Source organism: Aeromicrobium halocynthiae (genome assembly GCF_039531385.1).
In the GTDB taxonomy this organism is placed as follows: Bacteria; Actinomycetota; Actinomycetes; order Propionibacteriales; family Nocardioidaceae; genus Aeromicrobium; species Aeromicrobium halocynthiae.
This window is the reverse complement of record NZ_BAAAPY010000005.1, coordinates 1-57216: the sequence shown is the minus strand read 5'-3', so window position 1 is coordinate 57216 and position 57216 is coordinate 1. Positions and strand designations below refer to the sequence as shown.

Here is a 57216-nt window from a genome sequence, read left to right as displayed (position 1 = left end):
GTTCGAGAAGATCGGCGACGACCACCCGCGGGTCGTCGAGGCCCGCCAGGCCGTCGAGGAGCGCGTCGAGAAGCTGCTCGCGGTCGACGGGGAGCGCACGGTCGACTCCTTCCACAAGGAGCTCGGCCACATCATGTGGGACTACTGCGGCATGGAGCGCACCGAGGAGGGCCTGGTCAAGGCCATCTCCCTCATCCGCGACCTGCGCGCGGAGTTCTGGCGCAACGTCAAGGTCACGGGCGAGTCCACCAACCTGAACCAGGCGCTGGAGCGCGCCGGTCGCGTCGCCGACTTCCTGGAGCTCGGCGAGCTCATGTGCATCGACGCACTGCAGCGGCGCGAGTCCTGCGGCGGTCACTTCCGCGCGGAGAGCCAGACCGAGGACGGCGAGGCGCTGCGCCACGACGACGAGTTCGCCTACGTCTCGGCGTGGGAGTTCGGCGAGCAGCAGCCCGTCCTGCACAAGGAACAGCTGGAGTACGAGTACGTCGAGATGAAGGCGCGGTCGTACAAGTGATGAGGAGCCAGAAGTGAAGATCACCGTCAACGTGTGGCGTCAGAAGGACGCCGACACCAAGGGCTCGATGGTCTCGTACGCCCTCGACGACGTCAGCGAGCACATGTCGTTCCTGGAGATGCTCGACGTGCTGAACGAGCAGCTCACGCTCGCCGGCGAGGAGCCGGTCGCGTTCGACTCCGACTGCCGCGAGGGCATCTGCGGCTCGTGCGGCGTGGTCATCAACGGCATCGCCCACGGGCCCGAGGTCACGACCACGTGCCAGCTGCACATGCGCTCGTTCTCCGACGGCGACGTCATCGACATCGAGCCGTGGCGCGCGGGGGCGTTCCCCGTCGTCAAGGACCTCGTGGTCGACCGCGGCGCGTTCGACCGGATCATCGCGGCGGGCGGGTACATCAGCATCAACACCGGGTCCGCTCCGGAGGCGAACAACACGCCCGTGCCCAAGGAGGACGCCGACCACGCGTTCGCGTCGGCCACGTGCATCGGGTGCGGCGCCTGCGTCGCGGCCTGTCCGAACGGTTCGGCGATGCTGTTCACCGCGGCCAAGATCAACCACCTCGGTCTGCTGCCGCAGGGCCAGCCCGAGCGCGAGTCGCGCGTCGTCAGCATGATCGAGCAGCACGACGCCGAGGGCTTCGGTGGCTGCACCAACATCGGTGAGTGCACGGCGGCCTGCCCCAAGGGCATCCCGCTGGACGTCATCAGTCAGCTCAACCGCGACCTCCTGGGAGCGCTGGCGGCCGGCAAGGCCTGATCCGACCCCACTCGAGTCCCGCTCCCCGCATCGTCGGGGGGCGGGACTCGTGCGTGACGCGGCACACAAATGGTTGCGCATTTGAATTAACATAGGTAATGAACTATGCTAATGACATGCCGACCGACTCTCAGCGCCTCGCCCTCGCCGTCGCCCGCCTCAACCGACGACTGCGCCAGGAGCGGCACTCCGACCTGACCCCGACGCAGCTGTCGGTCCTCGGGACGCTGGCGACGCTCGGCCCCACCTCTCCGTCGGCGGTCGCCTCCCGGGAGCGCGTCAGCGCCCCCTCGGTCACGCGCACCATCAACTGCCTCGCCGAGGAGGGGTACGTCATCCGGGAGCCGCACCCCGATGACGGCCGGCAGGTCGTGGTCACGGTCTCCGACCGCGGTCGCAACGTGCTCGGCGAGGAGCGGCAGCGACGTGACGCGTGGCTGCACCAGCGACTCAAGCAGCTCGGAGCCCGCGAGCGCGGCCTGCTCCGGGAGGCCGCCTCGCTGATGGAGGACCTCGCCGAGTCGTGAGCCCCACCTTCCGTGCCCTCTCCGTCCGCAACTACCGCGTCTACGCCACCGGGTCGCTGATCTCCAACACCGGCACCTGGATGCAGAACACCGCGCAGGCCTGGCTGATCCTCGTGCTGACCGGCAGCGGCACGGCGCTCGGGGTCACCGTGGCGCTGCAGCTGCTGCCCACGTTGCTGCTCTCGGCCTACGGGGGAGTGCTGGCCGACCGCTTCGACAAGCGGACGGTCCTGCGCATCATGCAGGTGGCCATGGCGGTGCCGGCGGCCGTGCTCGGCCTGCTCGCCGTCACCGGGCTGGTCCAGGCGTGGCACGTCTACGTCCTCGCGCTCGTCTTCGGCGTGGGACGGGCCCTCGAGGCGCCGTCGCGCCAGGCGTTCGTGCCCGAGATGGTCGGGCCCGACGTCCTGGGCAACGCCGTCGCCCTCAACTCCGCCTCCTTCAACGCCGGCCGACTGGTGGGCCCTGGACTCGCCGGGCTGATGATCGCCGCACTCGGTGGTGGCGTCGTCGGGACGGGGTGGGTCATCGTGATCAACGCCGCCACCTACGCCGCCTCGTTCTGGGCCCTGCAGGCGCTGGACGCCGGGCGGCTCACCCCCACGCCGGTGATCGGCCGCGGTCGCGGGGCCGTCCGGGAGGGCGTGCGGTACGTGCGCTCGCGCCCCGACCTGGTCCTCGTGCTCACGTGCGTGTTCTTCCTCGGCGGCTTCGGGATGAACTTCCAGATCACGAGCGCCCTCATGGCCACCGAGGAGTTCGGTCGCGGCGCCAGCGAGTACGGCCTGCTCGGCTCGCTGCTGGCGATCGGCTCGCTCACCGGAGCCCTGCTGGCGGCCCGCCGCGCCGTGCCGCGGATCCGTCTCGTCGTCCTCTCGGGGCTGGTGTTCAGCGTGGTGCAGGTCGCCTCGGGCCTCATGCCCACCTACGTCACGTACGCCGTCGTGCTTCCCCTCATCGGCGTGACGGTCCTGACGATGGCCACGACGGCGAACGCCTACATCCAGAGCACGGTCACGCCGGCCATGCGCGGACGCGTCGCCGCGCTGTACATCATGGTCTTCATCGGCAGCGTGCCCTTCGTGGCGCCCGGCGTCGGCTGGGTCGGCGAGGCCTTCGGGGCCCGCGCGGCCGTCGTCGGCACCGGCGTCGCCGCCGGCGCGGGAGTCCTCCTGACCACCCTGTGGTACCTCGCCAGGCACCGCGAGAGCCGCAGTGCCGTGCGCGAGCTCGCGCCGACCCTAGGCTGGAGGCATGCAGCTGGAACGCACGTTCGTGCTCGACGCCCCGCTGGACACGGTCTTCGACTACGTCGCGGACTTCGAGAACACGAACGAGTGGGACCCCGGCACGATCGAGACGCGGCGCACCGGCGGTGACGGTGGCGTCGGCACCACGTACGCCAACCGTTCGACCTTCCTCGGCCGGGAGGTCGAGCTCGCCTACGAGACGATCGTGCACGAGCGACCGCACCGCGTCGTCCTCCGGGGACGCAACGGCCGGACCACCGCCACCGACGACCTCGGCTTCGTCGCCGAGGGCGACGGCCGTACCCGCATGACCTACCGGATCACCTTCGACTTCCCCCTGCTCATCGGCCTCGTCGCACCCGTCGTGGCCCGTCGACCCCTGCGAGCACTGGCGCGCGAGGTCGTGGAGAACCTGCAGGGCGTCTTCGCCACCCCACGCTGAGCAGCCGGGGCGCTACCCTGGCCGGATGCTCGTCCAGACCGTCACCCGCGCGATCGAGGTCGTCACCCCCGACCTGATCGAGCTGCGGCGTGACCTGCACGCGAGCCCGGAGCTGTCGTGGCACGAGGAACGCACGAGCGACGTCGTGGCCGCATGGATGGACAAGCTGGGCCTGTGGCACGAGCGACTCGAGGGGACGGGCGTCGTGGCCGAGGTCGGTCCTCACGGCGGCCCGATGGTCGCCCTGCGCGCCGACCTCGACGCGCTCGCCGTCCACGACACCACCTCCGACCCGTGGCGCTCCACCGTGCCCGGCGTGGCCCACGCCTGCGGCCACGACGCGCACGTCGCCGCCCTCGTCGGCGCCGCCGTCGCGTTGCGCGAGCTCGACCAGCAGGGCCTGCTGCCGCGCCGCGTGCGACTCATCTTCCAGCCCGCCGAGGAGGTCATGCCGGGCGGCGCGCTGAAGCTGCTCGCCGGCGGCATCCTCAAGGGCGTCTCCCGGATCTTCGCGCTGCACTGCGACCCGTCGCTCGACGTCGGCCAGGTGGGTCTTCGCGAGGGCCCCATCACGGGCGCCTCGGACCGGATCAACGTCACCCTCAACGGGCGCGGCGGGCACACCTCCCGACCGCACCTGACGGAGGACCTCACGTACGCCCTCGCCAGCCTCGTCACGCAGCTGCCGGCGGTCCTGTCGCGCCGCTTCGACCCGCGCGCCGGCGCCAGCCTGGTGTGGGGACAGGTCTCCGCGGGCCACGCGCCCAACGTCATCCCGGCCACCGGCGAGCTCTCCGGGACCCTGCGCATGCTCGACTCCGGCGCCTGGCACCAGGCCGAGCACCTCGTGCGCGGACTCATCACCGACCTCATCGAGCCGTTCGGCGTCACCGCCGACGTCACGTACGTGCGTGGGGTGCCCCCGGTCGTCAACGACTTCGGGGCGACCGAGCTGCTGCGTCAGGCCGTCACCTCGGCGGTCGGTCCCGGTGCGGTGGCCTCGACGCTGCAGAGCCTCGGGGGCGAGGACTTCGCCTGGTACGTCGAGGCGGTGCCGGGCGCGATGGGGCGCCTCGGCACCCGCACCCCCGACGGACCGACCTACGACCTGCACCAGGGCAACCTGCGCATCGACGAGCGCGCCATCGCCATCGGCGCCGGCGTGCTCGCGACGGTCGCGACGCTCTAGGCGCTGCCGGAGGACGACGAGCTCGTCGAGGAGGAGTCCTTCGACGACGAGCCCTTCGACCCGGGCGAGGAGTCGCTGGTCGAGGAGGAGGACGTCGAGGAGCTCGTCGTCTTCGTCTCGCCCCCGCCCGAACCGTTCGACCGGCTGTCGGTGCGGTAGAAGCCCGAGCCCTTGAACACGACGCCGACGGCGTTGAAGACCTTGCGCAGACGTCCCTCGCAGGCGGGGCAGACGGTCAGCGCGTCATCGGTGAAGGACTGCTGCGCCTCGAGGGCGTGACCGCACTCGGTGCACTGGTACTGGTAGGTGGGCAACGCGAACTCCGGCTCGTGGGATCAGGGATCCCAAGGGTATCGTTGCGCCCACTGTGGACGACCCTCAACCTCGACACCCCTGCCCTCGACGATCCAGCAGGCGGCAAACGCTCCCATGACCGAGGTGCTGCTGCTCGGGGCCTCCCTGCTGCTCATGCTCGCGTGCGGCGTCTTCGTCGCCGCCGAGTTCTCGTTCGTGACCGTCGACCGCGCGACCATCGACCGCGCCGCCGCCGAGGGCGACCGCAGCGCCATCGGCACGCAGAAAGCGCTCACGACGCTCTCCACCCAGCTCAGCTCCGCCCAGCTGGGCATCACCATCACCAACCTCGCGATCGGCTACCTCGCCGAGCCGGCGGTGGGTCAGCTGGTCCGGGGGCCGCTCGCCGACGTCGGCGTCACCGGGACGGCGCAGAGCATCGCCTCCTACACGATCGCGATCGTCCTCAGCACGGTCGTGACGATGCTCGTGGGCGAGCTCATCCCGAAGAACCTGGCGCTCGCCGTGCCGCGACGCACCGCCGCCATCACCCAGCTGCCCCAGCGCGCCTTCACCCACGCGATGGCGTGGCCGATCCGCTGGCTCAACGGCGTCGCCAACCGCACGCTCCTTCGGCTCGGCGTCGAGCCGCAGGAGGAGCTGCGCTCGGCGCGCTCACCCCTGGAGCTGCGCTCGCTGGTGCTGCGCTCGGCGGAGGAGGGCTCGTTCGACGACCGCACGGCCGAGCTGGTGGCTCGCAGCATCGCCTTCGGCGACCGGACCGCCGCCGACGTCCGGACCCCCCGGGTGCGCGTGCGGTTCCTGGAGGCCGAGGACACCGCGCAGGACGTCATCGACGCCACCCGCCACAGCGGCCACTCCCGGTTCCCGGTGACGGGGGAGACCACCGACGAGATCGTCGGGATCGTGCACATCAAGCAGGCCGTGGCGATCGACCCCGACCGCCGCCACACGGTGCGGGTCGAGGAGATCTGCTCCCCGGCCGCGACCGTCCCCGACACGCTCGAGCTGGATCCCCTCCTGGTCTTCCTGCGCGAGCAGGCCATGCAGCTGGCCGTCGTCGTCGACGAGTACGGCGGGACCGACGGCATCGTCACCCTCGAGGACCTGGTCGAGGAGATCGTCGGCGACATCGCCGACGAGCACGACCGGTTCTCCTCGGTCAGCCGGCACCGCCGCGACGGCACCTGGTCGCTGTCGGGCCTGCTGCGCCCCGACGAGGTGCTCGAGCAGACGGCCATCGCCCTGCCCGAGAGCGAGGACTACGAGACGATCGCCGGGCTCGTGCAGTCCGAGCTCGGCCGCATCGGACAGCGTGGCGACGTCGTGCGGCTCACGATCCCGAGCGTCCAGGAGGACGACGACGGCCTGCCGCTGAGTCTCGACGTCGACCTGCGGATCGAGCGGATGGACGGCCGACGCATCGATCGTCTGGTCCTGACGGTCGTCGAGGGCTCGGCCCGCGCCACGAGCGAGGAGCCGGCATGAGCGACTGGTGGGGCATCGCGCTGACCTTCCTCCTGCTCGGTCTCAACGCGCTGTTCGTGGCCTCGGAGTTCGCGCTCATCTCCGCGCGCCGCACGCAGATCGAGCCGCTGGCCGCGGCGGGGAAGCGGTCGGCCAGGCTCGCCCTCAAGGCGATGGAGAACGTCACCCTCGCCATGGCCGCCGCCCAGCTGGGCATCACCATCTGCTCGCTCGGCCTCGGTGCGATCAGCGAGCCGGCGCTCGCACACCTCATGGAGCCGGTCTTCGAGCTGCTGAACGTCCCCGACTCGCTCGTCCACCCGATCGCGTTCGTCATCGCCATGAGCCTGATCGTCTTCCTGCACGTGGTGTTCGGGGAGATGGTGCCGAAGAACCTCGCCCTCGTCACGCCCGACCGCGCCTCCCTGCTGCTGGGGCCCTTCATGCTCGCCGTGATCACCGTCCTCAAGCCGGTCGTCGTGGTGCTCAACGGCATCGCCAACCTCTCGGTGCGGTTGCTCGGCGTGCAGCCCGTGGAGGAGGTCGCCTCCACGTACACCCACGACGAGGTCGCCGGTCTCGTCGAGGAGTCCCGCCGCGAGGGGCTCATCGACGAGGAGGAGTACGGACTGCTCTCGGGGGCACTCGACTTCCGCGAGGGAACGGTCGACCAGGTGCTGCTGCCCGCCGACGGCTTGGTCACCATCACCCCGGCGGCCACCCCGGTCGACGTCGAGCAGGCCTGCGCGCGCACCGGGTTCTCCCGGTTCCCCGTGGTCGGTCCCGACGCCGACCTCGCCGGCTACCTGCACATCAAGGACGTCCTCGACGCCCAGGGCGTGGGTCGTCACGAGCCGATCGCCGACAAGTGGGTCCGCCCGCTCGGCACGGTCGCGCTCGGCTCCGGCCTGTTCGAGGCGCTGCGCACGATGCAGGCACGCGGTGCGCACATGGCGCGGGTCGCCGACGACGCCGGCAGGGTCGTCGGGGTCGTCATGCTCGAGGACGTGCTCGAGGAGCTGGTCGGCGAGGTGCGCGACATCGAGGCGGCCCGCTGATGGAGCAGCGCCTGTCGTTCGTGACCCTCGCGGTGCCGGACCTCGCGGCCCAGCGGGCCTTCTACGTCGACGGCCTCGGGTGGACGGTCGAGCTCGAGGAACCGGGTGAGGTCGTCATGATCCGCGTCGGCGAGCGGCTCGTGCTCTCGCTGTGGGCACAGGAGCACTTCGAGGCCGAGGTCGGGCCGGTGCAGCAGGGTCCCGGGCTGGTGCCGATCACGCTCGCGCACAACGTCGCCACCGCGGGGGAGGTGGACACCGTCCTGGCCGACGCACGGGCGGCCGGCAGCCGGGACGTCTCCGCCGGGGCCCGGCGCGCGTGGGGCGGGTACACCGGTTACTTCGCCGATCCGGCGGGCTTCCGCTGGGAGGTCGCCCACAACCCCGGTCCGATCGGGCAGAGCGTCCTCTGACGCCCCCATGGGCGATGATGGCCCGGTGCGTCGACTTCTCACCGTCGTGGTGGCCCTCATCGTGGCTCTCGCCCTGGGCGCGGGGGTGTTCGTCTTCATCACCGTGCGGGCGCCGTTCCCGGACGTCACGGGTGAGCGGACCCTGAGCGGCCTCACCGACGACGTCACCATCTCCCGCGACGGACACGGCATCGCCCGCGTCGAGGCGTCGCACGAGAACGACCTGTTCTTCGGCCAGGGCTACGTCCACGCCCAGGACCGGTTCTTCGAGATGGACTTCCGACGCCACGTCACCTCCGGACGGCTGTCCGAGCTCGTCGGCGAGGGTGCGCTGGAGACCGACCAGTTCGTGCGCACCCTCGGCTGGCGACGCGTCGCCGAGCAGGAGCTCGACCTGCTCGACGGCCGCACGCAACGGCTGCTGCGGGCCTACGCGCGCGGCGTGAACGCGTACATCGAGGACCGCGGTGGCTCGAGGCTGTCGCTGGAGTACTCGCTGCTCACGCTCACCGGTCCGGAGTACCGGCCCGAGCCGTGGACCCCGGCCGACTCCCTGGCCTGGATCAAGGCGATGTCGTGGGACCTGCGCAGCAACATGAGCGACGAGATCGGCCGCGTCCTCGCCACCGAGAAGCTCACGATCGAGCAGGTCGAGCAGCTGTGGCCGGGCTACCCCGACGAGCACGCCACGATCGTCGACTCGGCCGACCTGACGGCGACGGGCGAGCGGACCGGTTCGGGAGGACCTGTGGAGGCGCAGACCGCCACGGCGGCCGTCCAGCAGCTCGGTCGTGCCCAGCGTGCCGCGGAGACGCTCCCGGCCCTGCTCGGCACCGGCGACGGCATCGGGTCGAACTCGTGGGTCGTGGACGGCTCTCGCACCACCACGGGCAAGCCGATCCTGGCCAACGACCCCCACCTGGCCCCGTCGATGCCCGGCATCTGGCACCAGGTGGGGCTGCGGTGCCGCACCGTGAGCGACGAGTGCCCCTACGACGTCGCGGGCTTCTCCTTCTCCGGGCTCCCGGGGGTCGTCGTCGGCCACAACCGACGCGTCGCCTGGGGCGTCACGACGATGTACGCCGACGTCGCCGACCTCTACCTCGAGCGGGTCACCGGGGACACCTACGAGTTCGAGGGCGAGCAGCTGCCGCTCGAGACGCGCGAGGAGACCTTCGAGATCGCCGGCGCGGACCCGGTCACCATCACCGTCCGCGAGACCCGTCACGGACCCCTGCTGTCCGACCTCGACGAGAACATCGCGGCCGTCGGCCAGGGCGAGACGCCCACGACGCAGACCGGCGACCACGCCGTGGCACTGCGGTGGACGGCCCTGACCCCGCGACCCACCATCAAGGCGGTCTTCGCCCTCGGGGAGGCGCAGGACTGGCAGGAGTTCCGGGCTGCGGCCGAGCTGTTCACGGTGCCCTCGCAGAACCTCGTCTACGCCGACGTCGACGGCAACATCGGCTACCAGTCGCCCGGTGCCATCCCGATCCGCAGCCGAGGCGACGGCCGGTGGCCCGTCCCCGGATGGACGGGGGAGTACGAGTGGACCGGGGAGATCCCGTTCGACGAGCTGCCGAGCGTGCTGAATCCCAAGGGCGGCGTCATCGTCACGGCGAACAACCGGGTCGTCGACGACGGCTACCCCTACCTGCTCGGCGCGGACACCGCTGCCGGCTACCGCTCCGAGCGGATCCTGCAGCTGCTCGACGGCCGAGACGACCTCGACGTCGAGGCGATGACGGCGATGCAGACCGACACCTACAACGGCAACGCCGAGCGGCTGGTCCCGTACCTCCTGGACGTCCCGCTCGACGCGTTCGCGACCCGGGGGCAGGACACGCTTCGCGACTGGGACCTGACCCAGCCGCCGGACTCCGCCGGCGCAGCGTTCTTCAACGCCACGTGGCGCCACCTGCTGGAGATCACCTTCGCCGACGACCTCCCCCCGGCGGCCCGCCCCGACGGCGGCGAGCGGTGGTTCAACGTCGTCGACCGCATCATCGACGACCCCGACAGCCCCTGGTGGGACGACCGCCGGACGGTCGGCGTCGTGGAGAACCGCGAGACGGTGCTGCGCGAGGCGATGCGCCGGGCCCGCGACGAGCTCACCAGCCGGCAGTCGCTCGATCCGGACCAGTGGTCGTGGGGACGGCTGCACCGGCTCGAGCTCGTCAACCAGACGCTCGGGACGTCGGGGATCGGCCTGGTGGAAGCCCTGTTCAACCGCGGTCCCTACGAGATGGGCGGCGGCTCGGGCATCGTCGACGCGACCGGCTGGGACGCGCGCGAGGGGTACGAGGTGACCGCGGTGCCGTCGATGCGGATGGTGGTCGACATGGACAACCTCGACCGGTCCCGCTGGATCCAGCTGACGGGCGCCTCGGGGCACGCGTTCCACGAGCACTACACCGACCAGACCGAGCTGTGGGCGCGCGGCGAGACCCTGGAGTGGCCGTTCACGAGCGCCGCCGTCGCCGCGGCAGCCGACCGGGTCCTGGTCCTGCGCGCCGCCGGCTGACCCCTGGATGGCTCCTGATCGGTGCCTCGGCAACCTTTTCGTCGGAGATGGCCCCTGATCGGTGTCTCGGCAACCGTTCGGCGGGCGTCCGGGTTGCTCAGGCACCGATTGGCCCGGTCCTACCCGGACTCCTGGGGGACCCGGAACACCCCCGTCTCGGTGACGACCATCTGCACGCGGACGTCGTGCGGCTCGGCCGGCACCTCGGGGAGCAGCTCGTCGGCGTGCAGGAGGGCGACGACCGGCACGCTCACGTCCTGCAGCGCGCGGTCGTAGTAGCCGGCGCCGCGGCCGAGCCGCCGGCCCGCGTGGTCGACGGCGAGCGCCGGGACCACCACGACGTCGGCCGACCGGACGGCGCCCGGGCCGAGCCGCGCGCCCGACGGCTCCGCGACGCCCAGGGCGCTGGTACGCGTCGGTGCGTCCGGGACGTGCACCGTCCAGTCGAGGTGCTCCCCGACGACGACCGGGACCACGACCTCCACCCCGCGCCCGACGAGAGCCTCCAGCAGTGCCGCCGTGCCCGGTTCGGTCGGCATCGAGCGGTACGCCGCGACCCGACGAGCCCGCGAGATCCGACCGTCGGCCAGCAGGTGCCAGGCGACGGCCTGCTCGAGGGACTCGCGCTCGGCCACCGGGCGAGCACGTCGGCGAGCCAGGAGCTCCTCGCGCAGCGCCTGCTTGGCGGCGCGGACGTCGCCACGCGGCGAGGAGGTGTGCGGCGTCGACATGTGGCTACATTAGGCCGGTGGACGCACTGGAGCAGGCACAGCAGACGATGCGCGAGGCGGGGGTGCACCCCGCGGCGATCGAGGTCTTCAGCGACTTCCACGCCCAGCTCGAGGGTGGGGCCACCGGTCTGGTGCGCGAGGCCGACGTCGAGCCGCTCACCGACGTCGACCGCGCCGGGGACCTCCACGTCAGCGAGGACGAGCAGCGTGCCGCGGCCGCCGTCACGGCCGTGATCAAGCTCAACGGCGGGCTGGGGACGTCCATGGGCATGGACCGCGCCAAGAGCCTGCTGCCCGTGCGCGGCGACCTCACCTTCCTCGACGTCATCGCCGGCCAGGTGGCCCACACCCGACGCGAGCTCGGCGTGGAGCTGCCCCTGCTATTCATGCACAGCTTCCGCACCCGCGACGAGTCGCTCGCCGCGCTCGAGCGCCACCAGCTCCAGGTGGGCGGGCTGCCGCTGGACTTCGTGCAGAACCGCGAGCCCAAGCTGCGTGCCGACGACCTCACGCCGGTCTCGTGGCCGAAGGACCCGAGCCTCGAGTGGTGCCCGCCCGGCCACGGCGACCTCTACACCGCCCTGCTGGCCTCCGGTGCGCTCGATGCCCTCATCGATGCCGGGATGCGCTACGCCACCGTCTCCAACTCCGACAACCTCGGCGCCGCCCCCGACCCCGCGATGATGGCGTGGTTCGCCGCGAGCGGTGCCCCGTACGCCGCCGAGGTGTGCCGACGAACGCCCGCCGACGTCAAGGGCGGGCACCTGGTGGTCCGTCGCAGCGACGGCCGGCTCGTCCTGCGGGAGTCCGCACAGACGGCCGCGGAGGACGTCGAGGCCGCGACCGACCTGCACCGCCACCCGTACTTCCACACCAACAACCTGTGGTTCGACCTGCGCCGCCTGCGCGAGGCCCTCTCCGAGCGCGACGGCGTGCTCGGGCTGCCCCTGATCCGCAACGAGAAGACCGTCGACCCTGCCGACCCCGACTCCACCCCCGTCATCCAGATCGAGTCCGCGATGGGTGCGGCGGTGGAGGTCTTCGACGGCGCCACCGCGATCGAGGTCGACCGCTCGCGCTTCCTGCCGGTCAAGACCACCGACGACCTCCTGGTGCTGCGCTCCGACGTCTTCGACCTCGGACCCGACCACCGCCTGAGGGCCCGGACCGAGCCGCCCCTCGTGCGACTCGACCCGCGCCACTACAAGCGGATCGATGCCTTCGAGGCGCGCCTGGCGAACGTGCCGTCCCTCGTCGGTGCGACGAGCCTGCGCGTCGAGGGCGACTGGCGCTTCGGGCCCGACGTCGTCGTCACCGGCGACGTGCGACTCGACGACGACGGCACGGTGCGGGAGGTTCCGGCGGGGGCCCGGCTAGGCTGAATCTCATGTCATCGGACGAAGACCGACCCACGGAGTCGGCCCCCACCGCCTCCGATGACGGGACACCCCCCTCGAACGGCGACGGGGCCGTCCCCTCGAGCAGGGGGCCGCGACCGCGACACCGCCCCGAGAGCATCCCCGAGGGGATCCTGACGGTCGAGGACCACCTGGAGTCGATCCTGCGGGGCGTCGGGCCGCTCGCGCCGTACGACCAACCGGTCGTCGAGGCGCTCGGCCTGCCGCTGCACGAGGACTTCGTGGCGCCGTCGGACCTGCCACGTTTCGACAACGCCGCCATGGACGGGTACGCCGTCAAGGCGCTCGACATCGACGGTGCCTCCGAGCGCGAGCCGGTCTCGCTGCCCGTCGTCGGCGAGGTGCATGCCGGCTCCGGCAAGCCGTTCGCCATCTCGGCGGGCACGGCGGTCAAGATCATGACCGGCGCCGCCCTGCCCCGTGGTGCCGACACCGTCGTCCCGTTCGAGCAGACCGACCGCGGCAACGCGCGGGTCGCCATCCGCGCGGCCCTTGCGCACGGCACCTACGTCCGACGCCGCGGTGAGGACGTCGCCGCCGGTGACTCGGTCATCCCCGCCGGCACGGTCATCGGCCCGCGCGAGGTCGCCCTGCTGGCCTCCCTCGGAGCAGGCCGGGTCACGGCCCGCCCTCGGCCGCGCGTGGTGGTGCTCTCCACGGGCGCGGAGCTGCGCACCCCGGGTGAGCACCTCGACCACGACTCCATCAACGACGGCAACAGCTACATGCTCGCGGCGGCCGTCCGCGCCGCCGGGGCGATCGCCTACCGGGTCGGCGCCGTCAGCGACGACCCACGGACCTTCCGCCGGGTGCTGGCCGACCAGCTCGTGCGCGCCGACCTCGTCGTGACGAGCGGCGGGATCAGCGAGGGGGAGAAGGACGTCGTCAAGGAGACGCTGTCGGCCCTGGGCACCGTCTCCTTCCCCAAGGTCGCGATGCAGCCCGGACGCCCCCAGGGCTTCGGGCGGGTCATGGACGAGCAGACGCCGATCATCACCCTGCCGGGCAACCCGGTCTCGGCGTACGTCTCGTTCGAGGTCTTCGTCCTGCCCGCCATCCGACGGATGATGGGGCTCGTGCCCTACCGCCGGCCCATGGTCCACGCGGTGCTGGCCGCCGACGTCTCGTCGCCGCTGGGCAAGCGCCAGTACGTCCGTGGCTACTTCGAGGTCACCCACAAGGGAGCGAAGGTCACGCCCGTCGGCGGGCCCGGGTCGCACCTGCTGGGCTCGCTCGTGGAGTCGAACGCGTTGATCATCGTCGGCGAGGACGAGACCGCCCTGAACCTCGGCGACACCGTCCGCGTCCTCGTGCTCGACCGGCCGTTCTGATGCCCGAGAGCCTGGACGGACGGCCGAGCGGCGAGCGGCTCACCCACGTCGACGACTCCGGCGCCGCGCGCATGGTCGACGTCGGCGAGAAGGCCGTGACGGCCCGCTCCGCCACGGCGCGGGGGCGGGTCGAGACCACTGCGGAGGTGGTCGACCTGCTGCGGGGCGACGGCGTGCCCAAGGGCGACGCGCTCGGGGTCGCGCGGGTGGCGGGCATCATGGCCGCCAAGCGCACCCCCGACCTCGTGCCCCTGTGCCACCCGCTCGCGATCAGCGGTGTCGAGGTCGACCTCACCCTCGAGGACGCCGCCGTGGTGGTCGAGGCCACGGTCCGCACCACCGACCGCACCGGCGTGGAGATGGAGGCGCTCACGAGCGTCACCGTCGCGGCCCTCACCGTCGTCGACATGATCAAGGCCGTCGACAAGGCCGCGCGCATCACCGACGTCGAGGTGGTCGCCAAGTCCGGCGGGCGCAGCGGCGACTGGAGCCGCTCGTGAGCCGGCGCGGTGCGGTCGTGGTCGCCTCCAACCGCGCCGCTCACGGGGTCTACGCCGACACCACCGGACCGTTGCTCGTCGACGCGCTGCGGGCGTGGGGCTTCGAGACGGCCGAGCCCGTCGTGGTGCCCGACGGCGAGCCGGTCGCCGAGGCGATCTCGCGGGCCGTCGCGTCGGGCGTCGACGTCGTGCTGACCACCGGCGGGACCGGCATCAACCCCACCGACCGCACGCCGGAGGTCACGCGCCCCCTCCTCGACCGCGAGCTCCCCGGGGTCGCCGAGACCCTCCGCGCGGCCGGCGTCGCCAAGGGCGTGCCGACGGCCGCCCTCTCGCGCGGACTCGCGGGCGTCGCCGGTTCGGCCCTCGTCGTCAACCTGCCCGGCTCGCGCGGTGGCGTGAAGGACGGCATCGCGGTGCTCGCGGACCTCGTCCCGCACGCCGTCGACCAGCTCCACGGCGGGGACCACCGGCCCGAGGGGGCGAGCTGACCCGCGGCTGGCCGGTCACCCTGCGCCACGGCGAGGTGACGGTGCGGCCGCTGCGACGCTCCGACGCCGCCACCTGGCAACGACTCCGCCGCGACGGCGCCGACTGGCTGGCGCCGTGGGAGGCCACCCTCCCGCCGGGGGCCGGTGTCCCGCCGGCGTCCTACGGGCAGATGGTGCGGATCCTGCGCCGCCGGGCACGGGCGGGCGCGGGCTACGCCTTCGCGATCGAGGTCGAGGGACAGATGGTGGGCCAGGTGACGGTCAACGCTGTGACCGGCGGGTCGGCGCAATCGGCGAGCCTCGGCTACTGGATCGGTCCGGGCCACGCCGGTCGAGGCATCACGCCCACGGCCGTGGCGCTCGTCGCCGACCACCTGCTCGACGTCATGGACCTGCACCGCCTCGAGGTGGCCGTGCGGCCCGAGAACGTCGCGAGCCTGCGGGTCGTGGCCAAGCTCGGGCTCGAGGAGGTCGGCCTGGCGCGGGAGTACCTGCACATCGCCGGCCGCTGGTGCGACCACCGGGTCTTCCAGGTGGTCGCCGACGATCGCCCCGGCCGACTCCTGGCGCGCGTCCTCGAGACCTCCTGAGTCACACCCGTCACACAAGTTCGGCGACACACGGCCGCGCCTCCCGAGCTCGGAGCGCCTGGAGCCCTACCGTCGTCCCATGGGTGGAGCGAACGGACTGATCGTGGCCGGTGTCGTCGCGATCTGGGCTGCCTACTTCGTGCCGCTGGTGCTGCGTCGCTACGACGACGCGACCGCCTCCACCTCCCTGGAGAACCTCAGCAGCCGCAGCCGCGTCATCGGTCGGCGCGCGCCGGAGTCCGGTGAACACGCCGATGATCCCGCCGGTGACTCCACCGATGACACGACCTCCTCCCGCTCCGTCACTCCCGAGCCCGAGCAGCCCCGAAGGACCGAGCGGGCGCAGGAGAAGGACCGCAGGCCCGTTCCGGCGGTCACGCGGCAGGCAGCGATCATCGCGGCCCGCCGACGCCGTCGAACGCTCCTGACCCTGCTCGCCGGGCTCGTCGTGGTCGGTGGCCTCGCCGCCTTCTCGGTGATCGGCCCCTGGTGGGTGGCGGCCCCGGTCGCGCTCGTCGCCGCGTGGCTCGTGGCGTGCCGCGTCCAGGTCCGCGCCGAGCGCGGCCTCGGGTCCGTCTCCCTCCCCTCGAGAGGCAGCCGTCCTGCCCGCGCCGCGAAGGCCCAGCGGGCGCGCGGTGCCGCCGTCGAGGAGGACACCGTCATCGTCGAGCTCGACGACGTCGAGCCGGACCGCCGTCACGTCATGGAGCAGGCGCCGCTCGCCGAGGACTCCCTCGACGACCAGATCGTCATCGCCGTGCCGTCGGTCTCCACCGCCGGCGAGGCGCTGTGGGACCCGCTGCCGGTCACGCTGCCCACCTACGTCACCAAGCCGCGTGTGGGACGCACCGTGCGCACCATCGACTTCGACGCCCCGGCCACCTGGACCTCCGGGCACGTCGAGGGCGAGGACGTCGAGCTCCCCGGCCGCTCCGCCGCGGACGACGAGCAGCGTCGCGCCTCCGGCGAGTGACCGCCCGAGGGTCGGCCGCATCGCGGTGGTAATCTGCACGTCAGAGGGGCATTGGCGCAGTTGGTAGCGCGCTTCGTTCGCATCGAAGAGGTCAGGAGTTCGAATCTCCTATGCTCCACCCGCACCGCCTCGTCCGGCCGTCACGGCTCGGACGGGGCGGTCTCGTCGCTCCGGGGCGTCGTCAGGGGACGGCGCCGGTCGGGTCGTGGCGAGCGCCGTAGGTCCAGGGCGGTCCGCTGGGGCACGGGTCAGCGCCGGCGAGGGGGGGCTCAGGCCCAGAGGGTCGTGCCGAACTGGAACCAGATGGCCGCGCCGACGGCGACGTACCAGAGCAGGACGACGAGCAGGCTCCAGTCGGACAGGAAGCGGTGGACGGCGCCGCCGGGGGCGACCTGCTGGGCGAACCAGCGGGTGATGACGACGAACAGCGGGATCATCACCGCCCACACGACCATGCAGTACGGGCACAGCCGGCCGATCTCGTAGAAGCTCTGGTACTGCAGCCACGTGACGAACCCGATGCCGAAGACGGCCCCGGCGAACAGGCCGCCGACGACGAAGCGGGGCAGCGCCACGCGCGCGGCGACGAGGACGCCGAGCGTGAGCACGACCGCGAACCCGGCGATCCCGATGAGCGGGTTGGGGAAGCCGAAGACCTCCGCCTGCGGGGTGTTGAAGACGCCCGAGCACGCGACGAACGCGTTGACGTCGCACGAGGCGGTGAACGACTCCCCGGCCGCCTGGGCCTTGAGCGACTCGACCTTGTCGTACGTCAGGATGCCGGCTGCCAGCAGGCCGACCGCGGCGAGGACGCCGACGAGGATGCCCTCGCCGGGGGTGGGCGCGACGGGACGCGCCGCGGTCTCCGGCGTAGGGTCGAGGTGGTCGAGCTGATCGGTCACGCCGCAACTGTAGCCCCCGGGACCGCGCGGCGGCCGGTCTGCGAGGCCGTCGCCGGACCACCGCCCGCCCCACGATCGAGGAGAGCCATGCGCCGTCGCCTCCCGATGCTCGCCCTCGCCGCCGGCCTGGGCCTGCTCGTGGGGGGCTGCAGCGACCCCGCGCCGAACGACTCGAGCTTCGGCTCGGCGACGCTCGACGGCATCGAGGCGGCGCCGACCGAGGACCTCCCGGAGCCGACCGTCTCGCGGACGATGGCCGCTGCTGCCACGTTGGCCACGTACGGTCCGCCGCTCGACGCGTGCGACGGACCCGTCGCGATCGACGTCGAGGTGCAGGGCCGTCCGCTGCTCGTCGCCGAGCACGACTACTGCGGCGGCGCGGACTGGATCCCGGACCTCGGTGCCGGCGACGTCGTCGCCCTCGACGGTGACGGGGTGGACGACGGGCTGTACCGCGTGGACGTCGTCGACGAGCACGCGCGGCGCCAGGCGAGGGTCACCGACCTGCGCCCTGAGGCCGACGTCGTGCTGCAGACCTGCATCTCCCAGACGCGGCTGATCCTCGTCGCGGCGACCCGGATCGACTGACCCGGCACCGGGACCCCGGCCCGTGGGAGGGCCCGTGAGATGGTCCCAGCGGGCCATGGCGGACTAGGAACAACGAGCGAGTCGGGCGGAGGTTACTGGTCCTTCGGTGTCATTTTGGGACTTTGTGCCCGGGACGGGGTGTGAGTTCAGTCTCACCGGGTCTACATTCTCATCTGGGAGCTCCGCCACAGGGCGGAACGAAAGATTGAGGGAGAACCATCATGGACAAGCTGACCTTCGCACTGGCGTACATGACCAGCGTCATCAACGCCCCGAAGAAGGACGAGAAGGGTGCGACGGCCGTCGAGTACGGCCTGCTCGTGGCGCTGATCGCCGCCGTCATCGTGGCTATCGTCGCGCTGCTCGGCACTCAGATCAGGGCCGGTTTCACCACCGTCCTTACGCAGCTCGGCGGCACGGCCCCGGCCTGACCGCTCCACCGGAGCTCGGGCTCCGAATGAAGCGCGCACGACACCCGGACCCGGCTCGAGGGAACTGAGGCTCTCGCTCCTGGTCCACACGACCCGCCCTCGAGGGAGGGGGCGGGCCGGACTTCCCCGGTGAGCCGGTGGGACCCGCTCGGGCGGGCCCGCCGGCCGCCTCCGGTCTCCCACGGGACCACTTCACGACGCACAGGGAGCACCATCGTGAACAAGCAACTCCTGGCGCTCATCGGTGCCCTGGTCCTCGCGGGCCTCGGCTTCGCCGCCGTCTACGCCTACGCCCAGGGCGCGGAGAACCGGGCGTTCGAGGGCACCGAGCTGGTGCCCGTCCTGCGGGTCACCGCCGAGGTGCCCACCAAGACCGCCGCCGCCACCCTCGCCGAGTCCGTCGAGACCGTCGAGCTGCCGCGCGCCGCCGTCGTGGAGGGCGCGATCACCGACCTCGCCGAGGTCGAGGGTCTCGTCACCGTCGGCGTGCTCGTCCCGGGCGACCAGCTGACGGTCGCGAAGTTCGCGCCCGCCGAGGACGTCAAGGCCGACGCCGCGCTGCCCGAGGGCATGCAGGAGCTCGTGGTCCCGCTGTCGGGCGCACGGCTCGTGGGCGGCGACCTGGTCGCCGGCGACCAGGTGGGCGTCTTCACCAGCTACGGCGACGGCCAAGTGACGTCCAACCCCATCAACGAGCTGCTCGTCCTGGAGATCAGCGCCGGCAACGAGGTCGCCGAGGAGGGCTCGGCCGGCGCGCTCGTGACCTTCGCCGTCCGCACCCGCGACGCCCAGCAGATCGTCCACGCGATGGAGTTCGGCACCGTCTGGCTGACCAAGCAGAACGACGCCACCGACACCTCCGGCGGCGGCACCGTGCGACTCGAGGACGTCGCGCCATGAGCACCGTCCTGATCCTCGGTGGCGACGACGGGCTCGCCGGCCGCGTCCAGGGCTACATCGGGCACCACGTCTTCGCGATGGGGGCCGAGGTCGTGCAAGGCGACCCGCGCACCTTCCTTCGCGGCCTCGACCCGGCCACCATCCCCGAGGCGATGGTGCTGACCGACCAGATCCCGCTGGAGAACGCCCTCGCCCTCGCGCGGGAGGTCGCCGCCCTGCGCCCCGACGTCGAGCTCGTGCTCGTCGCGCCGTCGGTGCAGGACGTCATGCTCACCGCGATGCGCTCGGGGTTCCGCGACGTCGGCCCGACGGTCGAGGACCCCGTCCTGCTGGCCGGGCTGCGCGACCGCCTCGACGCACGCGCCGCGGCCATCAGCTCCGGCGACAGCAGTCCCGGGCCGACGGTCGGACCGCCCGTGCCGAGAGACTTCACCTCGCGGGTCATGGCGGTGCTCTCGCCCAAGGGCGGTGTCGGCAAGACCAGCCTCTCGACGAACCTCGCCGTGGCGCTCGCGCAGCAGTCGCCGATGGAGGTGGTCCTCGTCGACCTCGACCTGCAGTTCGGCGACGTCTCGACCGTGCTGGACCTCACGCCCACGCACACCGTCGAGGACGCCTTCACGTCCGGCCTGCAGGACAACCTGCTGCTCAAGACCTACCTGACGGCCCACCCGGCCGGCTTCTTCGTGCTCTGCGGCGCGGACTCCCCGGCCGCCAACGACCGCGTCACGTCCGACGACGTCGCGGCCCTCATCCGCCAGCTGAGCGGACAGTTCCGGTACGTCCTCGTGGACACCGCCGCAGGGATCGACGAGGGCACTCTCGGGGCCCTCGAGGTCAGCGACGACGCCATCGTGGTCTCGACGATGGACATCGCCTGCCTGCGCGGTGTCCGCAAGGAGGTCGAGCTCCTGACCGAGCTCGGGCTCATGCCCGGCTCGCGCCACGTGGTGCTGAACTTCGCCGACAAGCAGAACGGCCTGCGCGTCAAGGACGTGGAGGCCGTGCTCGGCGTCCCGGTGGACTTCGTGCTGCCGCGCTCGAAGGACGTGCCGGCCGCGACCAACAAGGGGGTCCCGCTGATGCTCAGCGCCCGCTCCGGCGGGTTCGTCAAGAGCGTCAAGTCGCTCGCGCAGCGGATCGTCGAGCGGGCGCGGGCGGTCGAGGGCAAGGCCGGGCACAAGCGGCTGGAGGTGGCATGAGCCTGAGCGACCGCCTCGCCACCGTCCGCGAGGCCAACTCCTTCACCGAGCCGACCGGGGTCGAGGACCTCGTCGACGTCGAGGCCGGCACGGCCGTCGGCGACGCGTACGCCGCGATGAAGGCCCGCGCCAGCGAGGCGCTCTTCGACCGCATCGGCTCGCGCATCAACGACCCCAGCCTGACCGAGGACCAGTTGCACGCCTTCGTCCGCGAGGAGCTCGCCGCGCTCGTCGACGCGGACCAGCAGCTGCTGCTCTCCGCCGACGAGCGTCGCCGGCTGCTGCGCGACGTCGAGGCCGACGCCCTCGGGCTCGGCCCGCTCGAGCGCATGCTGGCCGAGGACGAGATCACCGAGATCATGGTCAACCGCTACGACCAGGTCTACGTCGAGCGCGCCGGCCGGCTCACGCTGTCCACCGCACGCTTCACCTCCGAGGAGCACCTGCGCCGCGTCATCGACCGCATCGTCAACCGCGTCGGTCGACGCGTCGACGAGTCGTCGCCCCTCGTCGACGCGCGCCTGCCCGACGGGTCGCGGGTGAACGCCGTCATCCCGCCGCTCGCCGTCGACGGCTCCTCGCTGACGATCCGCAAGTTCAGCAGGCGCCCGTTCACGGTCACCGACCTGATCGGCTTCGGCACGATGACCGAGCAGATGGCGCACCTGCTCGACGCGTGCGTCCAGGCCCGGCTCAACATCCTCGTCAGCGGCGGCACCGGTACCGGCAAGACGACGATGCTGAACGTGCTGAGCCGCTTCATCCCCTCCGACGAGCGGATCGTGACCATCGAGGACGCCGTCGAGCTCAACCTCCAGCAGCCCCACGTGATCCGGCTCGAGTCCCGGCCTCCGAACATCGAGGGGTCCGGCCAGGTGACCATTCGCGACCTCGTGCGCAACTCGCTGCGCATGCGGCCGGACCGCATCGTGGTGGGGGAGTGCCGCAGCGGTGAGGCGCTCGACATGCTGCAGGCGATGAACACCGGCCACGACGGGTCCATCAGCACGCTGCACGCGAACAGCCCACGCGACTGCATGTCCCGCCTGGAGACCCTCGTGCTCATGGCGGGCATGGACCTGCCGCTGCGCGCCATCCGCGAGCAGGCCGCCAGCGCCGTCGACCTGATCGTCCAGATCGCGCGACTGCGCGACGGGTCGCGGCGCATCGTGAACGTCACCGAGGTGATGGGGATGGAGGGCGACACGATCGTGCTGCAGGACATCTTCACCTTCGACTTCGGCGCCGGCGTCGACGAGCACGGCCGCTTCCGTGGGACGGCGGTGCCGACCGGCATCCGACCCCGCTTCAGCGAGCGCTTCGCCGACCAGGGCATCACCTTCGACCTCGACAACCTGGTGCGCCAGGGCCGGGGGTGGTGAGCGTGCTCGCCGTCGGGATCGTGCTCATCCTCGCCGCGGTGGCGTGCGGGTGGTTCGCGCTCGCCGGGGTGCCCGCGGGTCGCGTCGACCGTTCCCGCGTCGACGCCTACGCCGTCGTCGAGCGACGCCCGCTGGTGCGACGTGCGGTGGACGACACCGTCGCCCACGTGGACCAGGTGCTCAGCCGCCGCGGGTGGCGGCCGTTCCGCGCCGAGGAGCTCGAGCTGGCCGGCATCCGGTCGTCGGTGGCCTCGTTGTTCGTCGGCGTCACGGCGATCGCCGCGGCCACCTTCGCACTGCTCGCCCTGGTGACCGGCCGGTGGGTGGTCTCGTTCCTGCTCGCGGCCCTGGTCCCGGTCCTCGCCAAGGTCGTGGTGCGGATCAAGATCTCGCGCCGCCGCAAGCGGTTCGCCGGCCAGCTCGCGCCGCTGCTGGCGATGCTGGCGTCGTCGCTGCGCGCCGGGCACAGCCTGCCGAAGGCCATGGACGCCGCCGCGCGCGACGCCGACTCGCCCATGGCGGAGGAGCTCGCCAAGGTGGTGACGGAGTACCGCATCGGCCGTGACCTCGTGCCGGCGATGGAGCGGGTGGCCGAGCGCATGGACTCGCTGGACTTCCGCTGGATCGCCCAGGCGATCGACGCCCAGCGCGAGACCGGCGGCAACCTCAACGAGATCCTCGACCAGGTGGCCGAGACGATCCGCGAGCGCCAGCACGTCCGCATGCAGGTCATGGCGCTGTCGGCGGAGGGCCGGTTGTCCGCGGCCATCCTGATGGCGCTGCCCGTCGGGATCGGGGTCTACTACTCCTTCGTCGCCGCGGACCGGATGGGGATCTTCGTCGGCTCCGGCATCGGGAAGCTGATCATCCTCGTCAGCGCCCTGCTGTACGTCGCCGGTGGCTTCTGGATGCGCTCCATCGTGCGGATCGAGTTCTGAGATGCTGCTGCTCGCCGTCGTCCTCGTCCTCGCGGCACTCCTGCTGGGCCTCGTCGCCCTCGGCGTCGTCGGCCTGCCGAACGGCACCGTGCGCCGACGGGTCCAGGGCATGACGCACCGCCCCGAGCAGGCCGGCGCCGCTCCGACCGTCCGCGTCGACGCCTCGCGCGCCGACTTCTGGGAACGGTTCACCCCGAGTGCCGCGCTCGTGCGGCTCCAGCGCAACCTCGTGCTGGCCGGCCACCCCGAGGGGTGGACGCGCGAGCGGGTGGTTCTCGCCAAGCCGCTCGGCGCCGTCTTCGCGATCCTGTTCGCCAGCGTCGTCCTCAGCGGCAGCGACGGCATCGCGCTGACCCTCTTCGCCCTCGCGATCGTGCCGCTCGGCTACTTCGTGCCGGACCTGCTCGTCTACAACCGCGCGGTCAAGCGGCAGGCGGAGATCCAGAAGGCCCTGCCCGACCTGCTCGACCAGATCGTCATCTCCCTCGAGGCCGGCGTGGGCTTCGAGGCCGCCCTGGCGCGTGCGGCGGAACGGGGTACCGGGCCGTTGGCGGAGGAGTTCGTGCGGCTGATGCAGGACATGAGCCTCGGCCTGAGCCGCAAGGAGGCCTACACCGCGCTCGCCGAGCGCACCAGCGTCGATGAGCTGCGCGGCTTCTGCCGGGCGGTCCTGCAGGCCGAGGAGTTCGGCGTGTCGATCGCGTCGGTGGTGCGCAGCCAGGCCAAGGAGATGCGCCTCGGCCGGCGCATGCGGGCCGAGGCGAAGGCGCAGCAGGTGCCGGTGAAGATCTTGATCCCGCTGATGACCTGCATCCTGCCCGTGCTCTTCGCGATCGTGATGGGGCCTGCCGTCGTCTACGCGTACGCCATCAACTGACCTCCAACTGAAGACCTCGGCCCGACTCGGCGGGTCGACCGAACCCCGGGTCCGCGCTCCCTGTGGCCGTGGCCCGGGCCTCAGCGGGCCGTCCCCCTCCTCGGAGGGGGGCGGCTCGTCAGGCGCCCAGGGGCCTCGGGCATGACCTGGGTCACTTGACATCCTTCGAGGGGTTGTCAAGTCACTTGACACTACCTATTGTGTTGTCAAGTGACCCGCGCCACTGCCCGACCCCAGGAGGAGACATGACCGTCCAGGCGACCGTCGACGGCAGGACCGTCGAGTGGACCGACCACAAGCGCTACCTGTGGATCATGGGAGCGATCATCCCGTTGATCCCGGCCGTGATGTGGGGCGCCTACGCTGCCACCGGATGGAGCGTGTGGTGGTTCTTCGGACCCTTCTTCGTGTTCGCCGTCATCCCCGTCGCCGACATGATCGCCGGCCTCGACCGCAACAACCCGCCGGACGAGCTCATCGAGGCCCTCGAGGAGGACCGCTACTACCGCTGGGTCACCTACGCCTTCATCCCCGCGCAGCTCGCCGGGTTCATCTGGGGTGCCTACCTGCTCGGGGGCGGCACGATGCCCGGCATCGCCGACCCGCTCAGCGTCATCGAGAAGATCGGCCTGGCCACCGGCCTGGGCATGGTCGCCGGCATCGGCATCAACACCGCCCACGAGCTCGGTCACAAGAAGGAGGAGCACGAGCGCTGGTTCGCCCGCATCGCCCTCGCCCAGACCTTCTACGGCCACTTCTACATCGAGCACAACCGCGGCCACCACGTGCGCGTCGCCACCCCCGAGGATCCCGCGAGCGCCCGCCTCGGCGAGACCGTCTGGGAGTTCATGCCCCGCACCGTCTGGGGCAGCCTCAAGAGCGCCTGGTCGCTGGAGAAGAAGCGCTTCGCCCGCCTCGGCAAGAGCCCGTACAGCCTGAAGAACGACGTCATCAACGCGTGGGCCTTCAGCGTCGTGCTGTGGGGCGGCGTCATGATCGCCTTCGGCTGGCAGATCTTCCCCTACCTCGTCATCCAGGCCGTCCTCGGCATCTGGCTGCTCGAGAGCGTCAACTACCTCGAGCACTACGGCATGAAGCGCCAGAAGCTGGAGTCCGGCCGGTACGAGCGGGTCAACCCCTCGCACAGCTGGAACAGCAACAACATCGGCACCAACGTGCTGCTCTACCACCTGCAGCGCCACAGCGACCACCACGCCAACCCCACCCGTCGCTACCAGGCGCTGCGCGACTTCAAGGAGGCGCCGGTCCTGCCCACCGGGTACGCCGGGATGATCGTGCTGTCCTGGGTGCCGCAGATCTGGCGCTCGGTCATGGACGAGCGCGTCCTCGCCCACTACGACGGCGACGTCGAGCGCGCCAACCTCCATCCCCGGACGGCGAGGAAGTACCTCGCGTCGTACGGTGCCAGCACCGTCTCGAGCACCGGGACGAGCAAGGAGGTCGCCTGATGGCCGAGTACATCTGCCCCAACTGCGAGTACGTCTACGCCGAGGACAAGGGCGACCCCCGCGAGGGCTGGCCGCCCGGCACGCCCTTCGCCGACATCGACCCGGACTGGACGTGCCCGGACTGCGGCGTGCGCGAGCAGGTCGACTTCGTGCCGGCCGAGGAGTTCACCGGCAACGACCAGGACGGCAACATCATCAGCGCGGAGACCCGCATGGCGGCCTCGGGCCAGGCGGATCTCCGGCCGGGGTCCCCGGCCCTGGGCGGGAAGGAAGCACAGTGAAGACGTGGGAGTGCCAGCAGTGCGGTTTCGTGTACGACGAGGCGCAGGGCTGGGAGGAGGAGGGCTTCCCGCCCGGCACGAAGTGGGAGGACATCCCCGACGACTGGACCTGCCCCGACTGCGGAGCGGCCAAGGCCGACTTCACGATGGTCGAGGTCTGAGCCGGTGATCGAACGGCTCGTCGTCGTGGGGGCCGGCATCGCCGGCGTCAGCGTCGCCGCGGGTGCCCGCGCCGCCGGCTACGAGGGCGAGATCGTCCTGCTCGGGGCCGAGGACGAGCTGCCCTACCGCAGGCCCCCGGTCTCCAAGGAGGTCGTCCGCGGGGACAAGACCGCCGACGACATCCGCATCAAGAAGCCGCAGTGGTACGACGACCAGAGTGTCGACCTGCACGTCGGCACCCGCGTCGAGCGCGTCGACCCGCAGGCCCGACAGGTCCACGCCGTCGGCGGAGACCAGTGGGAGTACTCCGACCTGGTGCTCGCCACCGGCGGTCGTCCTCGCACCATCGCCTCCGAGTCCACTCGGGTGCACACCCTGCGCGAGGTCGGCGACGCCGCCGCGCTGCGCGGCGTGCTGGCGCCCGACGCCCACGTGGTGGTCGTCGGTGCCGGACTCATCGGCTCGGAGATCGCCGCGAACGCCCGCGCCGCCGGTGCCGCCGCCACGGTCCTGGAGACCGACTCCCTGCCCATGCCGCGTGTGCTGCCGCCGGAGCTGGGGCGCTGGTGCAGCAGCCTGCACGAACGGGCCGGCACCGACCTGCACACCGGTGTGCGCGTCGTCGCGATCGCCGATGACGCCGACGATGTCCTGGTGACCGCCGACGACGGCAGGACCTTCCGCGGCACCTGCGTCGTGCTCGCCGTCGGCATGGAGCCGAACGTCGAGCTCGCCCGGGACGCCGGCGCCACCGTCGCACCCGCGTCGCAGGGTGGGGGGATCGTCGTCGACGCCACCGGACGCACCGACGTCGACGGCCTCTGGGCCGCCGGCGACGTCGCTCGCATGCCCAACCACGTCCTGGGCGCGGACCACCGCGTCGAGCACTGGCAGAACGCGCAGAACCACGGGACCGCGGTCGGCCGTGCGGTCGCCGGAGACGCTCCGGGCTTCCACGAGGTGCCCTGGGCCTGGTCCGACCAGTACGGACACACCATCCAGGTCACGGGGTGGCCGCAGGGTGAGCACGACATGGTCGTGCGCGGAGCGCTCGCGGACGACGACTTCACCGCCTTCTTCCTCGCTGACGGCGTCCTGCGGGCGGCGGTCGGTGTCGGCCGGCCCCGCGAGATCCGCACCGCCCGCGCCTGGATCGCCGACCGGGCGCGTCCGCAGCCCGAGGTCCTCGCCGACGACGGCACGGACCTCGCCGAGGCGCTGGCCGCCGTGCAGGGCTGAGTCGTGGCGCTGGAGTACCGTTCGGTCGTGCCCTCGACCCGCGACCGTCTCCTGGACGCGGCTCAGCACCTCGTCGAGACCGACGGCTGGGCGTCGATCACGATGGCCCGCATCGCGCGTCTGGCCGGGGTGAGCCGGCAGACGGTCCACAACGAGCTCGGCACGAAGCACGCGCTGGCGCAGGACCTCGCCCTGCGCGAGCTCGGCCGATTCCTCGACCTCGTCCGCGAACGCGTCGCCGCCGAGCCCGACCTCGTCGCCGCGGTCCGGTCCGCGTGCGAGGGCGTGCTCCAGCTCGGCGAGCAGAGCGTCATCGTGCGCACGATCGTCACGTCGGTGCCCGGGGAGCAGGACGGCGACCTCCTCGCGATCCTCACCACCGAGTCCGGCGAGATCGTCGAGGTCGCCTCGGTCGTCGTCAAGGAGGCACTGGTGGAGAACTTCTCGCCCCTGCCGTTCGACGACGCCGAGCTCGAGGTGGCGGTCGAGGTCGTCGTGCGGCTCGTGCTGTCGTTCATCACCCGACCGTCGAAGCCGGCAGCACAGGCTGCCGACGACATCGCCTGGATCCTTCGGCTGGCGCTGGCCGGCAAGACCACCGGCTAGCACTCAGATCCAGGTGGGCCACCACATGCGCGCCATCCAGTCCTCGCGGCTCAGGAGCTCGCCGGTCAGGACGGGGTGGAACCACGCGAACGCCGCGACCGTCAGCACGACGAGGATCCCGGTGAGGCTCCAGACGGCGTAGCGGGCGCGCGGCGACCGGGCGCGCCGGCTCGCCTCGTCGATCACCAGACAGACGGCGACGATCACGAACGGCAGGACGACCACGGCGTAGAACTGGAAGATCGGGCGACCGGTACCGATGAACCACGGCACCCAGGACGCGGCGACGGCCACCAGGGGGATGCTCCACCGCGCGTCGCGCGTCCACCACCAGAGCAGGGGAGCGGCGAGCAGCGCGAGGACGCCCGTCCACCAGACGACCGGGTTGCCGAGCCCCAGGACCACGCGCAGGCAGGAGGAGTCCGCGGCGGCGCCGCACTCGGCGGCCGCCACGTCGTTGACCGCGTCGAAGGCCACCGGGCGTTCGAGGACGAGCCAGCCCCACGGGTGCGAGGAGTAGGGGTGGGTGGCCTCCGCGAGGTAGTCGCCGGTGTGGAACTCCCACGTCAGCACGTGGTAGTGCCACAGGGTCCGCAGGGCGTCGAGCGTGGAGCCGAGCGGACCGCTGCTCGGCTCGGCGACCCAGTCGCCCCACGGCTCCTCGCCCGCTCCGAACCGTTGGGCGTAGAGCTCGTGGTGCCACAGGACGCCGGACCACGACAGCACGTAGACGACGAGGGCGACCAGCACGAGCGAGGCGAAGGCCGGGACGCCGACCCGCAGGGTCGTCAGGACCACGGTGTCGCCACGTCCGGACGCGCGTCGGAGCCGGCGTCGGACGAGGACCTCCCAGGCCACGACGAGCACGCCGAACGCCGCGAGGACGTACAGGCCACTCCACTTGGTGCCGCAGGCCAAGCCGAAGCAGACGCCCGCAGCGAGCTGCCACGGACGGAGCGCGCGGTACGCCGGAAGGCGTCGCGTGATCCAGTCGCGGTCGGCGACGAGGCAGGCGACCGCGCACACCACCCAGAAGGTGAGGAACACGTCGAGCAGGGCGCTGCGGGACAGCACGAGGTGCAGTCCGTCGAACGTCAGCAGGGCACCGCCGAGCGTGGCGACGAGGATCGAGTCGGTCAGGCGCAGGACCATCCGGGCGAGGACCAGCACCGTGAGGGCGCCGACGACCGCGGCAGCGATACGCCACCCGAACGGCGTCATCCCGAACACCTGTTGGCCCGCCGCGATCATCCACTTGCCGACCTCGGGGTGGGCGATCTGCGCGGGCGTCGCCTCCATGAGACCGGTGAGGTCGCCGCGCTCGATCCGCTCGTTGGCGTCCTCGACGAACTCGCGGACGTACCCGGCACCGAGCAGCGACCAGGCGTCCTTGGCGTAGTACGTCTCGTCGAACATGAGCCGTCGCGGGTGCCCGAGGTCCCACACGCGCAGGACGAGGGCGACGACGGCGACCGCTCCCGGTGCGATCCACCCCCACGCCCGCCGACTCGCCGTCACGGCGCCATCCTGCCACCCGCCCCGGCGACGGATCCGCTGATCGGTGCCTGCGCAACCGAATGGGGGCGGACGAGCCTGATCGGTGCCTGGACAACCGTCTCGGCGGTCTTCAGGTTCCTGAGGCACCTTCTGGTGGGCGCCTTCCCCGAGCCCTCAAGCGGCACCTCGAGAGCGTCGAGGGTGGTGCTGCCAGGGAGCAGGGGCGGTCAGCATGGCGGCCCATGCGGATCCGAACCGTGGCGCCGGCCCGTCGTAGCCGGCAGCTCTCATCGATCGGTGGATCGTCTCGACGAGAACCCGAGGCGACGCCGCCATCGCCTGGGTCACCTGCACGTATGCGTACCCCTGATCGCGCAAGCGGGCGTACCGGAGGATGTCGCGCTGGAACTGTGCCGCGTCGAGGGCATGCTGTCGCCCCTCGTACTCGATGAGGAGTCGAAGCCACCGGTAGTAGAGGTCGGCGCACGCCAGGAACTGCCCGTCGGCATCCACCACGTCGGCGTTCGACTCGGGCTCCGGCAGACCGGCGGCGACGAGCAGGCATCGCACCTGGGACTCCATCGGGCTGCGAGAGCAAGAACGCAACAGGTCGGCGGCCTGTCGAGCCGCCGGTGCTCCGGGCCGCCAGTGCTCCAGGACCAGCGTCCGGCGGAGGCTGTCGAGGCGCAGCAGGCCACGATGGAGCAACCAGTCGCCAGCGCACACGACGTCGATGAGTGGCAGCTCGGCCGCCGTGCCGATGAGAGCGGTGGCGAGCTGGACTCCTGCGTCGGTGCATCGCGGCATGCGCAGCGTGCGATGCAGGAAGATGCGCGGAAGGTCCGGCAGGTGGAGGTCGCGTCCGACCGTGAAGTGCAGCGGGAAGAGGTCCCCCTGCACCAGACCGAGCCGGACGAAGCGGGTCTGGTGGCTGACGACGGCGTCCGGCGGCAGCGTGAGCTCGGCCGCACGGACCCAGTCGGGGGGCGTCAGCTCGTGTGTCTCGTGGCGGTAGACCGACGGGAGGACGGGGACGAATCGCGGGTGCTGCAGCATGCGCGAGGTCACGCCGAGCTCCAGAGCTCGACGACGATGGAACGGCCCTGTCAGCAGCTCATCCGGAATGGCTCGTGGAGTGCGCATGCCTCATCGCATCGGCTCTGCCGTCGAACGTGAAGTGCTGCGTTCGTCACCTGGGGATGGCGTCCAGACGAGGGGCGGTCTGTGGACAGGGAGCGGTGATCGGTGCTTGCGCAACGTTCTGGGCCGTCATCGGGTTGCTCGAGCACCGATCGGGAGACCTCCGGCTCTTTCGGTTGCTCAGGCACCGATCAGGAGTCTCCGTGCGGGTGCGACGATGGCCGGGTGCTCATCCTCGCCGGGACCCCGATCGGGCGGGCGGACGACGCCTCGCCCCGCTTGCGCGAGCTGCTCGGCTCGGCGCCCGTCGTGGCGGCGGAGGACACCCGGCGGCTCAAGCGCCTCGCCGCCGACCTCGACGTCCAGGTCACCGGCCGGATCGTGTCCTACTTCGAGGGCAACGAGCGCGAGCGCACTCCCGAGCTCGTCGCTGCGCTGGTCGACGGCGACGACGTGCTGCTCGTGACCGACGCCGGGATGCCGAGCGTCTCCGACCCCGGTTACCGGCTGGTCGACGCCGCCCTCGCTGCCGGGGTCGTCGTGACGGCCGTGCCGGGACCCTCCGCGGTGCTCACCGCCCTCGCCCTGTCCGGGCTGCCGGTCGACCGGTTCACCTTCGAGGGGTTCGTCCCCCGCAAGCAGGGCGAACGGTTGCGGGCCCTGCAGTCGCTCGCCGACGAACGTCGCACCATGGTGTTCTTCGAGTCGCCCCACCGCACCCGGACGACGTTGGCGGCGATGGCGCAGGTCCTCGGTCACGACCGACCGGCAGCACTGTGTCGCGAGCTCACCAAGACGTACGAGGAGGTCGTCCGCGACGGGCTCGCCGCACTGGTCGACTGGGTCGATGCGCAGGAGCACGGCGTCCGGGGCGAGGTGACGCTCGTCGTCGCGGGGGCCGAGGACCCCGCCGTCGAGCTCGACGCCGACGCCATCCGTGCCAGGGTCCGGGCGGTGGAGGCCGAGGGTGCGAGCCGCAAGGACGCCATCGCCCAGGTCGTCGCCGAGACCGGTCTGCGCAAGCGCGTCGTCTACGAGGCTGCGCACTCCTGAGCAGGACGCGTCTACCACGGCACCTGCCAATCGGTGCCTGAGCAACCGACCGGGCACTCAGACGGTTGGGCAGGCACCGATCCACGCCCCAGCCGGCCAATCGGTTGCAGAGGCACCGATCAGCCGCCCCCCCCGGCCGTACCTGGCTGGTCGGTGCTTGAGCAACCGAACGACCCTCCAGACGGTTGGTGAGGCACCGATCCGGCCGACGCCCGACGCAATCGGTTGCAGAGGCACCGATCGGGGTGCCGGCGTCGTCACTAGGATCAGGGGGTGTCCTTCTACGTCACCACGCCCATCTTCTACGTCAACGACGCGCCCCACATCGGGCACGGGTACACGACCGTCATGGGCGACGTCCTCACCCGGTGGCATCGCCAGCGCGGCGAGGACGTCTGGTACCTGACCGGCACCGACGAGCACGGCCAGAAGGTGCTGCGCAAGGCGCAGCAGAACGGCGTCACGCCCAAGGAGTGGACCGACCGGCTCGTGGAGAGCGAGTGGCGGCCCATGCTGCAGACGCTCGACATCGCCAACGACGACTTCATCCGCACCACCGACGCCCGCCACGAGGTCGGCGCCCAGGCCTTCTGGACCGACCTGAACGAGCGCGGAGAGGTCTACAAGGGCTCGTTCTCCGGCTGGTACTCCGTGGGGTCGGAGGAGTTCGTGGGTGAGGACGACGTCCTCGACGGCGAGGGCGACGACGAGGGGCACAAGGTCTCCGCCCTCGACGGGTCCCGGCTGGAGTGGGTGACCGAGGAGAACTACTTCTTTCCGCTGAGCCGCTACGCCGACCGCCTGCTCGAGCTCTACCGCGAGCGTCCCGACTTCATCCAGCCCGCGTCCGCGCGCAACGAGATCGTCTCCTTCGTGGAGCGCGGCCTGAAGGACCTCTCCATCAGCCGCTCCACGTTCGACTGGGGCATCCCCGTCCCGTGGGACGAGAGCCACGTCATGTACGTGTGGATCGAGGCGCTGCTGAACTACGTCACGGCCGCCGGCTACGGCGTCGACGAGGAGCAGTTCGAGCGGCTGTGGCCGGCCGACGTGCACATCGTCGGCAAGGACATCGCCCGCTTCCACGCCGTCATCTGGCCGGCGATGCTGATGGCGGCCGGTCGCCCGGTCCCGCACCGCGTCTTCGCCCACGGCTGGCTGCTCGTGGGAGGGCAGAAGATGTCCAAGTCCAAGGCGAACGGCATCCGTCCGGACGAGATCACGGGCGTCTTCGGCTCCGACGCCTACCGCTACTACTTCACCCGGGCCCTGACCTTCGGCGCCGACGGCTCCATCTCGTGGGAGGACATCCGGGCCCGCTACCACGCCGAGCTCGCCAACGGCTTCGGCAACCTGGCCTCGCGCACGGCGGCGATGATCGGCAAGTACTTCGGCGGCGAGCTCCCGGCCGCCGGCGCCCTGAGCGACGCCGAGCAGGCCCTGCAGGGGCTCGTCGCCGAGGCTGTCGCTGCCGCGGACGCCGCGATCGACGCGCTCGCGCCGCAGGAGGCGATGGCGCAGGTGTGGCGCATCGTCGACGGACTCAACCTCTACCTGACCGAGCAGGCGCCGTGGACCGTCGCGAAGAGCGCCGACGCCGACGAGCGGGCCGCCCAGCGTCTCGCGACGATCCTGGCCACCGCCGCCGAGGGTCTGCGGGTGCTCGCCGTGCTGCTGAATCCCGTCATGCCCAAGGCGTGCGCGTCCCTGTGGGAGTCCCTGGGTGCCGAGCCGAGCCTCGGCGCCCTGGCCGACCAGCGCGTCGGCGACGTCGCCACGTGGGGCCAGCTGCCGCCGGGCTCGACGATCACCAAGGTCCCCAGCCTGTTCCCGCGCATCGAGGACGCCGATGCCTGACGCCTCGACGCCAGAGGAACCGGCTATCGGGGCCGAGTGGCCGTGGCCGGAGGCACCGGAGCCGCTGCCGTCGCCCGTGGTCGACAACCACTGCCACCTGGACCACCGGATCCGTGGGGGCCTGCTCATCGACGTCGACGACGCGATCGCGCGAGCGGCTGCGGTCGGCGTGACGCGCATCGTCCAGGTCGGGTGCGACGTGGAGGGTTCGCGCTGGGCCGAGCGGACGGCCGCCGAGCACCCCTCGATCGTCGCCGCCGTCGCGCTGCACCCCAACGAGGCGCCCGGACTCGCCGAGGCCGGGACCCTGGAGTCGGCACTCGCCGACATCGAGACGCTCGCCCGGTCCGAGCACGTCCGTGCGATCGGCGAGACGGGCCTCGACTACTTCCGCACCGGCCCGGACGGTCGGGAGGCGCAGCACCACAGCTTCAGTGAGCACATCCGGATGGCGCACCGTCACGACCGCACCCTCGTCATCCACGACCGCGACGCCCACGACGACGTCCTGCGCCTGCTGGACGACGAGGGTGTGCCCGAGCGGACCGTCCTGCACTGCTTCTCCGGCGACGCGGGCTTCGCGCGCGAGTGCCTGGAGCGCGGCGCCCACCTCTCCTTCGCCGGAACGGTCACGTTCAAGAACGCCGAGCCGCTGCGCGAGGCCCTCGCCGTCACGCCCCTCGACAGGATCCTCGTCGAGACCGATGCGCCCTTTCTCACACCGATGCCGCACCGCGGGAAGCCGAACGCGTCCTTCCTCGTCCCGCACACGGTGCGATTCATGGCTGATTTCCTGGGGATTTCGCTGACCGAGCTGTGTCAGCACATCGAGGCAAACACCGACCGGGCCTTCGGAGGTTCTTGGGAACCGGCCCCTTGACCTGACCCACGGCCTGCCTCCATGGTGGAGCGTTGTCCCGTGTCCCCGACCCACGAGGTCCTTCGTGCACCACCCCCGACATTCCGCCGGCAGCGCCCCCGTGGACGCCTCCGGCCGCATCAGTCGCAAGCTCGTCATCGCGCTCAACCTGGCCGTCCTGATGGTCCTCGGCAGCGGCGTCGCCGCCTACGGCGCGTTCAGCAAGACCGTCACCGTCGACGTCGACGGCGAGACCGAGACCGTTCGCACGTTCGGCGGCTCGGTCGGCTCGATCCTGGAGTCCCGTGACGTGGACGTCGAGGCGGCCGACGCGGTCAGCGCCGAGCCCACCGAGCCGGTCTCCGACGGCGACACCATCGCCGTCCGCTACGACAAGGCGATCACCTTCGCCGTCGACGGCGAGGTCACCCGCGAGACCATCCCGGCCGCCACGGTCGGGGAGGCGCTCGAGGCCGCAGGCATCGAGCCCGGCGCCGACGCGTACGTCTCCGGCAGCGAGGACGAGCTGCTCGCCGACGCCGGCGACGCGGTCGTCGTCAGCCACCCGAAGAAGGTCAAGGTCGTCTCCGGCGACGACACCACCACCCTCACCACCGAGGCCCCCACGGCCGCGCAGGTCGTCGAGGAGGCCGGCATCACCCTCGGCGAGGGCGACCGGATCGACGGCGGCCACCACGCCTGGGTCTCCGAGGGCCAGACCATCCGCGTCAAGAACGTCGAGTACGTCCACGACGAGGACGAGTTGCAGACCAAGCCCAAGGTCGAGTACCGCGACGACGACTCCCTGCCCGAGGGCGAGACCGAGGTCATCGAGGAGGGCAGGCCGGGCATCGTCAAGCAGACCGCTCTGGTCACGAAGGTCGACGGCAAGGAGACCCACCGCCTGGTGATCGTCTCCGACACCGTCCAGAAGAGCGAGGCCCGCATCGTGCGCCGGGGCACCGCGCCGGCCGCAGCCGCCGCGGAGTCCGCACCCTCGGTCGCCGACGGCAGCGTCTGGGACCGCCTGGCGCAGTGCGAGTCCGGCGGCAACTGGGCCGCCAACACCGGCAACGGCTACTACGGCGGCGTGCAGTTCAGCGCGCAGACGTGGAGCAGCCTCGGCGCCCCGGGCCTGCCGCACGAGCAGCCCCGTGAGGTGCAGATCAAGTACGCGCAGATGCTGCAGGAGCGCGCCGGCTGGGGCCAGTGGCCCGCCTGCTCGGCCAAGCTCGGCCTGCGCTGACCGGCCCGTCTCCGGCCCGGGTCCCCACCAGGGGGCCCGGGCCGAGGCGTGCCCGGGGTGCGGGACGATGGTCCGCGTGAGCGATCCGGTGAGCCTGTTGGGCGCGGCCGACGTCCGTGCCCTGGCCGGCCGGATCGGGCTGCGCCCGACCAAGCAGCGCGGCCAGAACTTCGTCGTCGACGCGAACACGGTCCGCCGCATCGTGCGCACCGCGGACGTGCGACCCGACGACGTCGTGGTCGAGGTCGGTCCCGGACTGGGGTCGTTGACGCTGGCGCTGCTCGAGGCGGCGCGATCCGTGACGGCCGTCGAGGTCGACGACACGCTCGCCGAGTGGCTCCCGGCGACCGTCGCCGACCGGGCTCCCGGCCACGTCGAGCGCTTCCGGCTGGTGCACGCCGACGCGCTGACGGTGCGCGACCTCCCAGGTCCGCCTCCGACGATCCTCGTGGCGAACCTGCCCTACAACGTCTCCGTGCCGGTCCTGCTGACCTTCCTCGAGCGGTTCGCGACGATCGAGCGGGTGCTGGTCATGGTGCAGGCCGAGGTGGCCCACCGCCTGGCCGCACCGCCGGGGTCGCGGACGTACGGCGTCCCGAGCGTCAAGGCCGCGTGGTACGCCGAGGTGTCCCTGGCCGGTTCGATCGGGCGCACGGTGTTCTGGCCGGCGCCCAACGTCGACTCCGCCCTCGTCTCGCTGGTGCGGCGGGCCGAGCCCGGCGACGACGACCTGCGCCGTCGAACGTTCGCGGTGATCGACGCCGCCTTCGCGCAGCGCCGCAAGATGCTGCGGTCGGCACTCGCGGGACTCGCGGGCTCCTCGGCTGCGGCGTCGCAGGTGCTGGAGCTCGCGGGCGTCGACCCGACGACGCGCGGCGAGCAGCTCGACGTCGCGGCGTTCGCGCGGATCGCGCAGGCGCTGCCCTCCGTCGCGAGGTGACCCGTCCTGTGCTCGGTCGGCATCGCCGTTAGGTTGGAGCGGTGCCCTCCGTCGCCGTCCGATCTCCGGCCAAGATCAACCTCTGTCTCGGGGTCGGTCCGGTGCGACGCGACGGCTTCCACCCGCTCGCCACGGTCTACCAGGCGATCGACCTGTACGACGAGGTCCGCGCGACCCTCCAGGCGCCCGACGAGTTCTCGGTCGTGACCCACTCGCTCGCCGAGGAGCACCCCGACGTCCCCGTCGGCATCGACAACATCGCCGTCCGGGCGGCACTGCTGCTGCAGGAGCACACGGGCGTCTCGGCAGGCGTGGCCCTCGCCATCCGCAAGGAGATCCCCGTCGCCGGGGGCATGGCCGGAGGCTCGTCGGACGCGGCCGCGGCCCTCGTCGCCTGCAACGAGCTGTGGGGCACCGGCCTGACGCGTGCGGAGCTCGAGCCCCTCGCGGCGCAGCTCGGCAGCGACGTCCCGTTCCTGCTGCACGGCGGCAACGCCGTCGGCGCCGGACGCGGTGAGCGGGTGACACCGGTGCTCGCTCGCGGGTCCTACCACTGGGTGGTGGCCGTCGCCCACGAGGGACTGTCCACCGCCGCCGTGTACGCGGAGTTCGACCGGCTGACGGCGAGCCGGCGGCTCCCCGAGCCCGTCGTGCCCGACACCCTGATGGCCGCGATGCGCTCGGGTGACCCCGAGCAGCTCGGCGCCGCGCTGTCCAACGACCTCGCCGAGGCGGCGCTCTCGCTGCGGCCCGAGCTGCAGGACACCCTGGACATGGGTGCGGAGGTCGGTGCGCTCGGTGCGATCGTCTCCGGGTCCGGTCCCACGTGCCTGTTCCTGGCCGAGGACGAGCCGCACGCCACGGACATCGCCACGGCGCTCGCCGGGACGGGTCTGTGCTCCGACGTCGTGCAGGCGCGTGGTCCCGTGCCCGGCGTCCGTACGATCTGACCGTGACCTCGGCTCCCAGCGGTTCGGTGCGCCCGCTCATCGGCGCGGAGAACCTCCGTCTGTCGTTCCCGACCAAGGACGTGCTCGACGGCGTGACGCTGGGCCTGGCCGAGGGTGACCGCCTCGGGATCGTCGGACGCAACGGTGACGGCAAGTCGACGCTGATGCGTGTCCTCGCCCGGCACCAGGAGCCCGACGACGGCCGGGTCACGTGGCGGCGGGACCTGCGCGTCGGCTTCCTGGAGCAGCGCGACAGCCTGGCGCCCGGCGACAGGGTCCGCCGGGTCGTCGTGGGCGAGCGCGCCGAGCACGAGTGGGCCGGCGACCCGCGCATCCGCGACGTCGTCGGTGGTCTGCTGCACGACGTCGAGGACGACGCCGTGATCGGCGACCTCAGCGGCGGCCAGCGCCGGCGGGTGGCGCTCGCGCAGGTCATGGTGGGTGACCACGACGTGCTCTTCCTGGACGAACCCACCAACCACCTCGACATCGAGGGCGTCACCTGGCTCGCCGAGCACCTGGTGCGGAGCCCGCTCGGCGCCCTGGCGGTCGTGACCCACGACCGCTGGTTCCTCGACGCGGTCTGCACCCGGACGTGGGAGGTGCACGACGGTGTCGTCGAGGCCTTCGACGGTGGGTACGCGGCCTACGTGCTGCAGCGCGTGGAGCGCGACCGCCAGGCGGCCGCCACGGAGAAGCGTCGACAGAACCTCATGCGCAAGGAGCTGGCGTGGCTGCGCCGGGGTGCGCCGGCGCGCACGTCCAAGCCGAAGTTCCGCATCGACGCGGCCAACCAGCTCATCGAGAGCGAGCCGCCCGTCCGCGACGCGGTCCAGCTCCAGCAGCTCGCGACGGCTCGGCTGGGCAAGGACGTCGTCGACCTGCTCGACGTCTCGGTGCGCTTCGGCGACCGCACGGTCCTGCGCGACGTGGAGTGGCGTGTCGCCCCGGGGGAGCGTGCCGGCATCCTCGGCGTGAACGGAGCGGGCAAGAGCACCCTCCTCGGACTCGTCACCGGCGACGTCCGGCCCTCGGCAGGTCGCGTCAAGCGCGGCACCACGGTGCAGGTGGCGACGCTCTCGCAGTCGCTCTCCGAGCTCGACGACGTCGCCGACGACCGGGTGAGCGACGTCGTGGGGCGCGAGCGGCGGTCGTACGTCGCGGGCGGCAAGGAGCAGACGCCCGGACAGCTGCTCGAGCGGCTCGGGTTCACCAGCGCACAGCTCTCGACCCCCGTCCGCGACCTGTCCGGTGGCCAGCGACGGCGCCTGCAGCTGTTGCTCATCCTGCTGCAGGAGCCCAACGTCCTGATCCTCGACGAGCCGACGAACGACCTCGACACCGACATGCTCGCCGCGATGGAGGACCTGCTCGACACGTGGCCGGGGACGCTCCTGGTGGTCTCGCACGACAGGTACCTGCTGGAGCGCGTCACCGACCAGCAGTACGCGATCGTCGACGGTCGGTTCCGGCACCTGCCCGGCGGGGTCGACGAGTACCTGCGACTCGCTCGGGACGAGACCTCGGCGCCGTCGCGGCCGTCGCCGGCCACGGACCCCGGACCGGCTCGCGGTCCCGCGCGTTCCTCCGCTGCCGAGTCGCGCCAGGCCCGCAAGGAGGCGGCGCGACTCGAGCGCAGGATCGAGCGGTTGTCGCTGCGCGAGACCGAGCTGGCCGAGCAGATGGTGCAGTCGGCGACCGACGCCGCAGCGCTGGCACCGCTCGCGCGGGAGCACGCCGACGTCGCCCGCGAGCGCGAGGAGCTGGAGGAGCAGTGGCTCCTGCTCAGCGAGGGGCTCGACTGAGGCCGACGCCCTCTCGAGCCGGACTCAGGCGGGGCAGGTCAGGGTCCCGTCGACCTCGCCGCCCTGCTCGAACTCGCCGGAGAGCACGAAGCCGGACTCGGTGACCTCGGCGGTCACGGTCCCCGTGCCGAGCACGTCGCTGGAGTACGGTCCGAAGTCCTCCCCGCTGACGGTCAGGATCTGGACGGGGCCCGACGGGTCGGCCGTCAGCTGCACGGTCTGCAGCGGCTGCGCGGTCCCGATGAACGTCAGGGCGCCGTCGAGCTCGCCGCAGGAGATGAGCCAGTCGTCCCCGGACAGCTCCTGTCCGGCGATCGTGAGCTCCACGTCGCCCTCGCCGTCCCCACCCGGGACGGTGGCGGGTGCGGTCCCGGTCTGCTCGCCCGGCGGCTGGGTGGTCGTGCCCTCGTCGGCGGGGTCCTCGACGTCGGCCGTGCAGGCGGTCAGCAGGAGCAGTGCCGTGGCGGGTGCGAGGAGTGCCTTCATGGCGGGCACGGTACCTGGTGCTCGACGCCGGACCCCGGGTCGGTGACCCCGCGCCGGTGACCCCGCGCCGGTGACCTCGCGTCGGTGACATGATGACGACGGGAGGCTCCATGACCGGGACGAACGACGGACGACTGACCCACCTCGACGAGCAGGAGTGCTGGGAGCTGCTCGCCATCCGCTCGGTCGGGCGCCTCGCCTTCGTCGACGCGGACGGGGACCAGCAGCTGCTGCCCGTCAACATGGCGGTGCGCGATCGTCGGGTGTTCGTGCGCACGTCGACGGACTCGGTGATCGGCACCCTGGCAGGCGGGCACGACCGGGTGGCGCTGCAGACCGATCACGTCCAGGACCTGTTCCAGCTCGCGTGGAGCGTGACCGTCACCGGTTCGATCGGCGAGGTCACCGACGCCGACCTCGTCGAGGAGCTCCGCGAGGCGGGTCGTCCCGCGCCGTGGGCGCCCGGTCCGCGCGAGGTCTTCCTGGTGCTGACGCCGAGCACCATCGCCGGACGCCGCGTCCGCCAGCACTGAGCCGGCTCCCGGCCCAGTCGTCCGGCCCAGTCGCCGGTCCAGTCGCCGGTCTGCGCTGGGTCCGGAGCGTCCGTTCAGACCCTTCGCTCAGACCCTTCGCTCAGACACTGCGCGCGAGCGTGCGCAGCGTGTCGGCGAGTCGCGCCGCCTCGTCCGACGGCAGGGCGGCGAGGATGGCGCGCTCGTGGCCGAGCAGCTCCTCGAGCGCGGCGTCGACGACCCGCCGGCCGGCCTCCGTCAGGCTGACGAGGACACCGCGGCGGTCGGCGGGGTCGGCCGAGCGCTCGACGAGCCCGCGGTCGACGAGCCGGTCGACCCGGTTGGTCATGGTGCCGCTGGTCACCATCGTCTCGGCGACGAGTCGCCCGGGGGAGAGGCGGTAGGGCGCTCCGGATCGACGCAGGGCCGAGAGGACGTCGAACTCCCACGGCTCGACGTCGTGCGCGGCGAACGCGGCCTTGCGAGCACGGTCGAGGTGGCGGGCGAGCCGGCTGATGCGGCTGAGCACCTGCATGGGGGACAGGTCCACGTCGGGCAGCTCGCGCTGCCACGCCTCGACGATCGCGTCGACCTCGTCCGGTGCCACCCTCCCAGGGTAGGTGGTCAAGATTCTTGATGTCGAGATTGTTGCTCACCTCACGCAGACCCTCGCCGTGACCTAGGCTCTGGCGAGTGGACGAGCAGACGCTGGTGGCCGCCGGTCCGAGCGCCCAGCTGGAAGCGATGCGTGCCGGCGACGTGAGCGCGCGCGACCTCGCGATCGCGACCCTCGCCGCCCTGGAGCGTGAGGACGCCCGGGTCAACGCCGTGGTCGCGCGCCTGGTCGACGAGGCCTTCGACGCCGCGACGGAGGCCGACGAGCGACGCTCGCGAGGCGAGGACGGACCGCTCCTCGGCGTCCCGGTCGCGCTCAAGAACGACGTCGACGTCGCCGGCCGCGTCACCACGCTGGGGTCGGCGGCGTTCCGCACCCCGGCGCGCTTCGACGGTGAGCTGGTCTCGGTGCTGAAGGCCGCCGGTGCGGTCCCCGTCGCCTCCACGACCCTCCCCGAGCTCGCGATCTACGGGTTCACCGAGTCGAGGGCCTTCGGCATCACCCGCAACCCCGTGAACCTCGACCACACGCCCGGAGGGTCCTCCGGTGGGTCCGCGGCGCTCGTGGCCGCCGGCGCGGTCGGCGTCGCGACGGCTTCCGACGGTGCCGGGTCCATCCGGATCCCGGCCGCCTGTTGCGGGCTCGTGGGCTTCAAGCCGACGCATGGCACCATGCCTGGCTCCGGTGGGTGGTTCGGGCTGTCGACGCAGGGTGCCGTGACGCGGCGGGTCGTCGACACGGCGCTCTACCTCGACGCAGTGGGGACGTTCGACGCGCCGCTGCTGCCTGCCGTCGAGCGTGAGCCCGCACGACTGCGCATCGGGTTCACCACCAGCGCCATGGCGGCCCTGCGTGCCGAGCGGCTCGACCCGGCGGTGCGGGCGACCATGAGCCGGGCGGCTGAGCTGCTGAGCGCCGCCGGTCACGAGATCCGCGAGGTCGACGTCCCGTACGGACGCGACGCTCGCCTGTCGACGATCCGCTACCTCGCCGGGATCCGCGCCGTCGCGCAGCAGGCCGACGAGCCGGAGGAGCTCGAGCCGCGCACGCACCGCATCGCCCGACTCGGCCGCCCGTTCGGTCGCCGTTCGATCGAGGCGTCCCGTCGCGCGGGCGAGCGCTGGGGCGACGCCGTGCACGAGCGCCTCGGCGTCGACGTCCTGCTGTCACCGGTCATGAGCTCGGCGCCCCTGGAGGTGGGGTCCTTCTCCCGTCGCAGCGGCCTGCGGACGGTGCTCGCGATGAACGCGTTCTTCCCGTACACGCTGCAGTGGAACCACGCCGGCCTGCCGGCCGTCTCGATGCCGATGGGCACCGATGACGGCCTGCCGCTGGCCGTGCAGCTCATCGGGCGTCGCCACGAGGACGCCACGCTGATGTCGCTGGCCGCGCAGCTGGAGCGCGTCTCGGCTCCCACGGATCCGCCGCGGTAGGCTGCAGGCGATCCCCGGTTGGTCTGCCGGCAGGGCCCGCCTGACTTTGAATCAGGACTAGCGACGTAGGTTCGACTCCTACCCGGGGAGCTGCGTGACGTCCCTCGGCGTCGACGCCGGTCCGAGTCGTCAGGGCGTCAGCGTGGCGGGCAGGGTCGCGAAGCCGCGCAGGATCCGCGTGGGTCGACGGGCGGCGCCCGGCTCGAGGCGCAGGTCGGGGAAGCGGTCGAAGATCGTGCGCAGTCCGACCTCGCCCTCCATGCGGGCCAGGGCCGCGCCGAGGCAGTAGTGCCGGCCCGAGGAGAACGACACATGGTCGCCGGCGTTCTCGCGGGTCACGTCGAAGCGGGACGGGTCGGCGAACACGTCGGGGTCGCGGTTCGCCCCCGCGAGCAGCGTCGTGATCATCGCGCCCCTCGGCACCTGCTGCCCGGCGATCTCGGTGTCGCGTGCGGCGACCCGTCCGGTCAGCAGCACCGGCGGATCGTGTCGCAGCGCCTCGTCGACGGCGTTCGGCCAGAGACCGGGATCGTCGCGCAGGAGCTCGAGCTGGTCGGGCCGGTCGTGCAGGAGCTGGATCCCGTTGCCGAGCAGGTTCACCGTCGTCTCGAACCCGGCGGCCAGCACGAGCCCGGCCGTCGACTTGAGCTCGGCGTGGGTGAGCACCTCCCCGTCGTCGTGGGCGGTGACGAGCTGGCTGAGCAGGTCGTCGCCGGGGTCGCGCCGGACCGCCTCGATGTGCTGCTCCAGCCACCGGTCGAACTCGGTGAGCGAGGACTCCACGCGACGGAAGACCGACCACGACAGGCCGAGGTCCAGGGACGGCGCTGCACCGGTCCCGAAGCGCAGCACGCGGTGCTGGTCCTCCCGTGGCACCCCGAGGATCTCGGCGATGACGGTGACCGGCAGCTGGGCGCAGTACGCGTCCACGAGGTCCACCGGTCGGCTCGGGTCGAGCCGGTCGAGCAGCTCGTCGGCGATCTGCTGGGTGCGCTCGCGCAGGTGCTGGACGGCCTTGACCGAGAACACGCGCGTGACCAGCTTGCGGTAGCGGGTGTGGTCCGGCGGCTCGGTGACCAGCAGCGACGGCGGGGTCAGCGGTCCGAGCGGAGCCGACCGGAACGCCCACCGGCTGATGTGAGCCAGCGGGCCGCCAGGAGCGAAGTCGACCCCGGTGCGCATGTCCGGGCTGGTGAGCACCTCCTTGACGACGGGATGCGTGGCGGTCACGTAGGCGAACGAGGAGCGGTGCAGGGGACCCTCGGCACGGATCCGGTCGAACAGCTCGAGGGTCTCGTCCTCCTCCGAGGCCTCGATGAGTCGACCGTGCAGGTCGCCTCGCCTGGAGGAACCGCGGACCGCGAGGCGCGGAAGAGCGTGCCCGAGTCCCCATCGCAAGGTGCTGGCCACGCGGGTCTCTGCGCTCTGCTGGATCGACATCCTGCCTCCTGGGCCACGTCCGACTCTCGGATACCGACAGTATCCCAAGTGTCGGTCGCGGTCACCAGGGCGAGGCGACGGATCTCACGACGGGTCTCAGGGGCGACGCGGGTCCGGTGCGGCGAAGTGCTGGTAGTCCGGCTCGTCTAAGTCCGCTCCCCACGTCCAGCCGATGCGGGCGAAGGCCCGGGCGACCGGACCGTCGATCGTGACGACGCCCTGGTCCGAGGCGGCGCCGGCGGACCGGTCGACGTCGACGAACGGCTGCGACGACGATGGCAGGGCCCGTCCGTCGAGGACGTAGGGGTTCTGCACGGGGTTGATGTCGATGGCGCGGCCATACGCGTGCGCGGACCACGCGTCGCTGCCGGCCACCCGTCGGCAGTTGTACCCGGAGGAGTTGTTCGCCGCCATGGAGCGGTTGTCGTCGCCACCGAACTCGTCGATCAGCCGGACCGACTGCAGGGGGAAGCCCGTGCGGTACATGGCGGCGAAGACGTTGACGACGTCGCGCGCCACGTCCTCGTGCACGACGACCTCTCCGTCGTGCACGAAGCCGTCGAACCCGACGTAGGGCACCTCAACGATGCGCAGGGAGGTGAGGGAGACCGGGCAGACGGACTCGTCGTGGGAGGTCATGCGCTCGCGCGTCGCGGAGTCGATGCGACGGACCTCGGAGGTGAACGCCGGGAGCTCGGCGCCGGCACCCGAGAGCGCCTCGGCCAGCTCGGCCTGATCGGCGGTGGGGTCGGCGCGGCCCTCGGCGCCCCAGTGCAGGTAGACCACCGCGAGGTCGTCCCGCTCGGCCGAGGTACGCACCTCCGCGAGGAGTCGCTCGAGCCCCTCGCCCCGCGCGTCGGCGATCCCCGGGCCGGACCCTGGTCGTGCCGACCACGTCGGGTCCTCGCTCTCGAGAGGAGAGGCGTCGGCCGCATGGACGGCGACGGTCGTGTCGCGAACGGTGGCACGGTGGGGGGCGAACGCCTGCGCGTCGTCCTCGCCGATGCCGACGAGCTGCACCGCGCTGGCCTCGCCTGCGGCGAGCGTGTCGCGGATCCCCTGGACCCCGTAGTCGGCTCCGTGGTTGTTGGCGACGGAGGCGATGTCGACCCCCGAGCGCTCGAGCACGCCCAGCGCGGAGGCGGGGGCGCGGAACCAGAAGCGGTTCGTCGGGTCCTCGAGCTCCTTGTCGGCGCGCTCACCACGTGTGGTGATCGACGTCTCCAGGTTCACGACGGACAGGTCGGCGGCGGCGAGGGACCTGGCCAGCGGTCCCATCGTCGACTCCTGCGAGTCGAGCAGGGCCTCGACGCCACCCTCGAAGTGGACGTCGCCGGCGAAGGCGAGCGTCACCGATCCCGGTGGACGCTCTGCCGCGTCGCCCGGATCGCTCAGCGAGCACGCCGCGCCCGCGAGTGCGAACGCCGCGAGCAGGACCGTCGTCCGCATCCCGCGACCCCCACGCCCACGACGGCGTCAGTCCTCGTCGAGGGTGCCGACGGGATCGAAGGTGAACGAGCCCAGGTGCTGGAGGACCTCGCGCAACGGCTCGGCGACCTCCGGGTCCTGCAGTGCCTGCTCCGTGCGGCGCACGGCGTCCTCGGTACGGGCGTCGCTGCCCTCCTCCACCGGTCCACTCATGGGATCATCGTCACCCGGCCCGCCAAGGTCCGCAGGGCACCGCCGGCCGAGCCCGGGGCCGGACCCGACCGCGTCCGTACACTGGCCGCTGTGTCCTCACCCCTCACCGTGATCGTCCTGGCCGCCGGTGCCGGGACCCGCATGAAGTCACGCCGCGCCAAGGTGCTGCACGAGATCGGCGGGCGGAGCCTGCTCGCCCACTCGCTCCAGGCCGTCCGCGGTCTCGGGGCGACGCGCATCGTCGCCGTGGTCGGCCACCAGCGCGAGCAGGTGTCCGCGGCGCTCGCCGAGACGGCGCCCGACGTCGAGGTCGTCGTGCAGGAGGAGCAGCGCGGCACCGGGCACGCGGTGGCCGTCGCCCTGCAGGCGCTGCCCGCCCCGACGCCGCAGGGACCAGGAGGGGGCACCGTCCTCGTCACCTACGCCGACGTGCCCCTGCTGTCCACCGACACCCTCACCACCTTGCTGCTGGACCATCGCGGTGCCGACCGTGCCGTGACCATCCTCTCGGCGCGACCGGAGGACCCGTCCGGCTACGGCCGCATCGTCCGCGACGAGGACGGCGCGGTCCTCGCGATCCGCGAGCATAAGGACGCCGACGCCACCGAGCTCGCCATCACCGAGACCAACAGCGGCATCCTCGCCGTCGACGAGGCGTTCCTGAGGCACGCTGTCTCCCGGCTCGACTCCGACAACGCCCAGGGCGAGCTCTACCTCACCGACATCGTCGCCAAGGCCGTCGCCGAGGGGCGCAGGGTCGGCGCACAGGTCCTCGCCGATCACTGGCAGGCCGAGGGCGTCAACGACCGCCGCCAGCTCGCCGCGCTCGGCGCGGAGCTGAACTGGCGCACGGTGGTGCGCTGGATGGACCAGGGCGTCACGATGGTCGACCCCTGCTCGGTGTGGATCGACGTCGGCGTCGAGCTCGCCCCCGACGTCACCGTCCTGCCCGGTACCCAGCTGCTCGGTGCCACCACCGTCGACGAGGGCGCGACGATCGGTCCGGACACGACGCTGCGCGACGTCCGCGTCGGCGCCGACGCGAGCGTGGTGCGCACGCACGGCTCCGACGCGGTGGTGGGTCCCGGTGCGAGCGTCGGCCCGTTCGCCTACCTCCGGCCCGGCGCGACCCTCGGCGACTCGGCCAAGGTCGGCACGTTCGTCGAGGTCAAGAACAGCACGCTCGGCGACGGTGCCAAGGTGCCCCACCTCAGCTACGTCGGCGACGCCGACGTCGGAGAGGGCTCGAACATCGGTGCCGGCACGATCGTCGCGAACTACGACGGCACCGCCAAGCACCGGACGGTCGTCGGACGGCACGCGCGGACCGGGTCCGACAACGTGTTCGTGGCGCCGGTCGAGATCGGTGACGGTGCCTACACCGGGGCCGGCACGATCGTGCGCGAGGACGTGCCGCCGGGGGCGCTGGCCGTGACCGCCGGTGAGCAGAGGACCATGGAGGGGTGGGTGCAGCGTCGACGGCCGGGCACCCCGTCCGCTCAGGCCGTCGAGGACCGTGGCGAGGAGCCCGCTGGTGAGTGACCTGCTCAAGAAGACACCGACGAAGAAGATCATGCTCTTCTCGGGTCGGGCCCATCCCACGCTGGCCGAGGAGGTGGCCAACCTCCTGGAGGTCGAGCTCGTCCCGACGACGGCCTACGACTTCGCCAACGGCGAGATCTACGTGCGCTTCGACGAGTCCGTGCGCGGCAGCGACGCCTTCGTCATCCAGAGCCACTCCGCGCCCATCAACGAGGCGATCATGGAGCAGCTCATCATGATCGACGCACTCAAGCGCGCGTCGGCCAAGCGCATCACCGTCATCCTGCCGTTCTACGGCTACGCCCGCCAGGACAAGAAGCACCTCGGCCGCGAGCCCATCTCCGCCCGGCTGATGGCCGACCTGTTCACCGCCGCCGGTGCCGACCGCCTCATGACGGTCGACCTGCACACGGCGCAGATCCAGGGCTACTTCGACGGACCGGTCGACCACCTGCTGGCGATGCCGATCCTGACCCGGCACGTCAAGAAGAAGTACGGCAAGAACCCGCTGGCCGTCGTGTCGCCGGACGCCGGCCGCATCAAGGTGGCCGAGTCGTGGGCCAACTCCCTCGGTGGCGCGCCGCTGGCGTTCATCCACAAGACCCGCGACGTCACCCGTCCCAACGAGTCGAAGGCCAACCGCGTGGTGGGCGAGGTCGACGGGCGGACGTGCATCCTCGTCGACGACCTCATCGACACCGGTGGCACCATCGTCCAGGCTGCCGAGGCGCTCAAGGCCGAGGGAGCCGCGGACGTGGTGATCGCCGCGACCCATCCGGTGTTCTCCGGACCCGCGGTCGACCGGCTGAAGAACTCCGTCGCGAGCGAGGTCATCGTCACCAACACGCTCCCCCTCGGCGACGAGCAGCGCTTCGACACGCTGACCGTCCTCTCGATCGCCCCGCTGCTCGCCCAGGCGACGGCGGCGGTCTTCGAGGACGGCTCGGTCACCAGCCTGTTCAAGGACTGAGTCCCGTGCCCCGGGGAGCGGACCGGCCGGTCGCGTCCGGGCGTGGCACGGTCGGTCTCGGTGCGGGCATGGTTGGGGCCCTGCTGAGCGCCGCCATCACCTGGTGGCTCGTCGCGCGAGCGGTCCCGCTGCGGCGCGCGTAGCGTCCACTCGCGAGAGACCCCACCGGCGATCCGCTCGGCGGCGTCGACGCCCTGCCGAAGGTGTGTTCCGAGGCGCCCGCGCCGAGCCGCCCGAGCTGTGTTGCCCGATCTGTGCTGCCCGATCTGGGCGACTACTGCCGAGTCAGCGCCACCGAGTCGAGGTCGACCACGGCCCCCGCACGGACCTGCAGACCCGTGACGTCGCGTCGTGCGTCGCGGACCTCGTCGACGCGGGGTTGCGCGCCTCGAGGTGGATCGTGACCGGGGCACGGCGTCCATGACCGCGCTCAGGACCCGTTCGTCGCGGCGGGGGGCCAGCGGTCGATTTCGGTTCGACGCACGCCCTGCGATAGTATCGCCAGGTTGCCTCGGCGAGGGCCTCAGTGGCCGTGATCGACAGGGCGCTCCACAGGAGTGCTGTGTCGAGCGCCCGAGCGATGACCCCCTCCGAGCAACCCCATGCCTCGGGCTCCCGCGATGCGCCGCCGGCGCGGAGGCGGGGCCCACCGTCCCACACGCACCACCTGTTGAGGAGCACGAACCCCGTGGCCGAGATCAAGATCGCCGCCGAGACCCGCACCGAGTTCGGCAAGGGCGCCGCCCGCCGCATCCGCCGTGAGGACAAGGTTCCTGCCGTCCTCTACGGCCAGGGCAAGGACCCCGTCCACGTGACCCTTCCGGGTCACGACCTCATGCTCGCGCTGAAGAACTCCAATGCGCTGCTGTCGATCGCGGTGGACGCAGAGACCCACCTGGCCATCCCCAAGCAGGTCCAGCGCGACCCGCTCAAGGGCTTCATCGAGCACGCCGACCTGCTCATCGTCAGGAAGGGCGAGAAGGTCGTCGTCGACATCAACGTCGTCCTCGAGGGCGAGGCCGCCCCGGGCGCGCTCGTGGTGCTCGAGAACTCCTCGATCTCCCTGGAGGTCGAGGCCACGCACATCCCCGAGTCCGTCGAGGTCTCCGTCGAGGGCCTCGAGGTCGGTTCGCAGATCCTCGCCTCCGACCTCCGGCTGCCCTCCGGCGCCGCGCTCGCGGTCGAGGACGAGCTGCTCGTCGTCAACGTCACGCACGCCCCGACGGCCGACGAGATCGAGGCCGAGCTGGAGGAGGCCGAGGCCGAGGCCGGCATCGAGCGCGACGAGTCCGAGGACAGCCCGGCCGCCGAGGCTGCCGATCCCGAGCTCGCCGACCCGTCCGCCGGTGGCGACGACGCGGGGTCCTCGGCGGAGTGACCTGGCTGGTCGTCGGGCTCGGCAACCCGGGCCCGACGTACGCCGCCACGCGGCACAACGTCGGCTACCTCGTGACCGACGTCCTCGCCGCCCGCATGGGAGGACGCTTCAAGGCCCACACGTCGCGGCTCGCCGACGTCGTCGAGGGTCGGCTCGTCGGCGAGCGCGTGGTGCTCGGGCGGTGCCGTTCCTACATGAACGAGTCCGGCGGGGGCGTCAAGGCGCTCCTGTCGTACTACGACCTGGAGCCGGCCGAGCTCGTCGTGGTGCACGACGAGCTCGACATCGACTTCGGCGCCCTGCGGTTCAAGCTCGGCGGTGGCGACAACGGCCACAACGGGCTGCGCTCCATCCGGCAGTCGCTGGGCACCGGTGACTTCCACCGCGCGCGCGTCGGGATCGGGCGCCCACCGGGTCGCCAGAGCGTGCACGACTTCGTCCTCAAGCCGTGGTCGTCCACCGAGCGCAAGGAGCTGGACGTGAACGTGGAGGAGGCCGCCGACGGCGTGGAGAGTCTCATCACACAGGGACTCGAACGCACCCAGTCGGCGTTCAACTCGTAGATGTCCCCCTCCACCCGGCCCCTCTCCACGTGGCCCCTGTCCACGTGGCTCCGTGACCCGGCCCTCGACGAGGCCCTGCGCGAGCGTCCCGCCACCCTCGCGATCCAGGCCCCGCCCGCAGCCGAGCCGTTCGTCCTCGGCGGTCTGCTGTCCACGACCCCCGAGCAGGACGGTCCCGGTCCCGTCGTGCTCGCGGTGACGTCGACCGCACGCGAGGCCGACGACCTCGCCTCCGACCTCGGGGCGCTCGTCGACCCGGAGACCGTCGCGGTGTACCCGGCGTGGGAGACGCTGCCGCACGAGCGGCTCTCGCCGCGCTCGGACACCGTGGGACGGCGGCTCGCGGTGCTGCGCCGCCTCGTGCACCCCGGTCCGGGGGCACCGCCCGTGCGGGTGGTCGTCGCGCCGGTGCGCTCGGTGCTGCAGCCACAGGTCGCCGGGCTGGCGGACCTGCGACCCGTGGAGCTGGTGACCGGGCAGCAGGCGTCGCTCGACGCGACCGTGGCCGATCTCGCCGCGGCCGCGTACACGCGCGTCGACCTCGTCGAGCGTCGCGGCGAGTTCGCCGTGCGTGGCGGGATCGTCGACGTCTTCCCGCCGACGGAGGAGCACCCGGTCAGGGTGGAGTTCTGGGGTGACGACGTCGACGAGATCCGGCACTTCTCGGTGGCCGACCAGCGCTCCCTCGAGCCGATCGACCGGCTCTGGGCGCCGCCGTGCCGCGAGCTCCTGCTCACGGACACCGTCCGGGAGCGGGCCGCCGTGCTCGGCGCGCGCCACCCGCAGCTGGCCGAGCTCTTCACGAAGATCTCCGAGGGCCACGCCGTCGAGGGCATGGAGTCCCTCGCCCCGGTGCTGGTGGATCGGATGGAGCTGCTCGTCGAGATCCTCCCCGAGGGCTCGGTCGTCGTCCTGAACGAGCCGGAGCGGGTCCGCGCCCGCGCGGCCGACCTGACGGCCACCAGTGAGGAGTTCCTCGCCGCCTCCTGGGCCACCGCGGCCTCCGGCGGCGAGGCACCGATCGACCTCGGACCGGCCGCCTTCCACGAGCTCGACGACGTCCGCGACGTCGCCCGCCGCTGCGGGCACGCCTGGTGGACGATCGCACCGTTCGGGCTCGACGACGACAGCACCGTCGGGCTGGAGGTGGAGGCTGCCCCGGTCTACCGCGGCGACACCGAGGCGGCGATCCGCGACATCCGCCGCTGGCTCGGTGAGGGCAGGCGCGTCTCGATCGTCGGAGCCGGTTCCGGGCAGGCGCAGCGCACCGTCGAGTGGCTCGCCGAGCACGACGTCGCCGCCGGTCTCGCCACGCCGGAGACGATGGCCGACGGTCCGGCATCGGTCGTCGCGGTGGTCGAGGCCGACCTCGACCACGGGCTGGTCGGCCCCGATGCCGTCCTGCTGACCCACGACGACCTCGTCGGACAGCGGCCGGTCGAGCGCTCCCAGCGCGCCATCCCGGCTCGCCGTCGCAAGCAGGTCGACCCGCTCGAGCTCCAGCCGGGTGACGTCGTCGTGCACGAGCAGCACGGCGTCGGACGCTACGTCGAGCTCGTCAACCGCACCGTCCAGGGCGCGGCCCGCGAGTACCTCGTCCTGGAGTACGCCCCCAGCAAGCGCGGCCAACCCGGCGACCGGCTCTTCGTGCCGATGGACCAGCTCGACCAGGTCAGCCGCTACGTCGGTGGGGAGAGCCCGTCGCTCGACCGGTTGGGCGGCGCCGACTGGACGAACCGGAAGGCCAAGGCCCGCAAGGCCGTCCGACAGATCGCCGACGAGCTCATCAAGCTGTACGCCGCGCGTCAGTCCACCGAGGGGTACGCCTTCGGTCCGGACACCCCGTGGCAGGCCGAGCTCGAGGACGCCTTCGGCTTCGTCGAGACCCCCGACCAGCTGTCGACGGTCGAGGAGGTCAAGCGCGACATGGAGCGCACCGTCCCCATGGACCGGCTGGTCTGCGGAGACGTCGGCTACGGCAAGACCGAGATCGCCGTGCGCGCCGCGTTCAAGGCCATCCAGGACGGCAAGCAGGTCATCCTGCTCGTGCCCACCACCCTGCTCGTGCAGCAGCACTTCGCGACCTTCGCCGAGCGTTTCGGCCAGTTCCCGATCACCATCCGCGGCCTCTCGCGGTTCCAGACCGAGAAGGAGTCGGCGGAGACGCTCGAGGGTCTGGCCGACGGCAGCGTGGACCTGGTCATCGGCACGCATCGCCTGCTCCAGCCCGGGGTCCGGATCAAGGACCTCGGACTGGTCATCGTCGACGAGGAGCAGCGCTTCGGCGTCGAGCACAAGGAGGCGCTCAAGCACCTGAGAGCCGCCGTGGACGTCCTCGCGATGTCCGCGACCCCGATCCCACGGACCCTGGAGATGGCGATCACGGGCATCCGGGAGATGTCCACCATCGCCACGCCGCCGGAGGAGCGTCACCCGGTGCTGTCGTTCGTCGGCGCCTACGACGACAGCACCGTCAAGGCCGCCATCCGACGCGAGCTGCTGCGCGAGGGGCAGGTGTTCTTCATCCACAACCGGGTGCAGAGCATCGACAAGGTCGTGCAGAGGCTCAGCGAGCTCGTCCCCGAGGCTCGCGTCACGTCGGCGCACGGGCAGATGGGTGAGCACAAGCTCGAGCAGGTGATGGTCGACTTCTGGGAGAAGCGGTTCGACGTGCTCGTGTGCACGACGATCGTGGAGTCCGGACTCGACGTCTCCAACGCCAACACCATGATCATCGAGCGCTCCGACACCCTGGGGCTGTCCCAGCTGCACCAGCTGCGCGGACGCGTGGGTCGTGGCCGTGAGCGTGCCTACGCCTACTTCCTCTACCCGCCGGACAAGCCGCTCACCGAGACCGCGCACGACCGGCTCACGACGATCGCGCAGCACTCCGAGCTGGGCGGCGGCATGGCGGTCGCCATGAAGGACCTCGAGATCCGCGGGGCGGGCAACCTGCTCGGCGGGGAGCAGTCCGGACACATCGCCGACGTCGGGTTCGACCTCTACGTCCGGCTGGTGGGGGAGGCGGTCGCGGAGTTCCGCGGCGAGGGCGCCCCCGAGCAGGAGGTCAAGATCGAGCTGCCGATCGAGGCGCACCTGCCGCACGACTACGTCCCGAGCGAGCGCCTGCGCCTGGAGATGTACAAGCGCCTCGCCGACGTGCGAGCCGCCACGGACGTCGACGCCCTCCGCGAGGAGCTCGTCGACCGGTACGGCGAGCCTCCCGAGACGGTCGACGTCCTGCTGGACATCGCCCGCCTGCGGGTGCGGGTGCGCGAGGCCGGGCTCACGGAGGTGACGTCGGCCGGCTCGTCCGTCCGGTTCGCGAACGTCGACCTGCCGGAGTCGGCGCAGATGCGCCTGCGGCGCGTGTACCCCAAGAGCCTGTACAAGGCGGCGGTCAAGGTGGCGCTGGTGCCGGCGCCCAAGACCGCTCCCGTCGGTGGCAAGCCCCTGCGCGGGCGTGAGCTGCTCGACTGGGTGGCCGGGGTGCTCGACACCTTCAGCGGTTGAGCGTGCTCGACACCTTCAGCGGTTGAGCGTGCTCGGCACCTCCAGCGGTTGAGCGTGCTCGACACCTTCAGCGGTCGAGCGTGGGGTCGATCGCCGGGCGGGCTCGAGCGGTCGGGCCGCTAGGGTGAGCCCATGCGCGCACGTCTGATCTGCCTCGCGGCCGTCCCCCTGCTCCTCGCGGCGTGCGGGGCCGGTCAGCCCGGGGCCGCGGCCGTGATCGACGGTCGCACCATCTCCGTCGCCCAGGTCGACGAGGCCGCGGAGGTCATCTGCCGTCTCTCGATCGCGCAGCAACCGGGTGCGTCCCTGCCGAGCGTGGAGGTCCGCGGCCAGGCGCTGGCCGAGCTCCTCCTCGCCGAGGTGGCCGACCGGGTCGCCGAGGCCGAGGGCATCACCGTGCGCACCGGTGACGTGAGGATCTTCGAGGCCCAGCGCGTCGAGCTCGAGCGGGAGTTTCCCGGGCTGGACGCCGAGACGACCACCGACCTGCTCGAGACCTCCCGCCGGACGGCGGCGATCGCCGAGCAGCTGGGGGCCGTCGAGACCGGCGAGGAGCCCACGGCGACCAACGCCGCACAGCTGCGCCAGGTCGGCCGTGCCGAGCTCGTGCGCCTGCTGGAGGCCTCCGACGTCGAGCTCAGCCCCCGGTTCGCCGCGAGCCCGCTCGCCGAGGCGGCGCGCGTGCCCGCGCCGCTGTCGGTGGGCGCGTCGACAGCGCCCGAGGACACCGGTCAGGACGTCACGCTCGGCACGCGGACCTGCGCCTGAGCGTGCGCGTCCTCGTCCTGAGTCCTCGGGTCGCTCCCGGCCTGCTCTCCGCCGAGGCGTGGGACCTCGTGCGCTCGGGGGTGGAGGTCGTGTCGACCCACGACGACCCGCACGTCAGGGCGATCGCGGCGGCCGGCGTCCCGGTGCGACAGGTCGGTGCCGTGCCCGAGCCGACCGAGGACGTCGTCTGGATCGCGCCGCCGGGTGACACGTCGTGGACAGGTCTGGTCGCCGGCCCGGCGGACGTGGTGCACGGCTCCCTCGAGCTCCCCGGGTCCCACCTGCTCGACGTCGTGGCCGTGATGGGGCGGCTGCGTCGTGAGTGTGCATGGACCCGCCAGCAGACGCACGCCTCGTTGACGCGCTACCTCCTGGAGGAGGCTCACGAGGTGCTGGAGGCGCTCGACGCCGGCGACCCGGACCTGCTGCGAGACGAGCTGGGGGACCTGCTCATGCAGGTGGTGTTCCACGCAGCCATCGCCGCGGACGGCGACGCGTTCGACGTCGACGACGTCGCGGACGCCATCGCCGCGAAGCTCGTGCGTCGCAACCCGCACGTCTTCGGGTCCGGCAGCGCGCGCACCCCCGAGGAGATCGACGCCGCCTGGCAGGCGGTGAAGGCGCAGGAGGCGCCGCGCTCGCACCCGCTCGACGGTGTCCCGGCAGCGCTCCCCGCCCTGGCGCTCGCCGTGAAGGCGCTCGACCGCGCCGACGACCTCGACACGACGGGGGAGGACGTCGGGTCGCGTCTCCTCGCCCTCGCCGCCGAGGCGCGCGACCAGGGCATCGACCCCGAGGTCGCCCTGCGCCGCGCCGTCCGCGAGCGCCTCGGCGAGCGCTGATCGGTGCCTGAGCAACTCCATGGCGGGTGCACCCTCCTGATCGGTGTCTCGGCAACGTGATGTGGTCCCGCTGGGTTGCTCAGGCACCGATCGGGTGCCGAACGCGGCGCACGGTTGCTCAGGCACCGATCAGGGGGATCGGCTGCTCCGCCCACTAGGCTGGGGTCCGAACCTCCCCCGACCCCCGAGGAGCACGTCGTGGCACGCATCGAAGCCGTCGGAGCACGCGAGATCCTGGACTCGCGAGGCAACCCCACCGTCGAGGTCGAGGTCGCCCTCGACGACGGCACCATCGGGCGCGCTGCCGTGCCGTCCGGCGCCTCCACGGGGCAGTTCGAGGCCGTGGAGCTGCGCGACGGCGGCAAGCGATACCTCGGCAAGGGCGTCCAGAAGGCCGTCGGAGCCGTCAACGGCAAGATCGCCTCGGCGGTCGTAGGACTCGACGCCGACGACCAGCGCGGTGTCGACGCCGCGATGCTGCGCCTCGACGGCAGCGCCAACAAGGCCAAGCTCGGGGCGAACGCCATCCTGGGCGTCTCGCTCGCCGTGGCCAAGGCGGCGGCCGACTCCGCGCGCCTGCCGCTGTTCCGCTACGTCGGTGGCCCGAACGCCCACGTGCTGCCCGTGCCGATGATGAACATCCTCAACGGCGGCGCCCACGCCGACTCCAACGTCGACGTCCAGGAGTTCATGATCGCGCCCATCGGTGCACCCTCCTTCGCGGAGGCGCTGCGCCAGGGCACCGAGGTCTACCACGCGCTCAAGTCGGTCCTGAAGGCCGACGGCCTCGCCACCGGCCTGGGCGACGAGGGCGGGTTCGCGCCCGACCTGTCCTCCAACCGTGCTGCGCTGGAGCTGATCGCCCGCGCCGTCGACGCGGCCGGGCTGACGCTCGGCAAGGACATCGCCCTGGCTCTCGACGTCGCCGCCACCGAGTTCCACGACAAGGGTGCCTACACCTTCGAGGGGACGAGCAAGAGCGCCGCGGAGATGTCGGACTACTACGGCACGCTCGTGGCGGACTTCCCGATCGTCTCCATCGAGGACCCGCTCGACGAGGAGGACTGGGACGGCTGGGTCGAGCTCGCCGAGGCCGTCGGTGACCAGGTCCAGCTGGTGGGTGACGACCTCTTCGTCACCAACGTCGAGCGGCTCAGCCGCGGCATCGAGAGCGGGGCTGCCAACGCGATGCTCGTGAAGGTCAACCAGATCGGTTCCCTCACCGAGACCCTCGACGCCGTCGAGCTGGCCCACCGGCACGGGTTCGCCAACATGATGAGTCACCGCTCCGGGGAGACCGAGGACACGACGATCGCCGACCTCGCCGTCGCCACGAACTGTGGGCAGATCAAGACCGGTGCGCCGGCGCGCTCGGACCGCGTCGCCAAGTACAACCAGCTGCTGCGCATCGAGGAGGAGCTCGGTGCGGCCGCCGTCTACGCGGGCGTGTCCGCCTTCCCGAGGTTCGTCGGCGCGTGAGCCTGCGTCCATGAGTCCGGCCCACCGTCCGCCCCCCCGGCCGCAGCGGCGTCCGGGCGGGTCGGCGCGTCCCGGTCGTGGTCCGGCGAGCACGCGTCCCGGTGCGCCCCGACCCCGCGGCCCGCGCCCCGGGACGGCGACGCCGGCCCGCCGTCGTGGACCTCAGCTGACGACGCGGGCGGTCCTGCTGGTGGCGATCCTCGTCCTGCTCCTGGCCTCGTACACCTCCTCGTTGCACGCCTGGTGGCAGCAACGCTCGGAGATCAATGCGCTCGAGGCGGCGATCGCCTCGCACGAGGCCGCCATCGAGGAGCTCGGGGACACCCAGGTCAGGTGGGAGGACCCGGCCTTCGTGGAGGCGCAGGCCCGCGAGCGCTTCGGCTGGGTCATGCCGGGCGAGGTCGGCTACCGCGTCATCGGGGCCGACGGCCAGGTACGCGGAGAGGTCCCCACGCTCGCCGAGCCGCCCGCTCCGCGCGACCGGCCCTGGTACGAGTCGCTGTGGGGCAGCACCAAGGAGGCCGGTGTGCCGTCGGCCGACGTGCCCGAGCGTCCCGATCCCGACACCGTCCTGGAGGAGCGATGAGCCCCGGCCCCGCACCCGCCGACCTCGAGGCGGTCCGCGCACAGCTGGGTCGTCCGCCGCGCGGGACGCTCGAGATCTCCGCCCGGTGCCCGTCGGGGCACCCGTCCGTCGTCAAGACCGAGCCCCGCCTGCCCGACGGCACGCCCTTCCCGACGCTGTACTACGTGACCTGTCCACGGCTGTCCGGCGCGATCGGCACGCTCGAGGCGTCCGGGCTGATGGCCGACATGTCCGAGCGGCTGGGGCACGACGCCGACCTCGCCGCCGCCTACGCAGTGGCCCACGAGGACTACCTGCGCGAGCGCGAGTCCATCGCCCACGTCCCCGAGATCGAGGGCATCAGCGCCGGCGGCATGCCCACGCGGGTCAAGTGCCTGCACGTGCTCGTCGGGCACGCGCTGGCCAAGGGCCGTGGCGTGAACCCGCTCGGCGACGAGGCCGTCGACCTCCTGGGCGACTACTGGGGCTCGTCCTCGTGCGCGGATCGTTAGGGTCGGGTCAGTGTCAGGGTGGGGCTCGCCGCCATCAGCGGCTGGTTGGATCCTGAGCATCTGAGGTCTGGCTCATAGGTTCGCTGTCGCCTTCGGGTTGATGAGCATGTGTTTTGCCGGCCTCGGGTGTGAA

General features: G+C 71.9%; 57 protein-coding genes and 2 tRNA genes (1 of these 59 only partly in view). 49 read left to right on the top strand and 10 right to left on the bottom strand.

What is annotated here, in order from left to right; genetic code table 11:
* The 6 genes from ABD213_RS08645 to ABD213_RS08620 form a co-directional block, all read left to right on the top strand.
* Positions 1–517: the 3' end of a fumarate reductase/succinate dehydrogenase flavoprotein subunit gene (locus tag ABD213_RS08645; protein ID WP_344326994.1), read on the top strand. Its footprint begins 1466 nt before the window's first position; 517 of the gene's 1983 nt are visible here — the last part of the coding sequence; its start codon lies beyond the left edge, outside the window; it ends in the stop codon at positions 515–517.
* Positions 518–530: 13 nt separating this feature from the next.
* The gene (locus ABD213_RS08640) at positions 531–1277 is read left to right on the top strand and encodes a succinate dehydrogenase/fumarate reductase iron-sulfur subunit (RefSeq protein ID WP_344326991.1); all 747 of its coding nucleotides are present in this window, start codon (positions 531–533) and stop codon (positions 1275–1277) included.
* A gap of 116 nt (positions 1278–1393) precedes the next feature.
* The gene (locus ABD213_RS08635) at positions 1394–1804 is read left to right on the top strand and encodes a MarR family winged helix-turn-helix transcriptional regulator (protein WP_344326989.1); all 411 of its coding nucleotides are present in this window, start codon (positions 1394–1396) and stop codon (positions 1802–1804) included.
* Positions 1801–3183, top strand: a complete 1383-nt coding sequence (locus ABD213_RS08630) for an MFS transporter (protein WP_344326988.1) — start codon at positions 1801–1803, stop codon at positions 3181–3183. The genes ABD213_RS08635 and ABD213_RS08630 overlap by 4 nt, the downstream gene beginning before the upstream one ends.
* On the top strand, positions 3065–3496 hold the full coding sequence (locus ABD213_RS08625) for an SRPBCC family protein (RefSeq protein ID WP_344327304.1): 432 nt from the start codon (positions 3065–3067) through the stop codon (positions 3494–3496). Before ABD213_RS08630 ends, ABD213_RS08625 begins: the two co-directional genes overlap by 119 nt.
* 25 nt (positions 3497–3521) lie before the next feature.
* Positions 3522–4685, top strand: a complete 1164-nt coding sequence (locus ABD213_RS08620; RefSeq protein WP_344326986.1) for an amidohydrolase — start codon at positions 3522–3524, stop codon at positions 4683–4685.
* Here ABD213_RS08620 and ABD213_RS08615 read toward each other — a convergent pair.
* Positions 4682–4999 carry an FmdB family zinc ribbon protein gene (locus ABD213_RS08615; RefSeq protein ID WP_344326984.1) on the bottom strand — a complete coding sequence of 106 codons (318 nt, stop codon included), beginning with the start codon at positions 4997–4999 and terminating at the stop codon, positions 4682–4684. The two genes, ABD213_RS08620 and ABD213_RS08615, sit on opposite strands and share 4 nt — an antisense overlap.
* Positions 5000–5114: 115 nt before the next feature.
* On the opposite strand from ABD213_RS08615, the gene ABD213_RS08610 reads away from it, so the two are divergent.
* From ABD213_RS08610 to ABD213_RS08595, 4 genes are read left to right on the top strand one after another with little or no spacing between them, the layout of a single operon-like run.
* Entirely contained in the window at positions 5115–6488 is a 1374-nt protein-coding gene (locus ABD213_RS08610) for a hemolysin family protein (protein ID WP_344326982.1), read from the top strand.
* Positions 6485–7525 (top strand): hemolysin family protein, encoded by a 1041-nt coding sequence (locus ABD213_RS08605; protein ID WP_344326980.1) that lies wholly within the window; start codon positions 6485–6487, stop codon positions 7523–7525. The genes ABD213_RS08610 and ABD213_RS08605 overlap by 4 nt, the downstream gene beginning before the upstream one ends.
* Positions 7525–7938: a VOC family protein gene (locus ABD213_RS08600; RefSeq protein ID WP_344326978.1), complete on the top strand. Its 414-nt coding sequence runs from the start codon at positions 7525–7527 to the stop codon at positions 7936–7938. Before ABD213_RS08605 ends, ABD213_RS08600 begins: the two co-directional genes overlap by 1 nt.
* Before the next feature lie 25 nt (positions 7939–7963).
* The gene (locus ABD213_RS08595) at positions 7964–10465 is read left to right on the top strand and encodes a penicillin acylase family protein (RefSeq protein ID WP_344326976.1); all 2502 of its coding nucleotides are present in this window, start codon (positions 7964–7966) and stop codon (positions 10463–10465) included.
* Between the two features lie 119 nt (positions 10466–10584).
* Here ABD213_RS08595 and ABD213_RS08590 read toward each other — a convergent pair whose 3' ends face one another.
* Positions 10585–11196: a 5-formyltetrahydrofolate cyclo-ligase gene (locus ABD213_RS08590; RefSeq protein ID WP_344326974.1), complete on the bottom strand. Its 612-nt coding sequence runs from the start codon at positions 11194–11196 to the stop codon at positions 10585–10587.
* Positions 11197–11243: 47 nt separating this feature from the next.
* Between ABD213_RS08590 and ABD213_RS08585 the strand changes: the two genes are divergently transcribed.
* The 7 genes from ABD213_RS08585 to ABD213_RS08555 all read left to right on the top strand — a co-directional run bounded on the left by ABD213_RS08585 (position 11244) and on the right by ABD213_RS08555 (position 16617).
* On the top strand, positions 11244–12578 hold the full coding sequence (locus tag ABD213_RS08585) for a UTP--glucose-1-phosphate uridylyltransferase (protein ID WP_344327302.1): 1335 nt from the start codon (positions 11244–11246) through the stop codon (positions 12576–12578).
* A 5-nt stretch (positions 12579–12583) separates the two neighbouring features.
* Complete coding sequence (gene glp, locus ABD213_RS08580) at positions 12584–13945, top strand: molybdotransferase-like divisome protein Glp (RefSeq protein ID WP_344326972.1); 1362 nt, start codon at positions 12584–12586, stop codon at positions 13943–13945.
* On the top strand, positions 13945–14445 hold the full coding sequence (gene moaC, locus ABD213_RS08575; protein ID WP_344326970.1) for a cyclic pyranopterin monophosphate synthase MoaC: 501 nt from the start codon (positions 13945–13947) through the stop codon (positions 14443–14445). The genes glp and moaC overlap by 1 nt, the downstream gene beginning before the upstream one ends.
* Entirely contained in the window at positions 14442–14936 is a 495-nt protein-coding gene (locus ABD213_RS08570; protein WP_344326968.1) for a MogA/MoaB family molybdenum cofactor biosynthesis protein, read from the top strand. The genes moaC and ABD213_RS08570 overlap by 4 nt, the downstream gene beginning before the upstream one ends.
* 35 nt (positions 14937–14971) lie before the next feature.
* On the top strand, positions 14972–15526 hold the full coding sequence (locus tag ABD213_RS08565; RefSeq protein WP_344326966.1) for a GNAT family N-acetyltransferase: 555 nt from the start codon (positions 14972–14974) through the stop codon (positions 15524–15526).
* Positions 15527–15605: 79 nt separating this feature from the next.
* On the top strand, positions 15606–16499 hold the full coding sequence (gene sepX / locus ABD213_RS08560; protein WP_344326964.1) for a divisome protein SepX/GlpR: 894 nt from the start codon (positions 15606–15608) through the stop codon (positions 16497–16499).
* Between the two features lie 45 nt (positions 16500–16544).
* Positions 16545–16617 (top strand) — tRNA-Ala (locus ABD213_RS08555).
* Between the two features lie 151 nt (positions 16618–16768).
* Here ABD213_RS08555 and ABD213_RS08550 read toward each other — a convergent pair.
* A complete protein-coding gene (locus ABD213_RS08550) occupies positions 16769–17401 on the bottom strand; it encodes a vitamin K epoxide reductase family protein (RefSeq protein WP_344326962.1) in 633 nt (210 codons plus the stop codon).
* An 87-nt stretch (positions 17402–17488) separates the two neighbouring features.
* On the opposite strand from ABD213_RS08550, the gene ABD213_RS08545 reads away from it, so the two are divergent.
* The 12 genes from ABD213_RS08545 to ABD213_RS08490 all read left to right on the top strand — a co-directional run bounded on the left by ABD213_RS08545 (position 17489) and on the right by ABD213_RS08490 (position 27476).
* On the top strand, positions 17489–17989 hold the full coding sequence (locus ABD213_RS08545) for a hypothetical protein (RefSeq protein WP_344326960.1): 501 nt from the start codon (positions 17489–17491) through the stop codon (positions 17987–17989).
* A 221-nt stretch (positions 17990–18210) separates the two neighbouring features.
* Positions 18211–18420, top strand: a complete 210-nt coding sequence (locus tag ABD213_RS08540) for a Flp family type IVb pilin (RefSeq protein ID WP_344326958.1) — start codon at positions 18211–18213, stop codon at positions 18418–18420.
* 216 nt (positions 18421–18636) lie between these two features.
* On the top strand, positions 18637–19320 hold the full coding sequence (cpaB, locus tag ABD213_RS08535) for a Flp pilus assembly protein CpaB (RefSeq protein WP_344326955.1): 684 nt from the start codon (positions 18637–18639) through the stop codon (positions 19318–19320).
* Positions 19317–20522, top strand: coding sequence for a CpaE/TadZ family protein (locus ABD213_RS08530; RefSeq protein ID WP_344326953.1), 1206 nt, complete (start codon positions 19317–19319; stop codon positions 20520–20522). The genes cpaB and ABD213_RS08530 overlap by 4 nt, the downstream gene beginning before the upstream one ends.
* On the top strand, positions 20519–21904 hold the full coding sequence (locus ABD213_RS08525) for a TadA family conjugal transfer-associated ATPase (RefSeq protein ID WP_344326951.1): 1386 nt from the start codon (positions 20519–20521) through the stop codon (positions 21902–21904). Before ABD213_RS08530 ends, ABD213_RS08525 begins: the two co-directional genes overlap by 4 nt.
* Positions 21901–22842, top strand: a complete 942-nt coding sequence (locus ABD213_RS08520) for a type II secretion system F family protein (RefSeq protein WP_344326949.1) — start codon at positions 21901–21903, stop codon at positions 22840–22842. Before ABD213_RS08525 ends, ABD213_RS08520 begins: the two co-directional genes overlap by 4 nt.
* 1 nt (position 22843) lies before the next feature.
* Positions 22844–23719 (top strand): type II secretion system F family protein, encoded by an 876-nt coding sequence (locus ABD213_RS08515; RefSeq protein ID WP_344326947.1) that lies wholly within the window; start codon positions 22844–22846, stop codon positions 23717–23719.
* Positions 23720–23964: 245 nt separating this feature from the next.
* Complete coding sequence (locus ABD213_RS08510; protein WP_344326945.1) at positions 23965–25188, top strand: alkane 1-monooxygenase; 1224 nt, start codon at positions 23965–23967, stop codon at positions 25186–25188.
* On the top strand, positions 25188–25469 hold the full coding sequence (locus ABD213_RS08505; protein ID WP_344326942.1) for a rubredoxin: 282 nt from the start codon (positions 25188–25190) through the stop codon (positions 25467–25469). Before ABD213_RS08510 ends, ABD213_RS08505 begins: the two co-directional genes overlap by 1 nt.
* Complete coding sequence (locus ABD213_RS08500; protein ID WP_344326940.1) at positions 25466–25630, top strand: rubredoxin; 165 nt, start codon at positions 25466–25468, stop codon at positions 25628–25630. The genes ABD213_RS08505 and ABD213_RS08500 overlap by 4 nt, the downstream gene beginning before the upstream one ends.
* A gap of 4 nt (positions 25631–25634) precedes the next feature.
* The gene (locus ABD213_RS08495) at positions 25635–26870 is read left to right on the top strand and encodes an NAD(P)/FAD-dependent oxidoreductase (protein WP_344326938.1); all 1236 of its coding nucleotides are present in this window, start codon (positions 25635–25637) and stop codon (positions 26868–26870) included.
* A gap of 27 nt (positions 26871–26897) precedes the next feature.
* Complete coding sequence (locus ABD213_RS08490) at positions 26898–27476, top strand: TetR/AcrR family transcriptional regulator (RefSeq protein WP_344326935.1); 579 nt, start codon at positions 26898–26900, stop codon at positions 27474–27476.
* 3 nt (positions 27477–27479) lie between these two features.
* Here ABD213_RS08490 and ABD213_RS08485 read toward each other — a convergent pair whose 3' ends face one another.
* Together ABD213_RS08485 and ABD213_RS08480 are read right to left on the bottom strand one after the other, a co-directional pair.
* The gene (locus ABD213_RS08485; protein WP_344326931.1) at positions 27480–28994 is read right to left on the bottom strand and encodes a dolichyl-phosphate-mannose--protein mannosyltransferase; all 1515 of its coding nucleotides are present in this window, start codon (positions 28992–28994) and stop codon (positions 27480–27482) included.
* A gap of 153 nt (positions 28995–29147) precedes the next feature.
* On the bottom strand, positions 29148–30041 hold the full coding sequence (locus ABD213_RS08480) for a hypothetical protein (RefSeq protein ID WP_344326928.1): 894 nt from the start codon (positions 30039–30041) through the stop codon (positions 29148–29150).
* Between the two features lie 297 nt (positions 30042–30338).
* Between ABD213_RS08480 and rsmI the strand changes: the two genes are divergently transcribed.
* From rsmI to ABD213_RS08445, 7 genes are all read left to right on the top strand, one after another.
* Positions 30339–31166 carry a 16S rRNA (cytidine(1402)-2'-O)-methyltransferase gene (gene rsmI, locus ABD213_RS08475; RefSeq protein WP_344326926.1) on the top strand — a complete coding sequence of 276 codons (828 nt, stop codon included), beginning with the start codon at positions 30339–30341 and terminating at the stop codon, positions 31164–31166.
* A gap of 273 nt (positions 31167–31439) precedes the next feature.
* Entirely contained in the window at positions 31440–33023 is a 1584-nt protein-coding gene (gene metG, locus ABD213_RS08470; protein ID WP_344326924.1) for a methionine--tRNA ligase, read from the top strand.
* Positions 33016–33903, top strand: coding sequence for a TatD family hydrolase (locus ABD213_RS08465; RefSeq protein WP_344326921.1), 888 nt, complete (start codon positions 33016–33018; stop codon positions 33901–33903). The genes metG and ABD213_RS08465 overlap by 8 nt, the downstream gene beginning before the upstream one ends.
* A 64-nt stretch (positions 33904–33967) precedes the next feature.
* On the top strand, positions 33968–35128 hold the full coding sequence (locus ABD213_RS08460; protein WP_344326920.1) for a resuscitation-promoting factor: 1161 nt from the start codon (positions 33968–33970) through the stop codon (positions 35126–35128).
* Positions 35129–35195: 67 nt separating this feature from the next.
* A complete protein-coding gene (gene rsmA, locus ABD213_RS08455; protein WP_425546036.1) occupies positions 35196–36068 on the top strand; it encodes a 16S rRNA (adenine(1518)-N(6)/adenine(1519)-N(6))-dimethyltransferase RsmA in 873 nt (290 codons plus the stop codon).
* Positions 36069–36109: 41 nt separating this feature from the next.
* Positions 36110–37018 carry a 4-(cytidine 5'-diphospho)-2-C-methyl-D-erythritol kinase gene (locus ABD213_RS08450; RefSeq protein ID WP_344326916.1) on the top strand — a complete coding sequence of 303 codons (909 nt, stop codon included), beginning with the start codon at positions 36110–36112 and terminating at the stop codon, positions 37016–37018.
* Positions 37019–37020: 2 nt separating this feature from the next.
* Positions 37021–38823 carry an ABC-F family ATP-binding cassette domain-containing protein gene (locus ABD213_RS08445; RefSeq protein WP_344326914.1) on the top strand — a complete coding sequence of 601 codons (1803 nt, stop codon included), beginning with the start codon at positions 37021–37023 and terminating at the stop codon, positions 38821–38823.
* Between the two features lie 24 nt (positions 38824–38847).
* Here the strand turns inward: ABD213_RS08445 and ABD213_RS08440 are convergent, their stop codons facing one another.
* Entirely contained in the window at positions 38848–39309 is a 462-nt protein-coding gene (locus ABD213_RS08440) for a hypothetical protein (protein WP_344326911.1), read from the bottom strand.
* 110 nt (positions 39310–39419) lie between these two features.
* On the opposite strand from ABD213_RS08440, the gene ABD213_RS08435 reads away from it, so the two are divergent.
* A complete protein-coding gene (locus ABD213_RS08435) occupies positions 39420–39842 on the top strand; it encodes a pyridoxamine 5'-phosphate oxidase family protein (protein ID WP_344326909.1) in 423 nt (140 codons plus the stop codon).
* A gap of 100 nt (positions 39843–39942) precedes the next feature.
* Here the strand turns inward: ABD213_RS08435 and ABD213_RS08430 are convergent, their stop codons facing one another.
* Positions 39943–40428, bottom strand: a complete 486-nt coding sequence (locus ABD213_RS08430; RefSeq protein ID WP_344326907.1) for a MarR family winged helix-turn-helix transcriptional regulator — start codon at positions 40426–40428, stop codon at positions 39943–39945.
* An 86-nt stretch (positions 40429–40514) separates the two neighbouring features.
* Between ABD213_RS08430 and ABD213_RS08425 the strand changes: the two genes are divergently transcribed.
* Positions 40515–41870: an amidase family protein gene (locus tag ABD213_RS08425; protein ID WP_344326906.1), complete on the top strand. Its 1356-nt coding sequence runs from the start codon at positions 40515–40517 to the stop codon at positions 41868–41870.
* Between the two features lie 11 nt (positions 41871–41881).
* A tRNA-Gln gene (locus ABD213_RS08420) sits at positions 41882–41960 on the top strand.
* 39 nt (positions 41961–41999) lie between these two features.
* Here ABD213_RS08420 and ABD213_RS08415 read toward each other — a convergent pair.
* From ABD213_RS08415 to ABD213_RS08405, 3 genes are all read right to left on the bottom strand, one after another.
* Entirely contained in the window at positions 42000–43310 is a 1311-nt protein-coding gene (locus ABD213_RS08415; protein WP_344326904.1) for a cytochrome P450, read from the bottom strand.
* A gap of 96 nt (positions 43311–43406) precedes the next feature.
* Positions 43407–44759 carry a CapA family protein gene (locus ABD213_RS08410; protein ID WP_344326902.1) on the bottom strand — a complete coding sequence of 451 codons (1353 nt, stop codon included), beginning with the start codon at positions 44757–44759 and terminating at the stop codon, positions 43407–43409.
* A gap of 27 nt (positions 44760–44786) precedes the next feature.
* Positions 44787–44951 carry a hypothetical protein gene (locus ABD213_RS08405; protein WP_344326899.1) on the bottom strand — a complete coding sequence of 55 codons (165 nt, stop codon included), beginning with the start codon at positions 44949–44951 and terminating at the stop codon, positions 44787–44789.
* Positions 44952–45041: 90 nt separating this feature from the next.
* On the opposite strand from ABD213_RS08405, the gene glmU reads away from it, so the two are divergent.
* The 10 genes from glmU (at position 45042) to ABD213_RS08355 (ending at position 57083) form a co-directional block, all read left to right on the top strand.
* Entirely contained in the window at positions 45042–46493 is a 1452-nt protein-coding gene (glmU, locus tag ABD213_RS08400; RefSeq protein ID WP_344326897.1) for a bifunctional UDP-N-acetylglucosamine diphosphorylase/glucosamine-1-phosphate N-acetyltransferase GlmU, read from the top strand.
* Position 46494: 1 nt separating this feature from the next.
* Positions 46495–47463 carry a ribose-phosphate diphosphokinase gene (locus ABD213_RS08395; protein ID WP_344327300.1) on the top strand — a complete coding sequence of 323 codons (969 nt, stop codon included), beginning with the start codon at positions 46495–46497 and terminating at the stop codon, positions 47461–47463.
* A gap of 688 nt (positions 47464–48151) precedes the next feature.
* On the top strand, positions 48152–48841 hold the full coding sequence (locus ABD213_RS08390; RefSeq protein WP_344326895.1) for a 50S ribosomal protein L25/general stress protein Ctc: 690 nt from the start codon (positions 48152–48154) through the stop codon (positions 48839–48841).
* Positions 48838–49404: an aminoacyl-tRNA hydrolase gene (pth, locus tag ABD213_RS08385; RefSeq protein WP_344326893.1), complete on the top strand. Its 567-nt coding sequence runs from the start codon at positions 48838–48840 to the stop codon at positions 49402–49404. Before ABD213_RS08390 ends, pth begins: the two co-directional genes overlap by 4 nt.
* Positions 49405–52917: a transcription-repair coupling factor gene (mfd, locus tag ABD213_RS08380; RefSeq protein ID WP_344326891.1), complete on the top strand. Its 3513-nt coding sequence runs from the start codon at positions 49405–49407 to the stop codon at positions 52915–52917. It abuts the gene before it with no gap.
* Positions 52918–53049: 132 nt separating this feature from the next.
* A complete protein-coding gene (locus ABD213_RS08375; protein WP_344326888.1) occupies positions 53050–53685 on the top strand; it encodes a hypothetical protein in 636 nt (211 codons plus the stop codon).
* Between the two features lie 2 nt (positions 53686–53687).
* Positions 53688–54527: a MazG nucleotide pyrophosphohydrolase domain-containing protein gene (locus tag ABD213_RS08370; RefSeq protein WP_344326886.1), complete on the top strand. Its 840-nt coding sequence runs from the start codon at positions 53688–53690 to the stop codon at positions 54525–54527.
* A gap of 198 nt (positions 54528–54725) precedes the next feature.
* Positions 54726–56006: a phosphopyruvate hydratase gene (gene eno / locus ABD213_RS08365; RefSeq protein ID WP_344326884.1), complete on the top strand. Its 1281-nt coding sequence runs from the start codon at positions 54726–54728 to the stop codon at positions 56004–56006.
* Positions 56007–56016: 10 nt separating this feature from the next.
* Positions 56017–56592 carry an FtsB family cell division protein gene (locus ABD213_RS08360; RefSeq protein ID WP_344326882.1) on the top strand — a complete coding sequence of 192 codons (576 nt, stop codon included), beginning with the start codon at positions 56017–56019 and terminating at the stop codon, positions 56590–56592.
* Positions 56589–57083: a DUF501 domain-containing protein gene (locus tag ABD213_RS08355; RefSeq protein WP_344326881.1), complete on the top strand. Its 495-nt coding sequence runs from the start codon at positions 56589–56591 to the stop codon at positions 57081–57083. The genes ABD213_RS08360 and ABD213_RS08355 overlap by 4 nt, the downstream gene beginning before the upstream one ends.
* Positions 57084–57216 lie beyond the last annotated feature (133 nt).

Coding starts and splice junctions, on each gene's coding strand:
- ABD213_RS08410 (WP_344326902.1), bottom strand. CDS start 44,759: ATGCGGACGACGGTCCTGCTCGCGGCGTTCGCACTCGCGGGCGCGGCG.
- ABD213_RS08590 (WP_344326974.1), bottom strand. CDS start 11,196: ATGTCGACGCCGCACACCTCCTCGCCGCGTGGCGACGTCCGCGCCGCC.
- rsmA (WP_425546036.1), top strand. CDS start 35,196: ATGGTCCGCGTGAGCGATCCGGTGAGCCTGTTGGGCGCGGCCGACGTC.
- ABD213_RS08465 (WP_344326921.1), top strand. CDS start 33,016: ATGCCTGACGCCTCGACGCCAGAGGAACCGGCTATCGGGGCCGAGTGG.
- ABD213_RS08415 (WP_344326904.1), bottom strand. CDS start 43,310: ATGTCGATCCAGCAGAGCGCAGAGACCCGCGTGGCCAGCACCTTGCGA.
- ABD213_RS08405 (WP_344326899.1), bottom strand. CDS start 44,951: ATGAGTGGACCGGTGGAGGAGGGCAGCGACGCCCGTACCGAGGACGCC.
- ABD213_RS08530 (WP_344326953.1), top strand. CDS start 19,317: ATGAGCACCGTCCTGATCCTCGGTGGCGACGACGGGCTCGCCGGCCGC.
- ABD213_RS08505 (WP_344326942.1), top strand. CDS start 25,188: ATGGCCGAGTACATCTGCCCCAACTGCGAGTACGTCTACGCCGAGGAC.
- ABD213_RS08510 (WP_344326945.1), top strand. CDS start 23,965: ATGACCGTCCAGGCGACCGTCGACGGCAGGACCGTCGAGTGGACCGAC.
- ABD213_RS08525 (WP_344326951.1), top strand. CDS start 20,519: ATGAGCCTGAGCGACCGCCTCGCCACCGTCCGCGAGGCCAACTCCTTC.
- ABD213_RS08610 (WP_344326982.1), top strand. CDS start 5,115: ATGACCGAGGTGCTGCTGCTCGGGGCCTCCCTGCTGCTCATGCTCGCG.
- ABD213_RS08375 (WP_344326888.1), top strand. CDS start 53,050: ATGCGCGCACGTCTGATCTGCCTCGCGGCCGTCCCCCTGCTCCTCGCG.
- ABD213_RS08435 (WP_344326909.1), top strand. CDS start 39,420: ATGACCGGGACGAACGACGGACGACTGACCCACCTCGACGAGCAGGAG.
- ABD213_RS08440 (WP_344326911.1), bottom strand. CDS start 39,309: ATGAAGGCACTCCTCGCACCCGCCACGGCACTGCTCCTGCTGACCGCC.
- ABD213_RS08540 (WP_344326958.1), top strand. CDS start 18,211: ATGGACAAGCTGACCTTCGCACTGGCGTACATGACCAGCGTCATCAAC.
- ABD213_RS08360 (WP_344326882.1), top strand. CDS start 56,017: ATGAGTCCGGCCCACCGTCCGCCCCCCCGGCCGCAGCGGCGTCCGGGC.
- sepX (WP_344326964.1), top strand. CDS start 15,606: ATGGGTGGAGCGAACGGACTGATCGTGGCCGGTGTCGTCGCGATCTGG.
- ABD213_RS08635 (WP_344326989.1), top strand. CDS start 1,394: ATGCCGACCGACTCTCAGCGCCTCGCCCTCGCCGTCGCCCGCCTCAAC.
- ABD213_RS08585 (WP_344327302.1), top strand. CDS start 11,244: ATGCGCGAGGCGGGGGTGCACCCCGCGGCGATCGAGGTCTTCAGCGAC.
- ABD213_RS08600 (WP_344326978.1), top strand. CDS start 7,525: ATGGAGCAGCGCCTGTCGTTCGTGACCCTCGCGGTGCCGGACCTCGCG.
- ABD213_RS08515 (WP_344326947.1), top strand. CDS start 22,844: ATGCTGCTGCTCGCCGTCGTCCTCGTCCTCGCGGCACTCCTGCTGGGC.
- mfd (WP_344326891.1), top strand. CDS start 49,405: ATGTCCCCCTCCACCCGGCCCCTCTCCACGTGGCCCCTGTCCACGTGG.
- glp (WP_344326972.1), top strand. CDS start 12,584: ATGTCATCGGACGAAGACCGACCCACGGAGTCGGCCCCCACCGCCTCC.
- ABD213_RS08605 (WP_344326980.1), top strand. CDS start 6,485: ATGAGCGACTGGTGGGGCATCGCGCTGACCTTCCTCCTGCTCGGTCTC.
- ABD213_RS08620 (WP_344326986.1), top strand. CDS start 3,522: ATGCTCGTCCAGACCGTCACCCGCGCGATCGAGGTCGTCACCCCCGAC.
- ABD213_RS08355 (WP_344326881.1), top strand. CDS start 56,589: ATGAGCCCCGGCCCCGCACCCGCCGACCTCGAGGCGGTCCGCGCACAG.
- moaC (WP_344326970.1), top strand. CDS start 13,945: ATGCCCGAGAGCCTGGACGGACGGCCGAGCGGCGAGCGGCTCACCCAC.
- ABD213_RS08545 (WP_344326960.1), top strand. CDS start 17,489: ATGCGCCGTCGCCTCCCGATGCTCGCCCTCGCCGCCGGCCTGGGCCTG.